This window comes from Ferrimonas sp., from assembly GCF_048263965.1.
GTDB lineage: Bacteria > Pseudomonadota > Gammaproteobacteria > Enterobacterales > Shewanellaceae > Ferrimonas.
In genome coordinates this window covers 170,000-226,296 of sequence record NZ_JBLXDO010000004.1, presented here as the reverse complement: position 1 = coordinate 226,296, position 56,297 = coordinate 170,000, and the positions used below count along the sequence as shown (strand labels likewise).

Sequence of the window (56,297 nt, the reverse complement as noted above, 5' to 3'; positions counted from 1 at the left end):
TACGGGTGCTGTTAATTCATGGGGCAAGAGCGGTCTTCGCTCATGTGGCCAAACGAGATGACAGGCTGGGAAGATGGCTGAGCAACCTGATAGCGCGCCGGGGCAAACGCAAGGCAATCGTGGCCCTGGCCAATAAACTGGCTCGGATTGCCTGGAGCATGACGGTCAGCGGAAACCAATTCGAGTTGAATCACGCTTTCACAGCTTCCAAATAACCACTTCCTCCACTTTAAGAGGGGAATAGAGGGTACCAAGCAACCTGAGTTTGCATAACTTGATGAAAAACGGTTATCCGGCCTGGCAAGAGCCTGACATAAGACCGACAGAGAATGTCGTTCCAGCGTGAAGGTGGCCAGGTTCGGACCACATTGTGGCGCTACCTCTCGAAGGTAATACAGACGCCGGATATACGTCCGCAAACCGATCTCATCAATGTCTTGCAACTGCAGGGGCGTCCATATATGTCTTTGATTTTGGAGAGGCACAGGAAAGCCGCTGGACCCCGGCGTGCGCCGGGGAGGCGGGAGAGGGATGTCATTGTGGCGAACGCCGCAATCCAGTGTCTGTGGTTTTAGCCGGGGCTCGCGCAAGAAAGTCCCTGGATCCCGGCGTGCGCCGGGGAGACGACTGTGCGTTAGCGCGGGGAAGTACTGCGTCGTAGCCTTCTCTTGAAGCTGCAGATTTGCAGGGAGTCTGTTCCAATGTCATAGGGTTCCCTTTAGCACGGTTATGCCGGTGAACGCCGGTACCCAGTGTCTTTGATTTTGGAGAGGCACAGGAAAGCCGCTGGACCCCGGCCTGCGCCGGGGAGACGGGAGAGGGATGTCATTGTGGCGAACGCCGCAATCCAGCGTCTGTGGTTTCAGGCGGGGCCGAGCAGGAAAGCCGCTGGACCCCGGCCTGCGCCGGGGAGACGGGGGAGGGATGTCATTGTGGCGAATGCCGCAATCCAGCGTCTGTGGTTTTAGAGGGGAGAAGACAATAAAAAAGCCACCGCTTAGGGTGGCTTTTCTGTTTCCAGGCTAGAGCTTACAGAGCGCTGAGCTGCTGCTTCTGCTCTTCCAGCTTGGCGATGTCGCGCTTGGCTTCATCCAGCTTGGCTTGCTCCTTGGCGACAACGGCCTCGGGGGCCTTGGCCAGGAAGCCCTGGTTGGAGAGCTTCTTCTCAACGCGCTCGGCATCCTGAGCTAGCTTGGCGATCTGCTTGTCGATACGGGCCATTTCGGCTTCCACGTCGATCAGGCCGGCCATGGGGATCAGCAGTTCCATCTCACCAATCAGCTGGGTGGTGCACATGGGTGCGTCGCCAGACAGCTCGGTGATGGACTCCAGGTTCGCCAGCTTGGTCAGGAAGGTGCTGTTGGTGTCGATGCGAGCCAGGTCCTGAGCGGAGGCGTTCTTCAGCAGCACGTTCAGCGGCTTGGACGGCGCCACGTTCAGCTCGCCACGGATGTTACGCACCGCGACGATGAACTGCTTCACCCACTCCAGATCGGCGTGGGCTTCTTCGTTCACCAGAGAAGCATCGAAGCTTGGGAACTCACACAGCATGATGGTATCGGCTTCGATGCCCATCAGCTTGGAGACGGTCAGCCAGATCTCTTCGGTGATGTAAGGCATCAGCGGGTGCAGCATGCGCAGCATCCCTTCCAGCACGGTCATCAGGGTATGACGGGTACCACGCTGCTGGGCGTCGCTGCCAGATTGCAGAACCGGCTTGGTCAGTTCCAGGTACCAGTCACAGAACTGGTTCCAGGTGAACTCGTAGGCGATGTTGGCGGCCATGTCGAAACGGTAGCCTTCCATCGCTTCACGGATGTTCTTCACGGTGTCGTTGTACTGAGCCAGGATCCAGCGATCCGCCAGGGACAGCTCCATGTCGCCACCGTTGAAGCCACAGTCGTGCTCTTCGGTGTTCATCAGTACGAAACGGCTGGCGTTCCACAGCTTGTTGGCGAAGTTGCGGTAACCCTCCAGGCGGTTCATGTCCCAGTTGATGTCACGACCGGTGGAGGCCATGGCTGCCAGGGTGAAACGCAGGGCGTCGGTGCCGTGTGGGGCGATGCCATCCGGGAACTGCTTGCGAGTGGATTTCTCGATCTTGGCGGCCAGCTGCGGCTGCATCATGTTGCCGGTACGCTTCTCAACCAGGGACTCCAGGTCGATGCCGTCAATCATATCCAGAGGATCCAACACGTTACCCTTGGACTTGGACATCTTGTCGCCGTTCTCGTCACGGATCAGGCCGGTAACGTACACGGTCTTGAACGGAACCTGAGGCTTGCCGTCTTCGTCCTTGATGAAGTGCATGGTCATCATGATCATCCGGGCAACCCAGAAGAAGATGATGTCGAAACCGGTTACCAGCACGTCGGAGGGGTGGAAGGTCTTCAGATCTTCCAGGTTGTCCGGCCAGCCCAGGGTGGAGAAGGTCCACAGGGCGGAGGAGAACCAGGTGTCCAGTACGTCGTCGTCCTGGCGCAGGGCCACGTCGGCGGCCAGGCCATTGGCGGCGCGCACTTCGTCCTCGGTGCGGCCTACGTACACCTTGCCAGACTCGTCATACCAAGCCGGGATGCGGTGACCCCACCACAGCTGACGGGAGATGCACCAGTCCTGGATGTCGCGCATCCAGCTGAAGTACATGTTCTCGTACTGCTGAGGTACAAATTTGATGTCGCCGTTTTCAACGGCTTCGGTGGCGGTCTTGGCCAGAGGGGCGGTGCGCACGTACCACTGGTCGGTCAGCATCGGCTCGATCACCACGCCACCACGGTCGCCGTAAGGCACCTGCAGGACGTGGTCTTTGATCTCTTCCAGCAGACCCAGCTCTTCGAATTCGGCCACTACCGCCTTACGAGCTTTGAAGCGCTCCAGGCCGTGGTATTTCTCGGGCAGCTCGGTGGTGTAGACGTCGGAGGCTTCACCGTTGAAGTCGAACACCTCGGCGGCGTCGCGGATGTCGCCGTTGAAGGTGAGGATGTTGATCATCGGCAGCTTGTTGCGCTTACCCACTTCGTAATCGTTGAAGTCGTGGGCCGGGGTGATCTTCACACAACCGGTGCCCTTCTCCATGTCGGCGTGCTCGTCGGCGACGATGGGGATGCGACGATTAACGATAGGCAGGATGATCTCTTTGCCAATCAGATTTTTGTAGCGAGGATCTTCCGGGTTTACCGCCACGCCGGTGTCGCCCAGCATGGTTTCCGGACGGGTGGTGGCCACCACGATGTAGTCTTTGCCGTCGGCGGTCTGAACGCCATCCGCCAGAGGGTAGCGGAAGTGCCACATGAAGCCCTTCTTCTCCTTGTTCTCTACCTCGAGATCGGAGATGGCGGTGTGCAGCTTGGGATCCCAGTTCACCAGGCGCTTGCCGCGGTAGATCAGGTCATCTTCGTACAGGCGGACAAACACTTCCTGAACCGCCTTGGACAGGCCTTCATCCATGGTGAAGCGCTCACGGTCCCAGTCGACGGACGCGCCCAGGCGACGCAGCTGCTGGGTAATGGTACCGCCGGACTCGGCTTTCCATTCCCACACCTTGTCGATGAAGGTTTCACGACCCAGTTCCTGACGGGTGATCCCCTGAGCGGCCAGTTTGCGCTCGACCACCATCTGGGTGGCGATACCGGCGTGGTCAGTACCGACCTGCCACAGGGTGTTTTTGCCCTGCATGCGCTGGTAACGGATCATGGTGTCCATGATGGTGTCTTGGAACGCGTGGCCCATGTGCAGGCTGCCGGTGACGTTCGGCGGCGGGATCATGATGCTGTAGGCGTCTTTGCTGGTGTCGCCGTGGGGCTTGAAGTACCCGGCATTCTCCCAACGCTGATAGTGGCGCTGTTCGATGGCGTTGGGGTTGTAAGTCTTATCCATGGGTGTTCCGAAATCAGTGAAAACTAAAGCGGCTGCGCAGCCAGGTCATGGGTGGTCAGTTCCACCCCCATCTGGCGGTAAGCGCGGTAACGCTCACGGGCCAGGGCCTTGGCATCGTCGGCAGCCGGGACAAAATCGAAAATTTGCGCAAATTCTACCGCAAATTGGGGCGCTTTGGCGGCCAGGTTGATTAAAACCGGCCGTTTTTTTGAGCTGAACTGGCCATTATGGCCAATTTCCACCGGCGCGCCACCCCGGGGACCCTCTCCCACCAGGTTGTGGGGAACGAAGCGGTCGGCGTCGAATTGCCACAGGGTCTCATCCATCTGCTCAGCCTGGGTCTGGTCCTCGCAGTGGAGGTAGACAGGTTTGCCTTGCCGGTAGCAGTTGGCTGCCAGCTGGCAGGCAAGGCTCAGGTGGGCGCTCAAGGCACCGTCGGCGTTGGCATCGATAAGATAGAAGGTGGCGTTGGCCATGCAGTTCGGCTCCTGGGCCTGTTGAACTTGGGTGGTGTCAGCTCAGCCCCAAAGGGCGAACGGAGTATTCTATCGCGTCGAGGCGGCGACAGAAACAGAAAAGGCGGGGAGAACCCCGCCTTTTTCAGTTGGTCAGGCCATAGGCCTTATTCCACGTCCAGCTCACCGGTGCGGGAGAGCAGGAACTGGGTCAGCAGAGGCACAGGGCGACCGGTGGAGCCCTTGTTGGCGCCACTTTCCCAGGCGGTGCCGGCGATGTCCAGGTGGGCCCAGCTGTACTTCTTGGTGAAGCGGGACAGGAAGGCCGCGGCGGTGATGGTCCCGGCGGGACGACCACCCAGGTTGGTCATGTCGGCGAAGGGGCTCTTCAGCTGCTCCTGATAGTCTTCCCACAGGGGCAGACGCCAGCAACGGTCACCGGACTGTTCACCGGCATGCTGCAGGTCGTGAGCCAGGGAGTTCTGGTTGGAGAGCAGGCCGGAGGCGTGCTTGCCCAGGGCGATGACGCAGGCACCGGTCAGGGTGGCGGTGTCGATCACCAGCTCGGGGTCGAAGCGCTCCACATAGGTGAGGGCGTCACACAGCACCAGGCGGCCTTCGGCGTCGGTGTTGAGCACCTCGACGGTCTGGCCGGACATGGTGGTGAGGATGTCACCGGGGCGGTAGCTCTTGCCGTCGGGCATGTTTTCACAGCCCGCCAGAACGAAGACGATGTTGGCTTTGAGGTCCAGCTCGCACACGGACTTCAGGGTACCCAGTACGCCGGCGGCGCCGCCCATGTCGTACTTCATCTCGTCCATGCCTTCGCCGGGTTTCAGGGAGATGCCGCCGGAGTCGAAGGTCAGGCCCTTGCCCACCAGCACGATGGGACGCTGGTCCTCGTCGCCGCCCTGGTAGTGGCAGACGGTCATCATCGACTCGTTTTCACTGCCACGGCCCACGGCCAGGTAGCAGTTCATCCCCAGTTCGGCCATCTGCTCTTCGCCGATCACCTCGACCCGCAGCTTTTCGTACTGCTCGGCCAGTTGGCGCGCCTGGCTGGCCAGGTAGGCGGGGTTGCAGATGTTCGGTGGCATGTTGGCCACGTCACGGCACATCTTGCTGCCGGCAGCTACGCCCAGACCATGGGCAATGGCTTTCTCACCCACGGTCAGCTCGCGACGGGTGGGTACATTGAACACCATCTTGCGCAGAGGGCGACGGGTTTCGTCTTTCTTGCTCTTGAGCGCATCGAAGGTGTACAGGGTGGATTGGGTGGTCTCGATCGCCTGGCGCACCTTCCAGTAGGTGTCGCGACCCTTAACGTGCAGTTCGGTCAGGAAGCACACCGCTTCCATGGAACCGGTTTCGTTGAGGGTGTTGATGGTCTTGGCGATGATCTGCTTGTACTGGCGCTCATCCAGCTCGCGCTCTTTGCCACAGCCTACCAGCAGTACCCGCTCGGAAAGCACATTGGGTACGTGGTGCAGTAACAGCATTTGACCGGGTTTTCCTTCAAGATCGCCGCGGCGCAGCAGGTTGCTGATGTAGCCGTCGCTGATGCGATCCAGTTGTTCTCCTACAGCGGACAGGCGGCGCGGTTCGAAGACACCTACAACGATGCAGGCGCTGCGCTGTTTTTCTGGGCTACCGCTTTTTACACTGAACTCCATGCCATCTCCCGGTTTCGTAAAGACAAAGCGTATGAATTGTTAGATAATGGCCCCTTTATCGGCTCCTGACAGCATCATTGCGGAACTCCATCTGCTAAACTGGGGTCCGCCCCGATGTTGCCCCCTTAAATAATAGGGGATAAGGGCCCGGGCTGGTTACAAAAACATCTGAAAGTAACCAGTTTACTTAAATAACGTCTCGTTTCCAGAGAAATTACAAGTTTGCTAGTTGAGCACAGACTTTGATTATCTTTCGCTACTTGTTGAAGGAAGCGTTCAGAGCACAGATTGCCGTGCTGGCCGTGCTGGTTTCCATTTTCGTAAGTCAACAGTTCGTTCGCATTCTGGCGGACGCCGCCGAAGGTCAGCTTCCCGGGAAGCTGATCACCACCCTGGTGGCGCTGAACATGCCCGAACTCTTGGCGCTTATTTTGCCGCTGTCCCTGTTCCTGGGGATCCTGCTGGCACATGGCCGTCTCTACGCCGACAGCGAGATGACGGTGCTGCACGCCGTGGGGGTGTCCGAGTGGTACGTCACCCGGGTGACCCTGGTGCTGGCGCTGATCATGGCGATCATCTCCGGCTTTATCTCCATCAAGGTGGCGCCCTGGGCCAAGGAGACGGAGTACCAGGTGCTGGAGAAGGCCGAATCTGAGGCGGGGCTGGCGGCCCTGGTGCAGGGCCGGTTCCAGCAGGCATCCAACGGTAAGGCGGTGATCTACGTGGAAGGCTTGTCCAAGGGCAAGCTGGAGAACGTGTTCGTGGCCATGCTGCCCCCCAATGATCAGCCGGACAGTGAAACCTCCATCGTGATGGCCAATGGCGGCGCCATGGTGGAGGAGCGCGACGGTTCCCAGCGACTGCAGCTCAGTGAGGGCACCCGCTACAACATGATTGCCGGCTCTCCCGAGTCCAACCAGATCGGCTTCGATACCTACCAGATGGAGATTCGCGAGCAGGAGGTGGACAAGAAGCGCCGCAAGTTGTCCGCCTACTCCATGCAGCAGCTGCTGGATGAGGGCACGCCCCACGCCTGGGCCGAGATCCATTGGCGGCTGGCGGTGCCCATCGCCATTCCTCTGCTGACCCTGATTGCGGTGCCCATGGCCCGCACCAATGTACGCCAGGGTAAGTTTGCCAAGATGATGCCGGCGATCCTGATGTACCTGGGGTACTTCGCCCTGATGATGGCCGGTCGTAAGGCGATTGAAGATCAGGTGATTCCCGCCGCCATCGGCATGTGGGGCATCCATCTGGCGGCCCTGGCAATTGGGGTGGTGCTGGTGGGCAAGGGCCGGCCAACCGGCAAGAAGATTGCCGCTAAGCTGGTGAGGGGCAAGTGATGATCAAGATCCTCGACCTCTACATCGGCCGCACTATCATCAACACCTCGGCCCTGTGCCTGCTGGTGCTGGCCGGCCTCTCCGGCCTGATCAAGTTTGTCGATCAGTTGCGCTACGTCGGCCGGGGTGACTTCGACATCTTCGACGTGGGCCTCTATGTGCTGTTCCTGGTGCCCCGGGACATCGAGATGTTCTTCCCCATCGCCGCCATGCTGGGTGCCCTGATTGGCATCGGCATGCTGGCCTCCAGCTCTGAGCTGGTGGTGATGCAGGCGGCGGGGATGTCCAAGTTCCAGATCACCCTGTCGGTGATGAAGACCGCGGTGCCGCTGATGCTGACCATCATGCTGGTGGGCGAGTATGTGGCACCGGCGTCCGAGGCGACCGCCCGGGAGATGAAGGCGCAGAAGATCTCCGGAGGTAACCTGATTGGTGGCGCCCGGGGTTCCTGGGCCAAGGATGGGGACAGCTTCGTCAACATCGGCACGGTGCAGGATACCGGTCATCTGCAGAACGTCACCATCTACCACTTCGACAAGTCCCGCAACCTGGACAAGGTCACCTTCGCCAAGCAGGCGGTGTTTGACGGCGATGCCTGGCGCATCATCGACATCACCGACACCCTGATGGAGGAGAAACAGGTGACGGTGACCGAGCGGGAACAGGACCGCTGGAAGTCCACCCTGACCCCGGACAAGCTGCAGGTGGTGACGGTTCATCCCGAGTCGCTCTCCATCAGTGGCCTGTTGGACTACCTGGATTACCTCGAGGTGAACCAGCAGGACCCCACCCGCTATCAGTTGGCGCTGTGGCGCAAGGTGGGTCAGCCGGTGACTGTGGCGGTGATGATGCTGCTGGCGCTCTCCTTCATCTTCGGTCCGCTGCGCAGCGTGACCATGGGCGCGCGTATCCTGTTGGGGGTGGTGACCGGGTTCAGTTTCTATCTGGCCAGTGAGATTTTCGGCCCCATGAGCTTGGTGGCCAATCTGCCGCCCTTCCTGGGGGCGTTTTTGCCCTCCATGCTGTTTGCCGGAGTGGCCATCTATCTGCTCCAGCGGCGATAGTCACCTTGGCGCCGACTCAAAACTGGAAGAGGGAGCCCCGGGGCTCCCTCTTTGATTTAAGTCATTTTGTGGTAGGCAATCATTACCATGACAGCACCGGTCAAGGCGATCATGGTTCCCAAAAGACCGACACTGTCGCCGGCGCTAATCTGAAACACCTGGGCCAAATAGCCACCAAAAATGGCACCTCCAACGGCCAATGCGATTGTCAGAGAGGGGCCAAATCCCCGGGTGCCTCTTAGAGTCCACAGTGCCCAGCCGCCTACCAATAAGCCGGCCACCATCCAGGTCAGGATCACCATGGGACCTCCTAAGGTGCGACGCGCCAACGGCGCGCCACCTTTAAGCGTAGCCCTTTCAGGAACCCATGCGAGCCCGATTTTGTTCCAGAGTTAATTCCACCATCTCACTGTGACTCCACTTGTCGTGCAGGGCGCGTTTGTCTGAGCTCAGCAGCATGGTCAGGGTCATCAGTCCAAAGGCGGAGGTGAGGGTGCGCACCACCCCTTGCTGCCAGCTGATGAGGCTGCCGTCGGTGTTTTGCAGCTTCAGCCGCCAGGCGCGCATGCCTATGGTTTGTCCGGATTTTTGCCAGAAGTAGCAGAAGAAGGCCATGACGCCGGTCAGCTTGAACAGCTCATTGACCAGGGTCCAGAACGCACTGTGCTGGAGGACGTCGACGGCGTGCTCCTGCCCCAGGGTATCCACCATGCCATTGGTGACCAGAATGCCGAATAGGGCGAAGAACAGGGCACCCACAGCCATGTAGATGGCAAGGGCTACCAGGGCGTCGTAGATCAGGGTGGCCAGGCGGCGTTTCAGGCTGGCTCTGGGGGCGTTGGCGTGGGGGTGCATAACTTGTCCTGCTTCGAATTCTGGCGGCAGTTTACCAGAGAAAGAGGGGGTTGCGCATTTCGTGATAAGGCTCTCGCTCCGCGCTGCAAAACTGTGATTTTCGCTGAGTAATGGTTAATTCCGTGATCTCGAACTTGCGTCGAAGCTAATGTGGTTGCGGCTCACAAAAAACGTGACATTCTTGTTACTCAGTTAATGAACGCCATTGATGCTTGTACAAAAATGGTGCAAATGAGGCGCAAGTTTTATTCGACGTTAAATTAAGTCTGAATTAAGTCGCTATTTCTTTGAGCAATGCGACTCTTGCAACTTACTGATATAGAAATAATTGATGTTTGCTTCGCCTGGGCGCCCCGTGAGAAGGGCAAATCGTCTGGTTGGATCTCTGTCAAGAACGGAGTTCACCGGCCGATATCAAGGATGTGCCCAGCATTGAATCGTCACAAATCAGTCACATAAATCGTGTTCGAGGTTTGGACGGTTTCTGTCGAATGGATCACCCCAATTGACCGTGCCTGAGGGCGAGTGCCCTCATTATTTTTGTCGGTCGTGTAACTAAATCAGTTGCTGCTGTAGGTGGAGAAGATATATGAAGCGACTCGGATTGATGGGAAAGATGTTGCTCCTGGCAACCCTGCCCCTGGTGATTACTCTGGTGGTGGTGACCGCTGGCTCTATCTACTTCAAGGAGCAGACCCTTGAGAAGCAGGTGGCGACCTTTACCGAAGATCTGCGCCACGAGAAGATGGCCCAGGTGAAAGACGCGGTAACCATCGCCATCGGCACCGTCCGTAATCAGATTAAGGCTCAGCCCCATAGAGAGCCCCTGGACGTGGTGCGCGACACCCTGACCCAGGTGAAATTTGGTGACGGTGGCTACTTCTTCCTCTACGACATGGAAGGCACCAACATGTTCCATGCCCTCAAGCCTGAGGTTGAGGGCAAGAACCTTATCCACCTGAAAGATCCCAATGGCACCCCCTTTATCGTTGAGCTGATCAACGCTGCCAAGGCGGGTGGTGGCACCTCCTCCTATTTCTATCAGAAGCCAGGCAGTGACAAACTGGTGGAGAAGGTGAGCTGGGTTGAGCCTCTGAATGAATATGGCTGGTGGCTGGGTACCGGTGTCTATGTGGATGAGATTGAAGCCGCAGTGGATGCCTTCCGGGTGGATGCGGAGGCCCGTGCCCAGGAGGAGACCCTGACCAACATCATGATCTCCCTCGGCATCATGGCGCTGGCCATTGTCACCATCATCTATGTGTCCCGTCGCACCGTGGCGCCGGTAAACGCCATGCTGATGAATCTGCAGGAGATTGCCCAGGGTGAGGGTGACCTGACCAAGCGTCTGGAAGTGAAGGGCCAGGATGAGATTGCCCAACTGGGTGAAGCCTTCAACCAGTTTACCTCCAAGCTGCAGGAGACCATCCGTGAAGTGGCCGATGCCACCGAGCAGGTGGGCATGGCGGTGGACAGCATCAACGATCAGACTGGCACCATCAGTCGTCAGCTGGCCACCCACAATGATGAGACCGAGCAGGTGGTGACTGCGGTGACCGAGATGAGCACCGCCGCGGCCCAGATTGCCGGCAATGCCAACCAGGTGGCGGATGCCACCCAGGCGGCCGCCGACGACGCCGGCACCGCACAGAACAAGCTGGGTCACTCGGTGACCTCCATCAATGCCCTGGTGGGTGAGGTGGATCTGGCGGCTCAGCATATTGACCGTCTCAACGAGCAGTCCACCAAGATCCACAGCGTCCTAGGGGTGATTGGTGACATCGCCGATCAGACTAACCTGCTGGCCCTGAACGCCGCCATCGAGGCTGCCCGGGCCGGAGACCAGGGTCGAGGCTTTGCGGTGGTGGCCGACGAGGTACGGGGCCTGGCCAGCCGTACCCAGACCAGCACCCTGGAGATCAAGGAGATGCTGGACGAACTGCACCAGTCTGTATCCAAGGCGGTAGAGACCATGAGCAACAGCCAGCAGAACTGTGAAACCACGGTGAGCTCCTCCTCTGAGATCACCACCAGCCTGAATGCGGTGTCCGGTGCAGTGAATGAGATCAATGACATGACCAGTCAGATCGCCACCGCCGCCACAGAGCAGAGCTCGGTGACCGAGGAGATCAACCGCAACATGGTGGCCATCCGTGACATCGTTGGTGAGCTGGTGCACGCCAGTGAGGAGTCTGCCCAGATCTCCGATCAACTGGGGATGTCCGGTCAGAAGCTGAGACAGCTGGTGGGCCAGTTCAAGGTCTAACCCGCTTTACCTTTAAAAAAGCCCCGCTGTCATGCGGGGCTTTTTGTTTTTATGTATCCCCTTAGAAGTTATTCAGGAAGTAGGGGATCATCAGAGCGTTGGCCAAATCGATGAAGAAGGCACACACCAGGGGCACCACGATGAAGGCCAGCTGGGAGTTGCCGTACTTGTGGGAGACCGCCGACATGTTGGCCATGGCGGTGGGGGTGGATCCCAGGGAGATACCACCGAAACCGGCGCACACCACGGCGGCGTCGTAGTTCTTACCCATGGCCGGGAACACCACCAGCAGGTTGATGGCGATGGCCACCAGGAACTGGGCGCCGAGGATGGCGAAGATGGGGCCGGCCAGGTCCACCAGGGTCCACAGCTGCATGCTCATCAGCGACATCGCCAGGAAGGTGCCCAGGGAGATGTCGGCGATCAGCGCCAGGGCCGGTTTACGGGCGGGCCATTGGCTGCCACTGATGCGGGGGAAGTTCTTGGGCATCAGATTGGTGATGGCGATACCGGCAAACAGGCAGGTGACGAACAGGGGCAGTTGCAGCCCCAGTTGCTCTATCCCCTCGTTCAGCAGGAAACCGGCGATGATGCACAGGTGGATGGCGTAGATGGCATCGAGGAAGTCGAAGGCGTCGATGCGGCTGTCGTCCTCATCCGCCAGGCCCACGTTGGGCTGTTCGTGCTCGGCGGGTTTCAGGTTGTGCTTTGAGATCAGGAATTTGGCGATGGGGCCGCCCATCAGGCTGGCCAGGATCAGGCCGAAGGTGGCACTGGCGATGCCGATCTCCATGGCGCTGGTGACGCCGAAGCGTTCGCCGATGGAGGGGGCCCAGGCGATGGCGGTACCATGGCCGCCAATCAGGGAGACGCTGCCTCCCAGCAATCCCACCGGCGCACCCAGGCCAAACAGCGCGGCGACGCTGATGCCGGTGAGGTTCTGCAGCACCATGTAGCCGATGGTGACCGCCAGCAGGATGATCAGCGGCTTGCCCCCTTTGAGCAGGTCCCCCAGGCTGGCGTTGATGCCGATGGTGGTGAAGAAGTAGACCAGCAACACGTCCCGGGCATTGAGGGTAAACTCCACCTCGATGGAGGTAAGCAGATACACCAGGGTCAGCAGCACCGAGAACAGCAGGCCGCCGGTGACCGGCTCCGGAATGCTGAACTTGCGCAAAAAGCCGATGCCGGCATTGAGTCGCCGTCCTACGAACAGGACGAAGATGCCGATGGTGATGGTGAAAAAGGGACTGATGGTAAGGACGTTACCGTCCAGGACGAGGTCCATATGGGTTCTCCGGCTCCTTGGAAGCCTTGCACAGTATGCGCAAGCTACAGAAGTGCCTCACTGGCACCACCCTCCAAGCTAGCACAGATTATGAGCAAGTTAAGCTGGATCACCCTTGAACCGGAATCAGGATTTGCCAAGGGGCGTCAGTGGGCCACCAGCGCCGGGGCGGTGGGGGTTGATGCCATGGACGAATTCTATCCAGTTGATGCCATGGGGGTTGCGCCGAATCGCAGGGGGACTATAATGCAAACCCTCTATGCCGAGGTGGCGGAATTGGTAGACGCAGCGGATTCAAAATCCGCCGGTGGTGACACCTTGAGGGTTCAAGTCCCTCTCTCGGTACCAAACACAGAGAAAGGCCCTGACGAAAGTCGGGGTCTTTTTCGTTTCTGGGCTGAAGCGCCTTCTCATTCGGCGCGATAGGGTCCCTGCCATCGCCTCACCCTTTCTGGAAACATCCCGATAACACTGATGATCTGAGTCAACGGTCCAGCGCCGAGCTAAGGATACACTGGACAGCATCTCTTAATGTCAGCCTGAAAGTGGATTCCAGTGCACAACTCTCTCCGGTTTATCGCTCTATTGCTCCTGTTGCATTGCTTCCCTGTGTTGGCCAAGGAGTCAAAAGGGATCATTCTCTTCGAGCGCTTGCACTCTCCGCAGCAGTACATAGAGCCCATTGATGCCCATGCCAGCTTGGTGATGGATCTTGAGTTGCACTGGAGAGCTTGGGGGTTGATGGGGGAGCCGGTTATCTACAGTGAGGCCCGTTGGCGTTTGCGCGGTATCGACCTCATAGCGAGAGGTTCAGGTGAGCATCGATGGTTCGATTTATGCTCGGATAAACAGAGTTACGACTGCCTGCCAGACTCAGTGACTAAGACCATTAAACCAGTGCATCTGAAGATGTTGGTGCCTATCTTGCGCCCTACCCACACACCGCTCCTGAGGCCGGAGATGATGGCCGCCAACGGGTTGATTCTCGACCCTGGAGTACTGGCGGAATCGTCACTTAGGGACCTGTCTGAGACAGAGCTCTCGTTTAATACTCCAGGCAGCCCTAACTGGAATCGGAGTGTGGTTTCCAATATGCACTCAGCCAGTCAGAAAAAGCTGAGTGCTGAGCAGCTTGCTTATCTGCCAGAGCGGGAGGCGCAGATGCTGTTTCAGCATGGGTTCGAGTTGAGTGAGAGGCAGCATGTACGCGCCTATCCGATAGCCTTTTCTGCCAGCTTTTATCATTTCGCGGAGTATCTGCTTGAACAGCAGCGCCTGGAGTCTGAAAAGAAACTGAGCAGAGCGAAGGCTGACCGAATCGATGCCGCATTAAGTACCGCAGTGCAAGTGGAAGAGGACGACATCTTTGCTGAGTTTGAGCGGGAATATATCTCCAGTGACATAGAGACCCAAATGCAGTCAGAGGAGTCAGACCTGCAGAAGGCGTTAGAGCACCTGCAACATAGGTTGGGGGAGATGGGGCGCCAGGAGAATGCGTTGTTGCTAAAACGGATCCGGGAGATTCAGAGTCGCACCTTGCCCGGAGAGACTCTGGTGCCTGTGCTTGATGAAGACGCCAACAAGACAGACAGCCTCTACGGGTACAAAAGAAGTGTTGTCCATCAGGAGTGGGTAATCCCCCCTCGGTTTGGTTTTGCCGGTGATTTTCATCAGGGGTTGGCGCTGGCCTCTGTGGGTAGCGGCAAGGAGCGTCGCTACGGGTATATTAACTCAGCTGGCGACTGGGTGATTGCGCCGAAATTCGAGGGTGCCAGACGTTTTTCAGAGGGCTTGGCTGCTGCTATTGGAGAGGGAGAGTATGGCAGCAAACGCTATGGCTACATTGATACCCGGGGTGAGTGGGTGATCGAGCCGGCCTTTGAGGATGCCAGAGACTTTGCAGAAGGCCGGGCGCGAGTCGAGTCCAATTACAAATGGGGGATGATCAACTCCGATGGAAGCTGGGTCATTCTGCCAAAGTTTGCAGAGATGGACGCGTTTTCTGAAGGTCTGGCCGTTGTTCAGAAACTGCCCGGTGACTACAGCAGCGATGAGTACATCGATGGCCGCGGCGACATCGCTTTAGACGGCAGATTTGATGAAGCCTATCCCTTTTCCGAGGGGAGGGCGCGGGTTTGGAAAAGGCGCAAAGGTTTTGGCTTTATCGATGACCGTGGTCGCTGGATAGTCAGGCCAGGGTATGCGCAAGCGGAAGATTTTTCTGAAGGATTGGCATCGGTTCAGCAAAGCCGTAATGGTCTGTTTGGCTATATCGGCCCCGATGGGCACTGGGTTATTCAGCCCAGATTTATCTCTACGGCTCCATTTTCGGAGGGTAAAGCCGCGGTTCGTATAGGTGAGGACCGCCCCCTTGGCTATATCGGCCCCGATGGCGAATGGGTGATCCGCCCACAATTTGATACTGCGGCGCCATTCTCTGGAGGCCGAGCCGTTGTGACCTTTGATACCAGATACGATAAGGGAGAGTGCAGTAATACTCACGAGTATTGGAAAGCGGCGATCATCGATGAAACGGGGCAGTTTATCGTCGGGCCGGAGAGCAAGAGTCGGTACCTGGGTGACGGGACGTGTTTTAAGAGTGGTTTTCATCTGTACCGGGATAACATCGATTAGCGATGGTATGCAGAAGAGATAACGAACTTTCAGTACAGGAATGAATAATGCAGATGGTAAGGGTATCCAATGAGATTGTTTCTGGGTAAGGGATTGCTTAAAGAGAGTTTGAGTATTGTGGCTTTACTGGGGGTGAGTAGCCTGATGTTGGCTTGCTCCTCTCTGCCACCTGAGAAGCGCAGCTTCCAAAAGGAGATCAATAAAGCGGTTGCGGGAGATGAGGGGGCTGCGCGAACCGTCAGTTATGTGTATTGCACGGGCGACTGGTATAAGTTGTTTAAAACTTATAAGAATCCGCAGAAGTGTATTGAGTGGACTCGCTACGTGCTCTCCCTCATAGGGGCATCAGAAGCCAGCAATTACATTGGCGCCCGTCCGGCTGAGCGGTATTCATGGGCCTTGGGAGACCTGGTCCGCGGCGACAGATCAAGTCACTACAGTCAGCAGAAAGTTCAGCTTATTGAACAGGTAGAATCCATAGGCACTGACGATGCCAAGCTCGGACTGTGGTATTTCTACAGTAACTATCCCAGGCACGACAAGGATAAGTCACGGCGTACTGAATTGAGCGGGTGGTTGTGCAAAAAAGGCCATATTGGTTCGTACCAATTACGACCAGCTGAGTATTGCAGTCAACATGCAAATTTTATCTATGAAGCGGGGGAAAAAGTTGAAGCCCTGAGGCTGTATGAGCAGCATGGTACCTGGGGGGCCCGCTCCCGTTACAACCTGGCCAGGTTGTACTGGCAGCCACCAAAGGGGGAGGAGGTCAAGCCTGAAAAGTCGCTGAAGCTGATGAAGTCTGCCTATGAGACCTGGTTGAATGAATGTTACGAAGAGGATGGTAAACACGCCAAACGCTGCACCGAGATGAAGGGGCGCCGTGATTCCAAGGTCTTTAAAATTCAGGCTGAGGTGGCGTTTAAGCAGGATGCGGGTTTAAACCGAACCATTCGCCTGGACAAATACAAGGTGGCCGTCACCAACTATCTGAAATCAAAGAAATATACAGAGGCTTTGGTGTACTTTGATCTGTTAGAGCGGATGGACTACCAGTTGCCTGTTTCAATGAGTTTCTTCAAGGCTGAGGCGTACTTCTATACGGATGAGGCCGATAAGGCGAAGAGCATCTATCAGCAATATCTGAATTCAGCAGGGAAAAAAGGCGCCTATTACCGAACTGCTTTGGAGCGGTTGAACGAGATCAGCGCCCTGTAGATAATCCGTACCCCAAAGGCCCTGACGAAAGTCGGGGCCTTTTTCGTTTTCGCCTGATTTTAGGCCTACCTCTTTTAGCGTCTCGCTTTGCCACCGAACACTCAGGCCGGCAAGAGAGTGCTCCTTTCAGAGTTACCCCCTTCATGGTTACCCCTTGCTGGCGTTTGGGCTTCCCGCCTTCGGTTAGGCCGATCTACCGGACTTTGCCTGATCCGATCAGTTGGAAAAAGATCATTAAATATCAGTGCTATCTGCTGATGAGTTGGAGGTTGATGTTAACGGCTGGGTAAGTTTTAATCAGCCGGTTTCGGAAAAAGCGACATTTCGGATACCTTTTCTCTAACATTAGGTTTCAGCTCACAGTTATTCAGTTTCCAGTAGGTTAGCTTTGCCTACTATGGCCGAGCTACGCCTGTTCGACCCGAATTCCCGGGGATTCAGTTAGCTCGCAGCCTGAAAAATTTCGGCAGAGAGGTCGCCGCGACTGCCTCTTGTGTCTTTAGCTGTTCAGTCGCGGGGGAGAGTCCATGATCCGCCTGGCAGAACTTAAAATCCGCCCAAAACTCATAGGTTTGCTCTTTATAACCGGGGTGATCCCCATGGTGATTGTGACCTTTATTGCCAGCCGTCTGGCCAATGAAGCGTTGATCAACCAATCCTTTGACCAGCTCAATGCGGTGCAGTCTATCCGTAAGGCCAACATCGAAAACTACTTCGATGAGCGGCTGGCGGACATTCGGGTGTTGTCTGAGTCGGAGCGCATTCAGAATTTGTTGCGGGAGCTGGACGAGGGCAGCCTGACCCGGGAGCGTCGTCAGGAGTTCGACGTGGCTCTGGAGGCCTACATTCAGGCCTATGGCTACAACAACCTCTACCTGATCGATGGCAGCGACGGCAGAGTGGATTTCGCCCTGACCCTGAGAGAGCTGGAGGGGCGAGGCCTGCAGAGCGGCGTGTTGAGAGGCAGCGGCCTCAATCAAGCCTGGACCAAGGTGACCACCAGTGGCGATTCCGTGGTAGTGGACTTCGCTCCCTTCGAGCCCAACCAGGGCAGTGAGACGGCGTTTCTGGCCCAGCCCATTTTCGATCATCAGCAGCGCATTGTGTCGGTGCTGGTGCTGCAGCTGACGCCGGAGTTTGTCACCGGCATCGTCGATGCCCGCGATGGCATGGGGGAGACCGGTGAGTCCTACCTGATGGGGGTCCATGGCGACGGCGAACGCTACGAGTTCCGCAGCAACATGCGCACCATGGGCGATGGCAGCTACGTGGTGGGCTATGCCCTGGCCCAGCCCCTGGACTACTGGCGCAAGGCGGCGGAGATGGGCACCCGCGGCGGCCATGACACCTTTATCGACAGTGCCGGCACCCCGGTACTGGTGAGCTACAACCGGCTGGCGATCCCCGGCCTGCAGTGGTACCTGATCTCCAAGGTCAACGAGGATGAGGTGACCCAGCCCATCCTGGATATCTACACCCAGGTGGTGATGACCGCAGCCCTGGTGCTGCTGTTTATCGGCGGTGCCGCCTTCCTGTTTTCCCGTACCCTGACTCAGCCCCTGATTGACGGCATGGAGTTCGCACAGAAGATTGCCCGCGGCAAGCTGGGCGCCAACCTGCCCGAAGCCCGCAGCGATGAGCTGGGGGATCTGGCCCGGGCCCTCAATGGCATGGCCAGGGATCTCAGGAATCAGCACTGGCTTACTTCGGGTAAAGAGACTCTGGACGACCAGTTGCGGGGCGACCTGCAGATGGAGGAGCTGGCGGGACGTTTCATCACTCAGTTCTGCAAGCACATGGATTGTCAGCTGGGGGCGCTGTATCTGCTGGACGATGACCGCATGCTGGGACTCAAGGCCAGCTACTCCTTTACCGACCGTCAGGGTAACTTCAACCGCATCGCCCTGGGTGAGGGAATGGTGGGGCAGTCTCTGCTGGAGGAGGAGGTGATCTGCTTCTCCAGGGTGGAGCGGGCGCCGGTGCTGAATTTTGGTGCCGGAGAACTGATTCCCGAACATTTCATGGCCATTCCCATCAGTGTGGATGGCCATAAGCTGGGGGCGGTGCTCTTGGGTGCCACCACGCCATTCTCCTCCCTGCAGCGCAAGTTCATCGATCAGGTGATGGCCAATGTGGGCATCCTGTTCAATGCCGCCAACGCCCGCCAGGTGATCGACCAGTTGCTGGCCCAGGCTCAGGAGCAGCAGCAGGCGCTTAAGGTGACCAACGAGGAGCTGGAGGAGCAGACCGATGCCCTGCGCCGCTCCGAGGGGGAACTGCAGGCCCAGCAGGAGGAGCTGCGGGTGGCCAACGAGGAGCTGGAGGAGCAGGCCAAGGTCCTCAAGCAGTCCGAGGCGGAACTCCAGGCTCAGCAGGAGGAGTTGAGGGTTACCAACGAGGAGCTGGAGGAGCGCTCCAAGGCGTTGGAGGAGCAGAAGGAGGCGATGGAGGCGAGCAATCATCAGCTGCAGCAGGCCCAGAAGGAGGCCCGCGATAAGGCCAGTGAGCTTGAGGACGCCAGTAAGTACAAGTCAGAGTTCCTGGCCAACATGTCCCATGAACTGCGGACGCCGCTGAACTCCATCCTGATCCTGTCCCAGCTGTTTGCCGGCAACAAGGAGGGCAACCTCAACGACAAGCAGATTGAGGCGGCCCGAGCGATCAACTCCTCGGGGTCGGATCTGCTGTCGCTGATCAACGAGATTCTCGACCTGTCCAAGATTGAGGCGGGCAAGGTGGAGTTGATGGTCGAAGAGGTGGGGATCGATTCCCTGTTCGCCGACCTGGAACGTCTCTATCGGCAGCTGGCCACGGACAAGGGGCTGGACTTCCAGCTGAAGGTGCAGGGGGCGGTGCCGGACACCCTGCACACCGACTCCATGAGGCTGCAACAGGTGCTGCGCAACCTGCTGACTAACGCCTTCAAGTTTACCCATGAGGGCGAGGTGAGCCTCACCCTCTCCAGCCCGGATCCCAAGTGGTGCCTGCAACGGGGCATCAACGGCGAAGGTTGCATCGCCTTTGCGGTGAAGGATGACGGCATCGGCATCTCCAAAGATAAGCAGCAGGCAATTTTCCAGGCGTTCCAGCAGGCGGATGGCAGCACCAGCCGCAAGTATGGTGGTACCGGTCTGGGCCTCTCCATCACCAAAGAGCTGACCCGTCTGCTTGGTGGTTCCATCCACCTGGAGAGCGAAGAGGGGCAGGGCAGCTGCTTTACCCTGGTGCTGCCTCAGACTGGCCCCAAACTCCCGGGCAGCGCCGAGCCGGAGCAGGGCGCACCGGTCAACGAACCCAAGCCGCAGCCGGTGAAAGAGGACGTGCCCGCGCGCCCTGTCGCGCCAGCGCCGCAAGTTCTGCAGTCGCCCCCCGGGGACGACAGCGAATACATCAGTGACGACCGCAAGGGGCTGGGCGAAGAGGAGCGCAGCCTGTTGATCATCGAAGATGACAAGGCGTTTGCCAAGGTGATGCGGGACTTCGGCCGCGAACGTGGCTTCAAGTGCATTGTCGCCTCCGACGGTGAGACCGGCCTGCACTTTGCCGATTACTACAAGCCCAGCGCCATCATCCTGGATATTGGCCTGCCGGGGATCGACGGCTGGACCGTGATGGAGCGGCTGAAGGAGAACCCGGCCCTGCGCCACATCCCGGTGCACTTCATGTCCGCCAACGACAGCACCCTGGATGCCATGCGCATGGGGGCCATCGGCTACCTGACCAAGCCGGTGAACCTGGTTGAGATGGAGAGCGCCTTCGGCAAGATTGAGGAGATCATCTCCAAGCCGGTGCGCAAGTTGCTGCTGGTGGAGGATGATGATCTGCAGCGTCACAGCATCCAGGAGCTGATCGGTGACGGTGACGTCAGCATCACCGCCGTGGGCTCAGGCCGCGAGGCCCTGGAGGAGCTGGAGCATCAGGGTTATGACTGTATGGTGCTGGACCTGGGGCTGGAGGACATGTCCGGCTTCGAGCTGCTGGACAAGATCCGCCGCAGTGAAACCGCCGCCAGGGTGCCCATCATCATCTACACCGGCCGCGACCTGACCCGTGAGGAGGAGAAGGAGCTCAATCGCTACGCCGAGAGCATCATCATCAAGGGGGTGAAATCCCCCGAGCGACTGCTGGATGAGTCTGCCCTGTTCCTGCACCGGGTGGAGGCGGACCTGCCCGAGGAGAAGCGTGGAATGCTCAAGTCGATCCACCACAAGGAGTCGGCCCTGAGCGGCAAACAGATCCTGCTGGTGGATGACGACATGCGCAACGTCTTTGCCCTCTCCAGTGTGCTGGAGGAGAAGGGGATGGAGGTGACCATCGCCCGGAACGGCTTCGAGGCCCTGGAGAAGCTGGAGGAGATGGAGCAGGTGGACGGTGTACTGATGGACATCATGATGCCGAAGATGGATGGCTATGAAGCGATGCGGCGGATTCGTCAGCGCAGCGACTGGGCCAAGCTGCCCATTATCGCCCTCACCGCCAAGGCGATGAAGGGGGATCGCAGCAAGTGCATTGAAGCCGGTGCCAGCGATTACCTGGCCAAGCCGGTGGACACGGATAAGCTGCTGTCGATGTTGAGAGTGTGGTTGTACTGATGAGTGAGATGGTAACCGTTGCCGATGAGCAACTGGAGATAGACCTGCTGCTGGAGGCGATCTTCCGCAAGTACGGCTATGACTTCCGTGACTATGCCGGGGCGCACACCAAGCGTCGGCTGGACCTGCGCCGGGCCCGGGAGGGGATGGCCAGCTTCTCCGAGATGCAGCACAAGGTGATCCGCGAGCCGGACTTCTTCAATAAGCTGCTGCTGGATCTGTCCATCAATGTCACCGAGATGTTCCGCGACCCCTGGTTCTATCAGAAGGTGCGCGAAGTGGTGGTGCCTCACCTGCAGACCTACCCCTTTATCAAGGTGTGGCATGCGGGCTGCTCCTCGGGTCAGGAGGTCTACTCCATGGGAATCCTGCTGGAGGAGGAGGGGCTCAAGGAGCGGGTGCAGATCTACGCCACCGACTTCAATGAGCGGATTCTGGAGAGGGCCCGTCAGGGGATCTACCCCATGAACCTGGTGCGGGAGTACACCGCCAACTACCAGAAGGCGGGGGGCACAGGCTCCTTCTGCGATTACTACACCGCGGATTACGACAGCGCGGTGATCAAGAGCCGGTTGCGGGATAAGGTGCTGTTCTCTTCCCACAACCTGGTGACCGACAGTGTGTTTGGCGAGATGAATCTGATCTTCTGCCGTAACGTACTGATCTATTTTAATCGGGAGCTGCAGAGCAAGGTGCTTAAGCTGTTCTATGACAGCCTCTGTCCCGGCGGTTTCCTCTGTCTGGGTTCCAAGGAGAGCATCCGCTTCTCCGAGGTGGCGGACAAGTTCGAAGTGGTGTCTGAGCGGGAGCGCATCTATCGCAAGAAGCGCCTGCCATAGGGGAGAGGATGGAGTTGGACTCTGACTACAAGGCTGTGGTTATCGGGGTGTCTGCCGGCGGTCTGGCGGCCCTGGAGAGGATATTGCTCAAGCTGAAGGGCAATTTCCCCCTGCCTGTGCTGATCGTCCAGCACGTGGGCCCGGTGTCCGACAGCTACCTGCCCATCCACTTCAGCATGCGCTGCGCCCTGCCAGTGTATGAGGCGGAGGATAAGCAGCCCATCGAAGCGGGTACCGTCTATTTTGCTCCGCCCAACTATCACCTGATGGTGGAGCTGAGCCACACCCTGGCCCTGAGCACCGAGGACAGGGTCAATTTCTCGCGGCCGGCGGTGGACGTGCTGTTTGAAACCGCCGCCGACGCCTATGGACCGGGCCTGGTGGGGGTGATCCTTACCGGCTCCAACAGCGACGGGGCCGCGGGAATGGAAAGGATAAAACAACGGGGCGGCCTGCTGGTAGTACAGAGCCCCGAGAGCGCGGAAGCGCCACAGATGCCGATGGCGGTGCTGGAGCGGGTCGAGGTTGACCATCAGCTGCCCCTGGATGAGATCGGCCACTTTTTAAATTCACTGAGTAGCGACTAGTTATGGGCACTCCCAAGATACTGATAGTGGACGACAGACCCGAGAACCTGCTGACCCTGGAAGGGCTGCTGGAGGGGTTCAATGCCGAGTTGGTTCGTGCCACCTCAGGCGAACAGGCCCTGGCCCACACCCTGGATCATGATTTTGCGCTGATCCTGCTGGATGTGCAGATGCCGGGGATGGACGGGTTCGAGGTGGCGGAGCTGATGCGGGGAAACAGCAAGACCAAACACATCCCCATCATCTTCGTCACCGCCTCCTACAAGGCGTCGGAGCATATCTTCAAGGGGTATGAATCCGGTGCGGTGGACTATCTGCTTAAGCCGCTGAACACGATGATGTTCCGCAGCAAGGTTGGGGTGTTTCTCGAGTTGTTTGCCCAGAGGGAGGCCCTCTCCGACAAGACCCAGGAGTTCGACCGCAAGCTGGTGGAGCTGGAGGAGCTGCAGCAGCAGCTGGAGGAGACCAACGAACAGTTGCTGATGCTCTCCACCACCGACGGCCTCACCGGCCTGTTGAACTGGCGCCGCTTCGATGAACTGCTTAACGAGGAGTGGAAACGGGGCAGCCGCAACCAGCGCGCCCTCTCTCTGGTGCTGATGGACATCGATCACTTCAAGGCATACAACGACACCTATGGCCACCAGCTGGGGGACGATTGCCTGAGGGAGGTGGCCTCCACCCTGGTGAAGATCCCCATGCGTGCCATGGACAAGACCTCCCGCATCGGTGGCGAGGAGTTTGCGGTGCTGTTGCCGGAAACCGACTGCAATGGCGCCATGGAGGTGGCCAACCGCATCCGGGAGTGTGTCGATGCCCTGGGTAAGCCGCATCGCAGCTCCCCCACGGCGGAGAACGTCACCATCAGCGTGGGGGTGGCCAGCATGGTGCCCACCCTGGGTGACCCGGCGAGAAAGTTGCTGGAGATGGCGGACGTGGCACTGTATGAAGCCAAGAGCGAGGGGCGCAATCGCTGCTGTTGTCACAAGTGCAGCCTGGTGATCCCAGCCTAAGCTTGCGGCAGATCAAACTTAGGGTGGTTCCTTCTCAGAGTGGGCGCGGATCGATTGTATGACGATTTTTAAATGAGTAATATTTTGCTCGTTTACTCATCGACGGAGCGTTCCATGTCCCAGTTTCTTCGCGCCGGTCTGCTGACCGCCTCTCTCCTCAGCGGTGCCGTCAGTGCCCACTTCCAGGAACTGATCCCCCAGTCCGATTCCCTGAACGCCGCCAGCGGTGGTCAGGTGCAGCTGGCGCTGACCTTTACCCACCCCATGGAACGCGGACCCGCCATGGCCATGGGTGAGCCGATGCAGTTTGGCGTGGTCGGCCCCCAGGGCAAGCAGGACCTGATGAAACGCCTCACCCCGACCCAGGTGGATGGCAAGCAGGCCTATCTGGCGGACTATCGGGTTACCCGTCCCGGCGACTACCTTTTCTATCTGGAGCCCGCGCCATACTGGGAGCCCGGTGAGGGCAAGATGATCATCCACTACACCAAGGTGGTGGTGGACGGCTTCGGTGCCCTGGAGGGCTGGGATCAGCCGGTGGGATTGCCGGTGGAGATTGAGCCCCTGAGCCGCCCCTACAGCCTGTGGACCGGTAACCTGTTCCAGGGTGTGGTACGCCACCAGGGTGAGCCGGTTCCCTACGCCGAAGTCGAGGTGGAGTGGCGCAACGACGGCAGTGTCACCGCCCCTTCCGACGGCTATGTCACCCAGGTGATCAAGGCGGACGCCAATGGCACGTTCAGCTACGCGATGCCCAGATCCGGCTGGTGGGGCTTTGCTGCCCTGCTGGAAGCCGATAAGCCGATGACCAATCCCGAGGGCCAGCAGGTGCCCGTGGAGCTCGGCGGCCTCATCTGGGTTCATGCCCGGGATATGAAGTAGGAGATAACCATGGCCCACATCCCAGACGGGGTACTCTCTCTGCCGGTACTGGCCACCTCAGGTGTGGTGGCCGCAGGCCTGACCCTGGTGGCGGTGAAGCGGATGAACTACGACCGCATCCCCCAGGCGGCGGTGCTGGCGGCGGCGTTTTTTGTCGCCTCCCTGGTGACGGTACCTGTGGGCCCCTCCAGTGTTCACCTGATCCTCAACGGCCTGATGGGGGTGTTGCTGGGTTGGGCCGCGGTGCCTGCCCTGCTGGTGGCCCTCTGTATGCAGGCGGTCTTCTTCGGGTATGGTGGTCTGTCGGTGCTCGGGGTCAACGCCCTGAATCTGGCGCTGCCGGCGCTGTTGTGCGCCTGGTTTATCGCCCCCGGACTGCGCGCGGCCCAGGGACGAGCTGTGCTCTATTGGGGGGCCGCCGCCGGTGCCCTGGGCGTGGGGCTCACCGGTGTGATGGTGATGCTGTCCCTGATGGCCAGTGGTCCCGAATACCTGCCGGCGGGCCGGGTTATCCTGGTGACCTACCTGCCCCTGCTGCTGGTCGAAGCGGCGGTGACCGCCTGGGCACTGAGCTTTATGAAACGGGTGGCACCCGAGTTGCTGACCCCGGGAGAGAACGAATGAGATCTTGGATTCTAGGCCTGGCCCTGGTGATGAGCTGTGCCGCCCAGGCACACCTGCTGAAGGTGTTTGCCTATGGTGAAGGAGGCCGGGTACACGGGAGTGTCTACTTTGCCGGCGGCGGTCCGGCCACCGGGGCCAGTGTCCAGGTGCTGGCCCTCGACGGCTCCCTGCTGGCCACCCTGACCCCGGATGAGCAGGGGGAGTTTGTCTATCATCCCGCCGAGCCCAGGGATCTGGAGCTGCTGGTGGGTACCGGCGATGGTCACCAGATCCGTTGGCCGGTGAGTGCCAGTGAACTTCAGGGCGCCCCGCCGTCGCCTCAGCCCGGCAAGGCCAGTGTCCCGGAGGCGGTGGACCAGCAACGGCTGTTGTCGATGATTGAGCAGGCGGTGGCCCGTCAGGTGGGTCCCCTGCGCCAGGAGTTGCAACAGGCCCAGGACAGGGCCAGGTTGTCTGACATCATCGGCGGCCTGGGGATGATCTTTGGCATCGCCGGAGTGGCGATGTGGTGGCGGGGACGCCGGTGAACGACGGCCTCTGGCTTAAAAGCCAGCAGCCCCGCTGGCTGGAGCGCAGTGACCCCAGGTTGAGGGTGCTGTGCGCCCTGGTGTTGCTGACGGTGACCCTGGGATTGAGTCATCCCCTGCCCCTGGCCCTCTCTCTGGGGTTTGCCCTGAGCCTGGTGCCCCTGGTGGGTCTCTCCTTCAAAGCCCTGCTCAAACGCCTGCTGGCGGTGGAGGGACTGATGATTCTGCTGCTGATCTCCCTGCCCTTTACCCTGCCCGGAGAGCCGCTGTGGCAGGGGCTGGGGCTGACCCTGACCGCCGAGGGTCTGGAGCGGGCCCTGGTGGTGCTGCTGCGTGCTAACACCATGGTAGTGGGGATGCTCACTCTGCTGGGCAGCATGGAGCCCGAACGGCTGGGGCACGCCCTGGCTCGTCTGGGGGTGCCGGACAAGCTGGTGCACCTGTTCCTGATGACGGTGCGTTACCTGTTTGTGCTGCTGGAGGAGTACCGGCGCCTGCGTCAGGCGATGCGGGCCCGAGCCTTCAAGCCTGGCAGTAACCTGCATACCTGGCGCACCCTGGGCTGGCTGATCGGTATGCTGCTGATCCGCTCCATGGAGCGCTCTACCCGGGTGCTGGCGGCGATGCGCTGTCGTGGCTTCCAGGGGCGCTTCTACCTGATCCACAAAGGGGAGTGGCAGGCGATGGACAGCCTGCACCTGGCCCTGTTTACCTCCCTGGCCCTGAGCCTGAAACTGCTGGAGACCCAGTTATGAGTCACCCACTGATTGAACTGCGCGATCTGGCCTTCGGCTACGGAGAGCGTCCCGTATTCCAAGGGGTGAATCTGACCCTGAACCCCGGTGAGCGCCTGGCCCTGGTCGGGGGCAACGGTGCCGGCAAGTCCACCCTGCTGCAGCTGATGGTGGGGCTGCGGCGCCCCCGCAGTGGGCAGGTGCTGGCCTTTGGCCAGCCCTGTCGTGACGAGGCGGACTTTCACAAGATGCGCAGCCAGGTGGGGCTGCTGTTTCAGGACTCCGATGACCAGCTGTTCTGCCCGACGGTGATCGAAGATGTGGCCTTTGGTCCCCTGAACCAGGGGATGGAGCAGAAGGAGGCCACCGCCCTCGCCAGGGAGACCCTGGCCAGCCTGGGACTGGAAGCCTTCGCCGATCGCATCACCCATCGTCTTTCCGGCGGAGAGAAGCGGTTGGTGGCCCTGGCGTCGGTGCTGGCGATGCGTCCCAAGGTGTTGCTGCTGGATGAGCCCACCAACGGCCTGGATGAGCAGGCACAGCAGCGACTGCTGGAGCGGCTTCAGGGGCTGGACCTGGCGATGATCCTGGTGTCCCACGACAAGTCGGTGATCGAGAAGCTGGCCAATCGGGCGGTGATTCTGCAGCAGGGGGAGCTGCTGGAGGCGGTGATGCACAGCCATCCCCATCAGCACACCCACAGCCATCTGCATATCCACCCCAAACGGGAGCTGGAGAGCGATCACAGCCATCCCACCCCGGCCCACAGCGACCACCACAACGCCGGCAACTGATGCCTATGGCCACCCCTGCTTTGGCGGTGGCCACCCCCTTCCCCCGCCGTCGTTTCCGTTGAACCCAGGTCGTTAGCCGCATCACCCTTTTTACTGAATAACTGGCATATGCCAATTACTCGCGCTAAGGTTATTGGCATATGCCAGATACGAGGTGGATATGCCCAGACCCAAACTCACCCGCAAGGTGCGCTGCTGCGCCCCTTACAGCTTGTACAAACCCAATGGTGTGCCCGGCAAGGAGCTGACCAAGGTGCCCCTGGGCGCCGATGAGCTTGAGGCGATGCGCCTCACCGACATGGAGGGGATGAGCCAGCAGCAGGCGGCGGAGGCGATGGGGGTATCCCGGCAGACCCTGGGCAACATAGTGACTTCGGCACGCCGTAAGGTGGTGTCTGCCCTGGTTCAGGGCCAGGCGCTGGAGATGGAGTCGAGCTTGCCCTTCCCAGCAGAACAAGAGGAGCAATAGTTATGGCCATTGCCATGCCAGTAACCGACCGGGCCCGGGTGGCCGGACACTTCGCCAAGGCCAACGCCTTTGCGGTCTACAGCGATGAGGGTCAGCTGATTCGCATCGACAACAGCCAGGATGGTGGCTGCGGTCAGAAGAAGCGCCTGGTTAAGGTGTTCAAGGAGATGCAGGTCACCAAGGTGGTGCTGCGCAACATCGGCGAGCGCTCCCTGGCTCGTCTGCTCAATGCCGGCATCGAGGTGGAGCGACTGACCCGGGGCGCCACCATCGCCCAGGTGTTGGACGGCAGCATCGCCACCAACCCGCTGACCGAAGCGGCCCAGGGGCGTCCCTGCAAGCCCAAGTCCAGCAAGTGCTGTGGCCATAAGAGCCCGCCGAAGCTGCTGGAGACCGCACCGGGTGCGCTCAGCAGGGCGGACGGTGCCCTGCCCAAGATCAAGTTGAACTGATTACCCCTTCAGTGAGTCGCCATGGATGGCGCTACTGGGTGCGCACATCCTCGCGCACCAGCTTTTCCAGGATCCCCCTGAGCAGGCGTTGCTCCTGCTCGCTGACCCCCTCGAAAAACTGAGCCTGGACCTGCTTGAGCAGGGGCGTACAGGCGAGGTTGACCCGTTCTCCCTCGTCGGTGAGGCTGAGCATGCGGGCCTTGCGGTTGGCGTCGCTCTTACCGGCGCGGATAAGGCCCCGCTTGATGCAGTTGTCCACCAGCCGTTTGGTCACCGACCTGTCCCGTTTGAGCACGTCCGCCAGTTGCTGTTGGGGGATGCAGCCCAGGTGGTTGAGTACCTTCATGGCGCCGACCATCTCCAGGGTGATATCAAACTCCTGCTGCAATCTCTGGGTGCAGATGGCCCGGTACTGTTTCTGGGCCAGGGACATGATGAAGGTCAGGCTGTTATCCAGCTCCGGAATGGCGGTGATGGTTCTGTTCATGATGCCTCTGATGGTAGAGCAGGTTTCCCAGGGTCAGCAGTAGCAGTAATACCAGGGTCAGTTGCCAGCCCCGCTGCAGGGTGTCCGCCAGGCCAAACTGGTTGGGGCCGACATAGAGCTGGATCGGCAGGGCGACCCCAAGCAGGGCGTCCCCATGAAGATCCTTATCCGGCCCCTGAGTCGAGCCAATCTGATAGGCGATGGCCAGAATCAGCAGGCCCAGGGCCAGCCCGTAGAAGGGTATCATGGTTTGATGGCCCAGCAGCAGCACCATGAAGATCATCGCCAGGGCACAGCCGCCCACCTGGGTGATAAAGCGTACTCTTAGGACCTTGAGGTAGCTGTCGTGGCTGACCTGGGCGGCCGCCAGGATCAGCGGTACCATGCAGAAGGTGGCCGACAGCATATCCACCATCATCAGAAATCCCTGACCCAGCCCCAGCAATACCACAAAGTTCAGCCTCTGCCGATAACTGATCGGCTTCTCGAGGGGCGGAGCACCTTTTGGGGTGGGGGCGGGTGGGAACAGCATGGCAAACAGCTTCATTACCACCAGGGTGATGATCATCGAGAGCAGGATCTCCTTGAAGCGGTTGACCATGTCGAAACTGCCGCCCTGGGCAAACACCACCACGATCACCCAGTTGAACACCGGCATGATCAGCGCGCCGATGCGGGCGGGTTGGGTGGCGCGTTTGCGCAACTGATCGAACAGCAGCAGGCTCAGGGCCCACACCACGTAAGGGTGGTCACTGAACAACTCCACGGTGATCAGGGCGGCAAAGCTGGCCAGCAGGGCGGGGAAAAACTGGCTGACCAGGCCTGCCCAGGAGTAGTCCCTGGCCTTGGTGACCGCCAGCACCGGAAACAGGGCCAGGTAGACCGGCGAGGTGAAGTCCAGGTAGCGCCCCAGCAGCATGCACAGGGTGACCGTGCCTGTGATGCGCAGTACCTGGTTCCAGTCGGTGGCTTGGCTCATGTCGGCCTCAGTAGATGTAGCGGAACAGGGCGATCACATCCATCCAGGCGCCCGCCACCTGCCCCCAGAGGCTGTCGTCCCGGCGCACCATGACGCTGGCCTTGGCACCGGAGATCAGGGCGGGATCCAGATCCGCCACCCGGATGCGGGTGCGCACCTTCTGCTGTTCGCGGATCCAGCGGTTGTCGTTGGTGACATCTGCCAGGCCGGCGGTATCGCTGGAGGCGTCGTACACCGCCTGATCCCGGTTGATGATCTCGCCTTGGAAGCGGTGTCCCGGCAGGGCGTCGAACACCACCCACACGGCTTGGCCCGGCTGGAGGTAACGGCCGCCCTTTTCGTTGAAGTCGGCGTAGACCCAGGGGCGCTGGCCGTCCACCAGGAAGATCACCGGGGTGCCAGCGCTGAGGTAGCTGCCCTCACTGAGTTGCAGGTTGGTGACCCGGCCCTCGGTGGGGGAGAGGATGCGGGTGCGCTGCAGATCCAGCTCCGCCTTGGACAGTTTGGCCTGAGCCAGCAGGATGGCGGCGTCCCCATCCTGCTCCGACAGCTGGGCCTGAAGCCGGTGGACTTCAGCCATGGCGGCGGCCACCGCCGCGTCGGCGATGGTGGCGGCGTTCACCGAGTCATCCAGTTGCTCCTGGGTCACCAGGCCGCGCTTGACCAGGGTCTGGTGGCGCTCAAGACGAAGCTGATCATTGTTGGCCTGCTGACGCTTCTGCGCCAGGGTCAGGCGTGCCACCTCCAGCTCCTGCTGACGGGCCAGGTGATCCTGTTGGGCTTGCTTGAGATCCGCCTGGGCCTGGGTCACCGCCAGCTGATAGCTGCGGTCGTCCAGGGTCATCAGGTGGCTGCCGGCGGACACCTTTTGGCCATTGCGCACCTCAACGGCGATCAGGTTACCGGAGACCTCCGGGGCGATGTTGGCGACGCTGCGATGCAGCTCGGCCTGGGTGGTAAAGGGCGCCTGGGTGTCGCTGCCCATTAGGAACAAGGCGAATCCCAGGGTAAGGCTGAGCACCAGGTAGAGGCTCCACTGGTATGGGGTTTGACTCATTTTTGTTTCACCTGCAACAATATTGGTTGCAGCATAGCATACCCACCGGGGCGTGAAAAAAACGTTTTCTGAGGCACCGCTGTGGGGAATTGGTTATCTTGGCGGAAGAGGTGCAATTTCAAGGAGAGTGCCATGGCGCGCAAAACGGCGTTGCTGTTGATACTGGCTCTGGCGGGCTGTGTTGGGCTGCAGGGCCAGGTTGACCATGTCCGAGCCCCGGCCGAAGCAGCGTCGAGTCCACCGCCGTCGGAACTGCCTCTGCCGGCTCTTGCTTCGGATCAGGCCAGGGTGGAGCAGGTGCTGGGGATGGAGGGCGACAAACTCTGGATCGCCCTGGCGGCGCGCCCCGCAGGCATCGAGCCTCAGGTGCTGCTTACCCCCCGGGGGATGAGGCTGCCCTCGGTGTCGGGGCGTTGCCCCCTGGAGCGCAATCTGGCCCGGGCCCTGGTGGTGTTTCTCAATGAGCGCCTGGCGGGACAGGTGATGACCCTGGAGGGGATGGCCCTCACCGAACAGGGGATGGTGGCGGATGTCACCCTGGATGGCCAGCCGCTGCTGCAGAGGCTGGAATCAGAGGGGCTGGCCCGCCCTGCAGGCAGCCTGGGATGGTGCCCCTGAACATTTTTTGCAAGCCTGGGGTTTAAATGCCATCTGATTGAGTGATGCCAACACGGGAAGCTGCTCTCAACAGGTGTTCACGGAGGCATCACGGTTTCCACACAGTTGCGTCGGGCGGCTGTGACGGAGATGGGTCATTCCAATTACCGCTATTTATGACCCAGTAATCAAAACGTCTAATTGACTAAACGGAAAGGTGGAATAAATTGTCTGGATGAATATGAGGTAGGGAATTAATTAAAAATCTCACTGGGTTAACGTCCTGAGAAATATGTTAATTAAATAAGTGGCGTGCTATTTTAATCCTTCGTGGGATCCCTGCTTGATTGACCCGAAGTGATTTCAGTCACTGTTGACTCTGCGCCAGAATGGGGCGTTGAACCCCATTGGGGCGGGATTTGCTGTTATCGGTGTAAGGCAGATTTGCAGTAATTGGCATTCAGTGTGCCAAATTGGGCGATCACCATGAGATCGGGGCTCCAGGGCAGGAGGTCGATTATGTCTGAATTTTTAAAGTTAACGTGCTAACGCTCAAACTTTTTGTTTTTGGCTTTCATTAAACGTGGCGTAGCTAACATTCGAGCGTGATTTTCAGGCGTACAGTGGGTCCAGATTTGCGTTTTAAGGAGTTCATTGATATGGAGCAGGAAGCTAAGTCCGGGCTCAATTCTAGCCATTGGGCTTCGCCGGTGCACGCCCGTTTCCGCCAACGGGACCAGGCACTGTTGCGATTGGGGGAGAGTCTGGTGAAGGAGCAGGGTATTGTCTCTTTCCGCTTCTCCGAGTTGGCACCCCGTGCTGGGTGCAGTGCAGGGACGCTGTATAAGCACTTTAACTGTAAAGAGGATCTGCTGGTCGCCATCTTCGCCAAGCATGTGGAGCTGTTGACCGAACGTCAGCCTGAGCTGATGAATGCGGACCTCAACCACGCCGAGCGCTGGCTGGCGATGCACCTCTATGGTGCCATGGCCGTGGCCCACACCAGTTGGTCTCTGGGCTTTAACGCCCTGGCCGGTGCCGAGGGGATCGTGGATAAGGTGAGTGACTACCGTCTGCAGGAGATGCAGATGTTTGTGGATCAGGCCTGTTCTACTGCCAAGCGGGTCGTGGAAGCGGCGCGTATTGAAGGGCAGCTGGTGTCCGATGATCAGGAGATCGAGGTGGCCCATGCCACCATGGTGGCGTGCCAGCGTGGTGCGACGACCATGATCAACAATCCGATGATCGCCCAGAATCTGAATTTCAATCAGATCCAAAAGCTGTATGACAGCCTGGCACTGATCACCGGGACCCTGAACTGGCGGGTGGGTCTGACCCCTGAATCCCGCGACCGGGTGATCAAGGCGGTGGAAGAGCAACTGATTGCTCTCGAGCAGGAGCACGACCTCTCTGCTGTGTTCTAGGTTATGACAGCCCCTTAGGCAGCGTGGCGGCTGCCTCGGGTCAGATTGGCCGCGAATTCGGGTCGACTGGCCAGCAGCCGCTCTCTCTGCTCTTCGCTGAGCTGCCCCTCGGGCAGCCTCAGTACCTTCCGAGTCAGTTTCCCCCTGGCCATGGCGGTGATCTTCAGCGGTGCCACCGGCCCTTCAATTGCGTACTCTTCTACTGAACCCGCACGGGCGAGGATGCCTGACTCCACCAGGGCACTGACGCCATGGTGATTCAAAGGCATGGGCACGCTTCCGCGAGCCTGCAGGATAAATTCACGTAAGATGGCCCGCTCGGTATTGTCCAGGGTCTGCACCTTCTCCTCCATCAGCAGCTTCTGCTGGGCGGCAAGTCGCTGCTGCATGATGCGGCCGAAGATCAGGCGTCCGGCCAGAGTGGCCAGATAGGCGCAGCTGGCCACCACCGCCAGACCCAACCAGGAGGCGTAGTCGGTTACCCACTGTTGCAGGTAGAGAGACTGGGCCCACTTAACCGGCAGCCACAGCAGGGCCAGGCTGGTGACCAGGAGCCACAGCGCCAGTTTGTAGAGAGGGGCGTTGGTCAGGGTATGGATCTGAGAATCCTGACTTCCCATGGTGGTGAGTCCTCGCGTCGAAAAATTGGCGGATACGGGCATTCCCCATTGTGAAGCAAAAGGGGTGCCAGCTTACAGGCTAGAGTCTGGCGCGCCGCACCTAGTAAAAAGGTCGAGAAAGATCAACGACCTCTAGTTGTTGGGGTTAACCAGGGGCTCGACCTGAATGGTGTTGCCGTCGTTGAATACCTTGCTGGGGCCATACTCCCTGGCACTGGTGAGGTGCTGGGTGCCAATCTCCACCTCCACCTGGGGATAGAGACTGTGGCTGATACTGACGGCGACCCGATTGAAGAAGCTGGCCAGCTTCTGGTCGGTTTCCGACAGCAGCAGTTGGGCTTCGGCAAGCCTGGCACTGTTCTGCTGCTGTGCCTGGGTGAACTGGGCCACCAGCCTCTTGCGCTCCTCGTCGCTCTTATCCTTGGCCATGGAGGCCTTGTTGACCGCCTGGCGCAGCTTATAGCTTTGGGCCAGCAGAGACTGCTCTTTCTGGTGATACTCCTTGGCCATGGCACGCAGGTGCTGTACCCCGAGGCCTGCCCGAATGCGGCTCTGAGTGGCGGCACGGGAGCCCAGGTTGATGCAGTTCACCGAATAGGTCACCTGAGTCAGGCCGCCGACGATGTCGCCCTTCTTGCCGTTGGGTACCCCGACGGTAAGGTTATTGCCACTGTGGGACTGGCAATGAACCAGTTGGGTCTGGACCAGGATGTCGCCGCCCGCCTTGAGGTGGGCGTACTGGGCGAAGGCCAGGTGGATCTCGCCTTCGGCCTCCAGGGAGGTGCTCAGTTTGCTGTTGTCGACAAGGCGACCGATTACCCCCTTACCCACGACGATGTCTCCGCCCGCTTTAAGCAGTTCTCCATCCACAAAACCATTGACTGTAATGTCGCCGCCGGCCTGAACCCGCATCTCCTCATCCACGTTGCCGTTGATGACGACGTTGCCGTGGTAGTTGATGTGGCCGGTACCGACATTGACGTCTTTCAGGGTCAGGACCTCGACTATCTCCAGCCCATCCTTGGTCTCTTTGGGCTGGCCGTCGGAGCTGGCCAATAACAGGTTGGGATCGTTGTCGGCGGTGGTGGTGCCCTTACCCGCCTTCAGTTTGCGGTCCTTGCCGGGTTTGGCCTTGAGCACCTCACCGATAACGTTGTAGCCGTCGACACCGGGCTCGGCGTCGTGTTTGCGCATCACCTCGTCGCCAGCCTGGACGGTGACAATCTCGCCAAGGTCGCGCATGTCCACCTTGCCGTTGTCGAGGATCTTAGGGGCCATCAGCCTTTCTCGATTGAGTTTGACCAGGCGTTCCAACTGGGCATCCCGGCCATTCTGGGCGGGTTTACCCTTGGCGATGGTGGCACTGATGCTCTCCCCGGGAGAGGCGGACTCCGCCTGCTGCAACAGGGTGTTGATGGCGTTTTTCAGCAGACCGTTCTGGATGGCAAGTGTCTGGAGCTCCTGTACCAGCTCCTTAAAGCCGATACGGCGACCACCCTGGGGTGAGGTCAGGGTGGCCGTTACCTCCATCTTGTCGGTGGAGAGGTTGAGCTTGCACTCTCCATCCAGCTTCATCGCCAGTGGGATTCGCTGTACCTGAGCCTTGTTGGCGCCCTTGGCCTGATGCTTCAACAACTGCAGAGCCTTGCGGACGTCGTTGTCGAGGAAGGCGCACTGGCGATAGGGAGAGTCGTCCACCAGAGACTTAAGCTGGCCCAGTTCCACTAGGGCATGCTTTTCTGGGGTGAGATCCACACAGAGGGTCTGGTGTTCTTCGTCGAAAAAGAGGAGGTCCGGTCCTATCATTGCGCCATTACTTTTGCTAATTAGGCGAGTTCAGCGAGTATACCGGATTGTTGACAATGGGGAATAGCAAAAAGCCCCGACCATGGGTCAGGGCTCAAAAATTTGGTGCAGAAGGAGAGACTTGAACTCTCACGTCCTAACGGACACTAGCACCTGAAGCTAGCGCGTCTACCAATTCCGCCACTTCTGCAAATATCGAATAATCGATTCAGGTCTTATTTTTTGTCGGCTTACCATCTCAAAAGAGAATGGTGCAGAAAGAGAGACTTGAACTCTCACGTCCTAACGGACACTAGCACCTGAAGCTAGCGCGTCTACCAATTCCGCCACTTCTGCATTTAGCCGTGGTATCGATGAGTGGTGCAGAAGGAGAGACTTGAACTCTCACGTCCTTGCGGACACTAGCACCTGAAGCTAGCGCGTCTACCAATTCCGCCACTTCTGCTCTGCATTTCCTCATCGGTACGGGGGCGCATTATAGAGAGATTCCGCGCCCCGTCAACACCATTATCCAATTAGTTTTTCGTTCGAGCAAATTTTAATCTGAAACGCCAGGGCGTGGTGATCCTTGCTGTTTGGAGTTTGGCCGGGGATGACGGCAACCAATCAAGGAGTTCGAGTGCGGGTCTAGTGGGTCTAAATCAAGATCGAGCGACGCCGAGTGGTTGTCGTCATCCCCGGCCCCGAAGGGCGCCGCCTGTTACGTGTTACTCACTCATTGAGGGGAGCGCCAATATCCTGATGCAGGCAGCGTTGCAGGTTGGCGCAAAGCCACACAGCAAGGGTTATCACGTCCTATGGTCAGAGTAGATTTTGAACTTTTTATCCTGTGCGGCGATGTTGACCCTGCCGAAGGCCTTTTCCAGGGCGTCGCCGTAGGGCAGGTGGTGATTGGCCACAAACAGCAGTTGCCCACCGGGCTTCAGGTGTTTGCGGGCACCGGCAATGAAGGCCTCGGCGGTGGCAAAGGTCTGTTTGCCCGCGTGATGGAAGGGCGGGTTGGAGATGATCAGATCAAACTCCCCCTCCACATCACTGAATCCGTCGGAGGGGTAGACTCTTGCCTCCAGGCCGTTGGCGGCCAGGGTGGCCTGGCTGCAGGTCAGGGCGAAGGCGTTGATGTCCACCATCTCCACCTGAGTCTGGGGGGCCCTGGCCTTGATGGCGGTGCCGATGATGCCGGCGCCACAACCAAAATCCAGAATCCGGCCCTTCAGCTCCGGCAGGTGTTCGAGCAGCAGGGCGGTGCCTGCATCCAGTTCGCCCTGGCTGAATACTCCGGGCAGGGCGCACACCTCGACGGCGGGATCCCCGGCCCGGTAGGCCGCAGTGGCGGTCAATTCAGGCTGGGCCGCGGACCGACTGATGCCCATCAGCATCTGGCAGTGGGCACCGGTGGCGTACTTGCTGACAGGATCGAAATGGGCCTTCATCAGCTTGGGGGCGCTCTTGATCCCCCCCTTGTTGTCGCCAACCAGGAAACAGGGGGTGCCTTCAGGCAAGCGGGCCGCCAGCCACTGCAACAGGTGAGTGGCCAGGGCCTTGGCGCCGGGCAGCACCATGATGGCGGCGTCCACCTCAGGCAGGTCTGTGGTCAGGTCGCAGCCGAAATGGAGATCGCCGACCTGGAGCTCCTTCAGGTGGCGGTGGACCAGGTAGTCGTGGGTCAGGGCGGTCACCGTCATTCCCTGCCGCTGCAACTGAGGAATCAGGCCATCTGCCATGGGATTCAAAATCAGCAGGCGCGGTCCGAGTTCGTCGGCGTACTTCTCTATCAGGCGGCTTGGGTTGGTCAGGGTCATGGTGCTCAGGGCCGAGTAAAAAGGGGCGCCAGTATAGCACTGTGATGGGGCCTTGCCTGTAGTTGCGGAAGTTCAACAAATTTTTCAGTCCGTTCCGGATGTGGCTGATCCCTGTTCTACACTAAGTTTCATAGGATGTTCTTCGGAGCAGGTGCAGTAATGGATTCGCGGCTGATTGCCCTGCTCACCGGGGGGCGGCCCGCTGTCCTTCAGGAGAGACGATGAGCCGTTCTAAGGCCCTTCCCTTTATCAGTCTGCGCTGGAAGTTTCTGCTGGTGCTGGCTGTCATTATGACCCTGCTGACTCTGTTGCTGGGGCAGTTGGCCCTGCGTCATTTCGGTCAGCAGCGGCAGCTGGTATTGGCGCAGCAGGCGGAGTTTCTCCAAAGGGATTATCACCAGACCCGGGAGATGCTGATTGGGCAGCTGGTGTCTGTGGGGCGCGAGCTGGAACAGAGGCTGGCTCAGCACTCGGATCCCCTCCCAGGACTCAGGGCACAGTGGCGTGAACTGCGTGGCCTGTGGCACCTGTCCGGTATGCACCTTCACAATATTCAGGGTGAGAATCTGCTGTCTCTGGGGGGCTATCCTCTGCCCGGGGACAAATGGCTGGATGCCCTGGAATCCAGAGATCAGCGGCTGAGTCGAGCCCGCTGTCGGCCCGGCTGCATCCTCGAGGTGGCCATGCCCGTTCCCATTCAGGGGAAGCTGCACATTCTGGTGCTCTCCACTCCCCTGGAGCGAATCCCCGAAATCCTGGCTGACCATCACGATATCGAATTGGCGATCCTGGGGCCGCCTCAGGAGAGCAGCCTCAATCCATGGGGTCGCCCCATTCTCAGCCTGACCCACAGGGAGAGTAACTATCCGGTGCTCAGCGGTGCCGCCTCCCTGGTGACGCTTGAGCAGCTGTCCGACAGCCCCCGCTTGGTGGAGCTGGGGGGGCGCCACTGGAGCCTGTCCCGATGGCCCATTGACGGCGGCCACCAGCTGCTGCTGTTCAGCGATGTCAGTGACCTGGAGCTGGGACTGCAATCCTACCTGAGGGATATGGCGGGCCTGATGCTGCTCTGTGTGCTGGCGGCGGCACTGCTTGGCGGCTGGCTGTTCTGGCGTCCACTGAAGCGGGTCCAGGCGCTGCAGAAACTGCTGCCTCTGTTGCCCAATCGTGATTACAAGAGGTTCAGGGAGCGGCTGGCCACCGGAGGTGCGGGCTTCAGCGATGAGGTGGACCGCCTGGAGCAGGCGGTGGGCGAGACCGCCACCCAGCTGGAGAAGCTGCATGAGGAGGTGGACAGGTACACCCATGAGCTGGAGCGGTTGGCGATGATGGATACCCTCACCGGTCTGCCAAACCGAACCATGATGCACCATGAGCTGAGCAAGTCACTCAGCAGCCTGGGCCGGACCGATGAGAAGATCGCCCTGCTGTTCCTGGATCTGGATGAGTTCAAGCGCATCAACGATACCCTGGGTCACGATGTGGGGGATGAGCTGCTGAAGACCGTGGCCAACCGCCTGAAGAAGAGTGTGCGTTCCATGGATACGGTCTGTCGCCTGGGCGGTGATGAATTCACGGTGATTATCCGTGGCCTGGGAGAGGGGGCCAACATCCACAGGATCATCCACCAGATCTTCGTTTCCCTGCAGCAGCCGGTGCAACTGGGGCGCCACACCCTGATCGTCACCACCAGCATCGGCGTGGTGTTCTGTGACAACCCCATGGAGCGGCCGGAGGAGCTGCTGAAGCGGGCGGACCTGGCCATGTATCAGGCCAAGCAGGCGGGGCGCTCCAACTACCGGGTGTTCGACGATCAGATGCTGGAGCTGGCCAGCCGCAAGCTGATGCTGGAGGCGGACCTGAGGCTGGCCCTGGAGGAGGGGCAGATTGCCATCAGTTTGCAGCCCATCCTCTCCATCCGTGAGCAGAGGGTGGTGGGGTTTGAGTCTCTGGTGCGCTGGTATCACCCCAGCCGCGGTCTGCTGATGCCGTCGGAGTTTATGAAGGATCTGGAGGGGAGCAGCGAGATTCTGGCCCTGAGCGACTGGGTGCTCAAGCGCAGCATGAACCTGTTGCTGAAGCTGACCAAGCTCTCCGGCAATAGGGACTTCTACATCGCGGTGAACCTCTCGCCCCATCAATACCTGCACGCCAGCCTGGGGCACCGCATCGAGACCCTGCTGCAGGAGCTGCAGGTGGCGCCAAACCGTCTGCTTCTGGAGCTCACCGAGGAGAGCCTGATCAAGAACCTGGAGCAGGCGATGACCACCATGGAACGGCTCAAGGGGATGGGGGTGCGCATCGGCATCGACGATTTTGGTACCGGCTACTCCTCACTGAGCTACCTGAAGCAGCTGCCCTTTGATGTGTTGAAGATCGATGGCAGTTTCGTGCGGGATCTGGACAGTTCGGATGTGGACCGCAATATCGTCAGCTCGGTGATCGATCTGGCCCACAACCTGCGCCGCTCGGTGATCGCCGAAGGGGTGGAGAGCCATGACCAGTTGCAGTACCTGCTCAAGGCGGGCTGTGATCATGCCCAGGGCTACCTGTTCTCGCCGGCCCTGGATGAGCAACAGGTGGTGGAGCTGATTCGCCAGTTGGGCAACACCCTGGAGTGGCAGCGCATCGAGTCCCTGCAGGCGGTGTTCCACCCCCTGAGCGGCAGTCGTAATTGAGTCTGACAGGCCAAAGTCGACCAAAAGAAAAGCCCCGGTTTACCGGGGCTTTTACATGTTATAGCCGCTTAGCGCTGGGCCAGGCGAGCCTCGATGGCATCGAACAGCTGGCCGGTGATGTCCACCTCGAACGCCGCTTCGATTTCGCGGATGCAGGTTGGGCTGGTGACGTTGATCTCGGTGACCTTGTCGCCAATCACATCCAGGCCGACGAAGATCAGGCCGCGACGCTTGAGCTCGGGGCCGATGGCCCGGGCGATGGCCCAGTCGCTGTCGGAGAGGGGGCGGGCTTCGCCACGGCCGCCGGCGGCCAGGTTACCCCGGGTCTCACCGCCCTGGGGAATGCGGGCCAGGCAGTAGGGCATAGGTTCGCCGTCGATGATCAGGATACGCTTATCGCCATCCTTAATCTGGGGCAGGTAGTTCTGCACCATGGTGTAGCTGCTGCCGTGGGCGGTGAGGGTCTCGATGATCACCCCCATGTTGTCCCCCTCCGGCTTGATGCGGAAGATGGACGCCCCCCCCATGCCATCCAGAGGCTTGATGATGATGTCCTGGTGTTTGGCGTGGAAGCGGCGGATGCGCTCGGCGCTGCGGGTCACCAGGGTGTCGGCGGTGAACTCGCTGAACCAGGCGGTAAACAGCTTCTCGTTGCAGTCCCGCAGGCTGGAGGGTTTGTTGACGATCAGGGTGCCCTGCTCTTCAGCCCGCTCCAGCATGTAGGTGGCGTAGATGTATTCGGTGTCGAACGGGGGATCCTTGCGCATCAGGATTACGTCCAGATCAGCCAGGGGCCGCTCTGCCGCTTCCCCAAGGGAGAAGTGGTTGCCCTGCTCATTGCGTACGGTCAGCGGGCGCATGCTGGCCAGGGCTTCCCCCTGATCCAGATACAGGTCCGCCATCTCCATGTAGTGCAGTTCGTAGCCCCGCTCCTGGGCCGCCATCAGCATGGCAAAGCTGCTGTCCTTCTTCAGGTTAATCTCCGCGATGGGGTCCATCACTATGCCGAGTTTGATCACGCTGTGCTCCTTTCTAGCCCAGGTCGCCGAAGCGGGTCTGCAGGGCGGTAATGGCGGTCAGGGCGGCGGTTTCCGTCCGCAGTACCCTGGGGCCGAGTAGAATGTCGGTAAACTGGTGCTGGCGGGCGGATTCAATCTCTTCCGCGCTCAGTCCCCCTTCGGGGCCGATCAGCAGCCTGGCTCGCTCCATGGGGGAGGGCAGGGTCTGGATGCTGTAATCCGCCCTGGGGTGCAGGTTGAGTTTGGTGGCCGAGGTTTCCTCTGCCAGCCACTCCTGCAGCTTCATCACCGGCCGTACCACCGGGATGGTGTTGCGGCCACACTGTTCGCAGGCGCTGATGACAATCTTCTGCCACTGAGCCAGCTTCTTGTCCAGGCGGTCCCCCTGGAGTTTTACGCCGCAGCGTTCTGACCACAACGGGGTGATGGTGTTCACCCCAAGCTCCACCGATTTCTGGATGGTGAACTCCATCTTCTCGCCGCGGGAGATCACCTGTCCCAGGTGCAGATTCAGCGGGGACTCACGGTCATCGGCCAGTTGCTCCAGCACCTTGATCTCCACCTGCTTCTTGCTGGCGGCGGTGATTTCGGCGGGGTAGGTGTGGCCATCGCCGTTAAACAGCTCCAGGGCCTGGCCGGACTGCATCCGCAGCACCCGACCGACGTGGTTGGCCCCGTCCTCATCCAGTGCCACCAGATTGCCTGGGACCAGGGGGCCGGGTTGATAGATTCTAGGGATTCTCATTGGCTTCCAATTGTTGGCATTGCTGAACCAGGTGGGGGTTAGGCCACCCCTGCTGCTGACTGACCAGGCGGTGGCGTTCGCACTCCAGGGCGGTGACCGGATAGAGCCTGTCCCAGCTTTGCATCAGCTTGAGTTGAGATCCCGATAGCTTAACCCGATATTGCTCCTGCATATAGAGGTAGGTGCGGGCGATGGCACCGCGGGCACGCTCCGGAGGCTGGGCTTTGCGTCCCTTGAAGTCCACCACCATCTGGCAATGACCGTACTGGAAGGGGGTCTGTCCCATGTCGGTAAAGCGGTAGTTGGCCCGGTCACCGTTGACCTCCCCCAAGGCGGGCACCAGATTGTGCATATCCGCCTCCATCGCCTTGAATCTTTTGTCTTTTCGACAATTTTTGCGACCGCCCTCTTGCCAGCACTGCAACTGGTGACCAAAGGCCCAGGCGGGCATCACGTGCTCCCATTCGATGCGGCCGGCGCGGGTTTTCTGTTTTCGAACCTGGTAGCCGCAGCTTTGCAGATCCGGTAACAGTTTTTTTCCCTCCTTGTGGTAATCGCAGCCGCAGTAGAAGGTGGTGGCACCGGGAAGGTGGTCGTAGACCGAGACCAGCTGCCGCTTGGCGGCGTTGAAACTGGTGGGGGCTGCCGCGACAGACGCGGTGGCCAAAAGCAAAAACAGTAATGATTTCATTTTATTGAGTCGTAGAACCTGTGCCGGCATAGGGTACTGCCGACCGGAGCTAACTCAAACTGATTTCATTGACTGGTGGGGGTGTCCGGGATCAGGGGCTGATTGCACAGGCGACACAGGTAGCGTGCCTGACCACGGCGCACCTTGTTGTGACGGCGTACCGTCAGGGCATGCTCCTGACAGCCGCAGCGATAGGGATAGGTGGCCGGGGCGACGGAGCTGATGTCGAAGCTGTGGCGGGCCCTGGGTGGGCAGTCAAACACCCGGCTCATCAGGGCCTGCCATTCGGGGCCATGGGGGCGGACCCTGCCGTGCAGTTGCCAGGCGAGCAGGTGGGCCACCTCGTGGGGCACCACCTCTGCCAGGAAAGCGTCCGGGTTCTCCGCCAGCAGCACCGGATTGAAGCGCAGACGGTTCTCCTGAAGGTGGGCGGCACCGGCGCTCTGTCCTCGCAGCTTCAGGCTGATCTGGGGCCTGGGGAAGGTCTGGCCCAGACGCTGTTCGGCGGTGAGGTAGCAGGCCTCTACCCTTTCTGCCAGGGCCTGTTGCAGCCCGGTCACACCTGCTCCTCCAGCTCGGTGCCACAGTGGTTGCAGAAGCGGGCGTCCTGGTCGTGGCCGGAGCGGTCGCAGTTTTCACAGCGGCGCAGGTCCCGGTGCAGGGTCATCTCCTGATGGATGGTGGCGGTGAAGATGCCGGTGGGCACCGCCAGCACCGAGTAGCCGAGGATCATGGTGACCGAGGCCACCAGTTGCCCCAGGGTGGTTTGGGGACTGATGTCTCCGTAGCCCACAGTGGTGATGGTGACAATCGCCCAGTAGATCCCCTTGGGGATGCTGGTGAAGCCGTGGACCGGCCCCTCCAGGATATACATCACCGAGCCCATGACGCAGGCCAGCAGCAGCACGAAGGTGAAGAACACGGTGATCTTGCGCAGGGAGCCCTTGATGGATCGCCACAGCAGGTTGGCCTCTGCCAGGTAGCGGATCGCCTTGACGATGCGAAATACCCGCATCACCCGCAGCAGCCTGAGCACCAGCAGGTACTGGGTGCCCGGCAACAACAGCTGCAGATAGGTGGGCAGGATCGCCAACAGGTCGATGACGCCGTAGAAGCTGCGGGCGTAGTGGCTGGGCTTGGGGGAGGCCCACAGCCGCACCAGGTATTCGGCGGAAAACAGCAGGGTGAAACCCCACTCGGCGTGCCAGAACAGCCGACCGTACTGGCTGTGAAGGGCATCGATGGAGTCGAGCATCACCACCAGCACGCTGAGGAGAATCATCCCCAGCAGGAAGAGGTCGAAGGCCTTGCCCGCTGCGGTGTCGGTGCCGAAGATGACGTCGAACACCCGCTCTTTGAGACTTGGGTTACTCATGGTGTTGCTGCTCTATCAGAGGCTGCCAATCGCCTGGGTCAGCATGGCGCGGATCTGGGCGACGATGGCCGCTTCGGTGTCCGCTTCGTACTGGGCGATTCTCGGGGTATGGATATGGCCGGTGGGCACTTTGGCCTCCAGCAGGTTGCCCAGGCGGATGCTGCGGTAGCTGATCTCATTGGAGAGGTAGCCGCCGCCGGAACCGGAGACCGACGTCTGCCCTGACAGCTCATCCAGGCCAGTGGCCTCAAATTCGCCTTTCTCCAGGGTGGCCACCTGATGATTATCGTTGATTTTCCAAGGACCTTTGGCCCGCTGCATGGCGGATACCGGCAGAGAGAACTCCACAAATTCCGGCCCTGCCAGGGGGGAGTCCATCAGCCTGGGGGCCAGGGGCGCCTCCTTGGTGGCTCCGGTGAAGATGTTGCGGTTGCCCGGCGCCTTGGCACTGCGGTTGAGGCCGGGGAAGCGCTCCAGATCGAAGTCGCTGCGGCCCATGGAGACGGTGACCACCATGTCCACCTTGTTGCCCTCGAGGTAGGGGGTAAGCAGAGATTCGATCAGCCCCTGGTCGAAGTCTTCGAAGCGCACCGGGATCATCGCCGCCTCCACCTGGGCGGAGCGGCCATTGAGGTGCAATACCTGGCCATCCAGGGCCAGGGCCGCCAGGCCTGAGGGGTTGGACTGGTTCAGGTGACGGTCGAGGAAGAAGGGGTCGAAACCGGTGACCAGGATCTTCAGGTCCGTGCCCTTGTTGAAGCGGATGTCGCTCATGCCGCGGGAGGCGCGCTCGAAGGCGTCGATGCTGACCTGCTGCTGCCAGTCTGCCGGTTGATAGCCCGCCGCCTGCTGCTTCATCTCCCGGCGCACCAGCAGGCGGTTCCAGTAGAGGGGACGGTCATCCAGATCGCCGGATTGCACCCGGGCCACGGCGTGGCGCCACAGCCGGCTGCCTGACAGGGTCATCGCCTGGGTGTGCTGCTGTTCATCGGCGGCGCTGCGGTGGTGGTCGATGGCGCCGTCGCTGATGGGGGCCAGGGGGGTAAGCAACTCGGGCAGGTCGGTTTCGACCTGGGCCACTCTCAGCTCCTCCGGGTCCAGCACAGCGGCATTCAGGGACAGACTGAACAGGGTCAGCAGGGCAAGGTGTCGCATCGGGATCTCCCTATCTCTGGTTATTGGCAGTCAGGGTATCACAGATGATCTTCGGTACCCGGATACAAAAAGAGGTGCCCTTGGGCACCTCTTCGGTCTTGGCGGAATCGCCTGGCTTACAGGCCGGCGTCGGCGCGCAGGGCCTCTGCCTTGTCGGTCTGCTCCCAGGGGAACTCGACGCGGCCGAAGTGACCGTAGGCGGCGGTAGGCGCGTAGATGGCACGCTCCAGCTTCAGCATTTCGATCAGGCCGTAGGGGCGCAGGTCGAAGTGGCGGCGTACCAGCTCGATCAGCTTCTCTTCTGGCAGCTTGCCGGTGCCGAAGGTTTCGATGCTGATGGAGGTCGGCTCGGCCACACCGATGGCGTAGGAAACCTGGATCTCGCAGCGCTCGGCCAGGCCGGCAGCCACGATGTTCTTGGCAACGTAGCGGGCAGCGTAGGCCGCGGAACGGTCAACCTTGGAGGGATCCTTACCGGAGAAAGCGCCACCACCGTGACGGGCCATGCCGCCGTAGGTGTCAACGATGATCTTACGACCGGTCAGGCCACAGTCACCCATTGGGCCACCGATAACGAAACGGCCGGTTGGGTTGATGAAGAACTTGGTGTCCTTGTTGATCCACTCGGTCGGCAGCACAGGCTTGATGATGGTTTCCATCACCGCTTCGCGCAGGTCTTCGGTGGAGACGCTGTCACAGTGCTGGGTGGACAGAACCACGGCGTCGATGCCGGATACCTTGCCGTTTTCGTAGGCGAAGGTCACCTGGGACTTGGCGTCGGGGCGCAGCCAGGGCAGGGTGCCGTTCTTGCGCACTTCAGCCTGACGCTTCACCAGACGGTGGGAGTAGGTGATGGGGGCAGGCATCAGCACATCGGTTTCGTTGCTGGCGTAGCCGAACATCAGGCCCTGGTCACCGGCGCCCTGCTCACGGGGATCGGTCTTGTCCACACCCTGGTTGATGTCGGGAGACTGTTTGCCGATGGCGGACAGTACCGCACAGGAGTTGGCGTCGAAGCCCATATCGGAGTGGATGTAGCCGATGTCACGCACGGTCTGACGGGTGATCTCTTCGATATCGACCCAGGCGGAGGTGGTGATCTCACCGCCTACCATCACCATACCGGTCTTTACATAGGTTTCGCAGGCTACGCGAGCCTTGGGGTCCTGGGCCAGGATGGCGTCCAGAACGGCGTCGGAAATCTGGTCGGCGATCTTATCGGGATGACCTTCAGATACGGACTCAGAGGTAAACAGATGACGTGCCATGGCAATCAACTCTCACATTAGAAACTGGGGAAAGATGCGGAATTTCAACCGATAAGCACACATCGCTCGGAATCGACTGGTTGGACGCATCTACATCTAGACGGCTATTTTATGTATTTGCCACCCAAAATCCAGTGATGTTGAGGGTATTTTTTTACCCAGGCCGTGAAATGAGCGTTACAGCAGGGTTCAGCCAGCAACGATATGGTGTCAGCAGGTTGATTTGTGGTGAGTCTCTCTGAAGTTCAAATTTTCTTCATCGTTTTTTCTGGCGCAAATTTAACAAAGGGGGTATAAAGCGCTCGGATGGGGCATTCTCCCCAAACAGATTTCAACAAACTGAGGTTTTATGGTTCTCGTGGCATAAGCCGCCCGATGTGACAGTTCACGTTGGAGCGGCAACCGGTAGGATTTAGCACAACTATGATGATATCCCCCCCTTTCGGACCCATCTGGTCCGGGTCGCGACCCTCGATCTCCGTTTTATCTACACTCTTTCTACATGAGTCTGCCCGCCAGTTGGGACAGACGCGAAATGGTTCGGAGACCGCGCAATGAGCGACAAACATTACAAAGAAACCCTCTATCCTGGTTATGGCCAGGAGTTTGGCATGGACAAGGTGCTGTTTCGCGCCCCCACCGAACATCAGGAACTGATCATCTTTGAGAATGAGCGCTTTGGCCGGGTGATGGCCCTGGATGGCATTATCCAGACCACCGAAGCCGATGAGTTCATCTACCACGAGATGCTGACCCATGTGCCGCTGCTGGCCCATGGCAGTGCCAAGAAGGTGCTGATCATCGGTGGCGGTGACGGCGGCATGCTGCGCGAGGTGATCAAGCACCAGAGCGTGGAGCGTGTGGTCCAGGTGGAGATCGATAACACCGTTATCGAGATGTGCAAGGAGCACCTGCCCAACCACAGTCAGGGTGCCTTCGACGACGCCCGGGTGGAGATTGTCATCAATGACGGTAAGGAGTTCGTGCTGAACTGCCAGGAGACCTTCGATGTGATCATCTCCGACTGCACCGATCCCATCGGTCCCGGCGAGGCCCTGTTCGAGTCTGACTTCTACAAGGGCTGCAAACAGTGCCTGACCGAAGGCGGCATCTTCGTGGCCCAAAATGGCGTGCCTTTCATGCAGCAGGGCGAAGCGGAGACCACCTACCAGCGTCTGGCGCCCTACTTTGGCGATCGCCATTTCTACGTGGCAGCGGTGCCCACCTACATCGGCGGTGTGATGAGCTTCGCCTGGGCCAGTGACAATGCCGAGGCGCGCCAAGTGAGCCTGGAGACCATCAGTGCCCGCTTTGCCGCCGCCGGCATCAGCACCAAGTACTACAATCCCGGCATCCACCTGGGCAGCTTCGCTCTGCCTCAATACCTGGTGGATCGCCTGGCCAAGGTGAGCTGACGGAGGAGAGGCCATTGAGCTGGAGTAGTCGCGACGCCCATCAACTCTACAACGTGCCCTACTGGGGCCGGGGTTACTACGGCGTAAACGGCGAGGGTCAGGTTGAGGTACGCCCCAACCCGGCCAACCCGCAAATCAGTCTGTCACTGTCCAAACTGACCGAGCAGTTGATCCAGGACAGGGGCGCCCAACTGCCTATGCTGGTGCGTTTTCCCCAGATCCTGCACTCCCAGGTGCAGGGGCTGTGCAGCGCCTTTACCACCGCCATCAGTGAGTATGGCTACCAGGGGCAGTACCTGGCGGTCTACCCCATCAAGGTGAATCAGCAGCGCACCGTGGTGCAGGAGCTGTTGGCCGGTGGCGGCCAGTCCCTGGGACTGGAAGCGGGCTCCAAGCCCGAGCTGCTGGCGGTATTGGCCATGGCCCAGGACAGCGCCCAGGTGATCGTCTGCAACGGTTACAAGGACCGGGAGTATGTGCGCCTGGCCCTGCGTGGTCAGCAGCTGGGTTATCAGGTGTTCCTGGTGATCGAGAAGATGTCTGAGATGCAGCTGGTGCTGGAGGAGGCCGAGGCCCTGGGGGTTTCCCCGCTGTTGGGGGTGCGCGCCCGCCTGGCGTCCCAGGGTAAGGGCAAGTGGCAGGCATCCGGCGGCGAGAAGTCCAAGTTCGGCCTGTCTGCCGCCCAGATCCTCAAGCTGGTGGAGACCCTGAGGGAGTCGGGCCGGCTGGAGTGTCTGCAACTGCTGCACTTCCATCTGGGCAGCCAGATCGCCAACATCCGCGACATTCAGAAGGGGCTGACCGAGTGTGGCCGCTTCTATATGGAGCTGCGTAAGCTGGGTGCCCCCATCACCACGGTGGATGTGGGTGGCGGCTTGGGCGTGGACTACGAGGGTACCCGCAGCCAGAGCAACTGTTCGGTGAACTACTCCCTGCAGGAGTACGCCAATAACGTGGTGTACGCCATCGGCGATGTCTGTCGCCAGTACCATCTGCCCCATCCCAGGCTGATCTCCGAGTCGGGCCGGGCGATGACCGCCCACCACGCGGTGCTGATTGGCGACGTGATCGGGGTGGAGGCCTACGAGCCGGAAACCCTGCCCCCTCCGGGCAACGGTGCGCCCCTGGTGCTGAAGAACATGTGGCAGACCCTGCAGGAGGTGCGCGAGCACACCGACGCCCGCGCCCTGGGAGAGACCTATCACGACACGGTGAACGACCTGGCCGATGTGCACGCCAAGTACAACTATGGCCTGCTGGATCTGTCCCAGCGCGCCTGGGCGGAGCAGGTGCATCTGCAGGTGTGTTACGAGGTGTCCAAGGAGCTGTCGCCGAAGAACCGCTCTCACCGGCCCATCATCGATGAGCTCAATGAGAAGCTGGCGGACAAGTTCTTTGTCAATTTCTCCCTGTTCCAGTCCCTGCCCGATGCCTGGGGCATCGATCAGGTGTTCCCGGTGTTGCCCCTGTCCGGACTGGAGAGCAAGCCGGACCGACGGGCGGTGATCCTGGACATCACCTGCGATTCCGATGGCACCATCGACCAGTACGTGGATGGCCAGGGGATCGAGACCACCCTGCCGATGCCTGCCTGGAGTGCTGAGCACCCCTATCATGTGGCGTTCTTCATGGTGGGCGCCTACCAGGAGATCCTGGGGGACATGCACAACCTGTTTGCCGACACCGATGTGGTGGACATCAAGCTGCAGGATGACGGTGAGATCGAGGTGGTGGAGTACCTGCCCGGTACCCGGGTCAACGAGGTGCTGGAGTACGTCAACCTGGATCCTGAGTGGATGCTGGAGCGTTACCGCTCCCGTCTGGAGTCCTGCAACCTGGCGGACGGCCAGCGGGACGAAGCCCTCATCGACCTGGAACAGGGGCTGGTGGGCTACACCTACCTGGAACCCTGATAGGGAAATACTCGCTTTTTCAGTAGTTACCTATCTATGAAACGGCCGAAAGGCCGTTTTTTTATGGGAATAGTTTGCTAAGGGGGTCACAAATGGCGAAAATATGCCACCTGATTTAGGGCGCGTTTATCTTTGGTGTTGAGAGTTTGGCCGAGGATGACGGCAACCAAGCAAGAAGTTCGATTGAAGGCATAGTGGTTCTACGTCAAAGTCGAACGACGCAGAGTGGTTGTTGTCAGGCCGGCCCCTAAGGGCGCAGCGATCAGCCAGGATGTGCCCAATATCGAGCGAATTCAAAACACCCAGATGCCACAGCGGCTGGGTGTTGGCGCAAAAATACTCAGCAGAGATATGTGCGCCCTTAGGAGCATACCCCTACATATACAAGTTGGAGCCAAGATGTCATCTCGTAAAGAGCTAGCTAATGCTATCCGTGCCCTGTCCATGGATGCAGTTCAGAAAGCCAACTCCGGCCACCCCGGTGCCCCCATGGGCATGGCGGACATTGCCGAAGTCCTGTGGCGCGATTTTCTGAAGCACAACCCAGGCAACCCTGAGTGGGCAGACCGCGACCGTTTCATCCTGTCCAACGGCCATGGCTCCATGCTGCTGTATTCGCTGCTGCACCTCAGCGGCTATGACCTCGGCATCGACGACCTGAAGAACTTCCGTCAGCTGCACTCCCGCACTCCTGGTCACCCGGAGTACGGCTATGCGCCCGGTGTCGAGACCACCACAGGTCCTCTGGGTCAGGGCATCACCAACGGCGTGGGCATGGCCTTGGCCGAGAAGGTGTTGGCGGCCCAGTTCAACCGTGAGGGTCATGAGATCGTTGACCACCACACCTATGTGTTCATGGGCGACGGCTGTCTGATGGAGGGTATCTCCCACGAAGCCTGCTCCCTGGCCGGTACCCTGAAGCTGGGCAAGCTGGTGGCGTTCTGGGATGACAACGGCATCTCCATCGACGGTCACGTTGAAGGCTGGTTCACCGACGACACTCCTGCCCGTTTCGAGTCCTACGGCTGGCACGTGATCCGTGACATCGACGGTCACAACCCGGAGCAGATCAAGGCCGCCATCGAAGCCGCCAAGGCGGAGAGCGACAAGCCTACCCTGATCTGCACCCGCACCATCATCGGCTTCGGCTCCCCCAACAAGTCCGGTTCCCACGACTGCCACGGCGCCCCCCTGGGTGATGCCGAGATCGCCGCAGCCCGTGAATTCCTGAACTGGCCCCACGCGCCTTTCGAGATCCCTGCGGATGTGAAGCAGGCGTGGGACGGCAATGAAGCCGGTGCCGCCAAGGAAGCCGATTGGAACGGTCGCTTTGACGCCTATGCCGCCGCCTACCCTGAGCTGGCTGCCGAGCTGAAGCGTCGTATGGCTGGCGACCTGCCTGCCGACTGGGAAGAGAAGGCTGCGGCCTACATCGCCGATCTGCAGGCGAACTCCACCAAGGTAGCGACCCGTAAAGCGTCTCAGAACTGCCTGAACGCCTTCGGTCCCATGCTGCCCGAGTTCCTGGGTGGCTCCGCCGACCTGGCACCGTCCAACCTGACCATCTGGGACGGCTCCAAGTCCGTGACCCCGGATGATGCGTCCGGTAACTACATCCACTATGGTGTACGTGAGTTCGGCATGAGCGCCATCATGAACGGTGCAACCCTGCACGGTGGCTTCAAGCCTTACGGCGCCACCTTCCTGATGTTCATGGAGTACGCCCGTAACGCTGTTCGTATGGCGGCGCTGATGAAGCAGCCCTCCATCTTCGTGTATACCCACGACTCCATCGGCCTGGGTGAAGATGGTCCGACTCACCAGCCTGTTGAGCAGATCGCCTCCCTGCGCATGACCCCCAACATGAGCACCTGGCGCCCCTGTGACTCCGTGGAGTCCGCGGTAGCCTGGAAGCACGCCGTTGAGCGTAACGACGGTCCTACCTCGCTGATCTTCTCCCGCCAGGGTCTGGCGCCCATGGCCCGTGATGCTCAGCAACTGGCTGACGTGGCCAAGGGTGGCTATGTGCTGAAAGACAGCGCCGGCACCCCAGAGCTGATTCTGATCGCCACCGGTTCCGAAGTGGAGCTGGCGATGGAAGCGGCCGCAGTGCTGGAAGCTCAGGGCAAGGCGGTGCGCGTGGTCTCCATGCCCTGTACCGATGCCTTCGACGCCCAGAGCGCTGAGTACAAGGAATCCGTACTGCCTGCTGCCATCAGCAAGCGTGTGGCCATCGAAGCCGGCATCGCCGACTACTGGTACAAGTACGTGGGTTTGAACGGCAAGGTGATCGGCATGACCACTTTCGGTGAGTCTGCCCCTGCCGGTGAGCTGTTCAAGATGTTCGGCTTCACCGTTGAGAACATTGTCGAGGCCGCCAACGCCCTGTAAGCCTAGCTCCTAGGGGCTGTTGATCTTTAGTGGTGAGAATTTAGCCGAGGATGACGGCGACCAATCAAGAAGTTCGATTGCTGGCATAGTGGTTCTACGTCAAATATCGAACGACGCAGAGTGGTTGTCGTCAGTCCGGCCCCGAAGGGCGCCAATTTAACTCGATACTGATCAGCGCCAAGTAATTGTCAAAGCGAGTTGATACCGAGTCAATCTAGGGTTGGCGCAAAAATATTCACTAAAGGTCAACAGCACCTAAATAATCCCCCGCCTCGTCGGGGGATTTTTTTTTGACCTTTTGCCAGAGGGTTGCACATTGACCTTAATAAATGCCTGGCATAATTCTCTGAAATTGCGCCAGCTTGTCTACACTTGTCAGTCCGATTGAATGCCTGCCAGGTGAGTTCCATGTGCTGGAGAGGATTAGGTTGGTTGCTGGGCTGTTGCCTGAGTGTCGGTGTGGTGGCCTCCCCGGCGGTGGTGTTCTCCGGTGATCGCAGTTATGGGGAGATTGCCCAGTGGCAGCCCGATGGCAGCTTCAGGGTGGTGGTGTGGTTTGCCAGCATCAATCCTGACCCAAACGCCCGCACCATGGTGCTCACCTCAGCAGACTCCAGTGAATTTCTCTCCTTCACCCACACCAGCGTCCAGGGGCGCTGGGGGGGGCGCTATCCGGGCATCTATGGCCAGTTCGCCTTCAACGATACCGGCTATGCGGAGTTTATCGTTGCCCCGGGAGTGCTCACCGCCTCCGACGGTGTGGTGACCCGCAGTGTGTCCGATGGCGCCATCGACCCCACTGCCGTGGGCTATGGCTGGATCTATCGTCGTGGCTACAAGGATTACTCCATCGGGGCCCTGCAGGGGCTGGCACTGATGGATCTGCAGACGCCGAGCAACTCCAGGGCCTATGGTGTGCTGTTCGGCGAGGGGGTGGTCAGCCTCGAAGGTGAGCCGGCGACGCTTTATGGCGTAGGCGATGGGGATTGGATCATCGCCTCAGTCACGCCCCAGAACCCGGATCCCGAGCTGTTCGATCCTGAAGCCTGGCAGGCCCTGTTTGGTGATGGCACAGTGCCGGCACCCGAGCCCGAGCCCGAGCCCGAGCCCGAGCCGGAACCTGAGCCGGAACCCGAACCCGAGCCCGCCCCCGGCATCCTGGCAACCCAGGCGGTTTACTTCGATGGTATCGCCTCCTTCGGTACCCTGACGCCCTGGCAGGCCACCGGCCCCTTCCAGGTGTTTGCCTGGCTGGAATCCCTGGCCGATGATCCCAGGGAGCGCACCATACTGCTCAGCGACTCGGGGAGCAGTGAGTTTCTCGCCTTTAACCACGATACCGTTCAGGGGCGCTGGGGCAGCCAGTACCCCGGGATCTACGGCAAGTTCCGCTTTCAGGACTCGGGCTACCTGTGGATGAGGGTGGCACCCGGCAGCCTGAGTGCCTCGGATGGGGATCAGACCCATGAGGTCAGCAGCAGCAACATAGATCCTACCGCGGTGTCCTATGATCGGCTGTTCCGCCGCGGCTACAGTGACTACTCCCAGGGAGCGTTGCAGCTGCTGGTGCTGATGGATGAGCAGACCCCGGCCAACTCCAGGGTGTACAGCTTCGAACCCGACAGTGGCATCTGGCTCTGGCAGTCCGGTGCCCAGGGCCAGCTCTCCGGGGTCGGAGAGGAGGACTGGCTTGCCGCCAGCCGGGTGCCCACCAACCCGGACCCCGAACAGTTCGATGATGCTCAGTGGATGACGGACTTTGGCGAGGGAAGCACAGTACCGCCTCCGGAGCCCGAGCCGGAACCTGAGCCTGAGCCTGAGCCCGAGCCCGAGCCGCCCATAGTGGTGGTGCCAGACACCGATCTGCTTACCGGGGCCAATGGTCGCGCCGTGCTGTTTGATGGCTTCGATGACTATGGCCTGCTGCAGGAGTGGTCCCCGGAGGGCTGGCACCGCATCCTGGCCTGGTTGGAGCCGGTGACCGGTGAGGCCCAGGTGGAGACTGTGCTGATCAGCGATGCCGACAGCGGCGATCACATTGGCTATGGCCCCGACCGGGTGTTTGGCCAGGTGGCGGGTCAGTCATTCTCAGTGACCGGCCTGGCCCCCTATCAGTATCGTTACCTGCTGGTGGAACTTCAGGAGGGGCTGATACGGGTGTCAGACTCCCAGGTGCAGCGCGAGGTGGCGATGAGTGCGCTGGACCCCAAACTGCTTCACTGGCAGCGCCTCTATCAACTGGATGACGCACATTATCCCGGGGCATTGCGGGCGCTGATGCTGTTTGACGGCCACAACAAGGACAACTCCCGCAGCTACGGCTTTGATGGGGAGCTGGGAATTTTGGAGCGGGGGGCTCTGTCCCAGAGTCTGACCCTGGTTGGCCCGGCTCAGTCCGGCTGGTTGGAAGCGGCTGTGCCTCAGCCTTTGCCCAAGTCTCATATCGGCTCCAAGGTGGCCTGGGACAGCTGGTTTGAAACCCAGTACCCGGTCACCCGCCCGCTGATGACAACCACCGAGGGCAACGACAATAACCGCCTGGCCTGGGAGGGGCATTACTGGCTGCGTGCCTATGTGGATATGGCGGCGGCCTTCGATGATGACAGTTACCTGGCGTATGCGGTGGAGCTGGCGGATCACATGCTGGCCTACACCGATGATCAGCGGGTCGCCCGCGGCGAGCTGAACCTGAGCACCGAGCCCTATGAGGTGGCCCCCAAGTACTACCTCAACACCCCGGGAGAACCTGTACCGGGCTGGCGACGGGCCTATCGTGGCTGGCGGGCCGAGGTGCTCAGTGATGGCATGATCCTCAGTGGCATCATGCGTCTGGTGGATCACATCAAGACCCACAATAAGCAGAGTTTTATGGCGGCGGCGGATCGCTACCTGGCTCGGGCTCTGACCATCATCCGTAGCCATGACAGCTCCTACAGCAACACCAAGAACAGCGCCATCCCCGGCAGCTACCACTATGTGAACTACAAGAACGACAGTTATGGGGACAATGGCCTGTTCACCAAGCCGTTACCCTACAACCACAGCCTCTCCATGGGGACGGCGATGTTGCTGGCCCACAGGTACGGAAGCGGCACCGGGGATCTGGCCATCAAGTCGGGGGAGTTGCTGATGTTCCTGCTGGACAGCTTCAGGCTGGAATCAGACCGTTACTGCCGCTGGAGCTACGCGTTTGACCCCAAGGGCGAGGAGAGAGAGGTGGTGGAGGACCTCAACCATGGTCACCTGGATGTGGGCTTTTTGCTGTTGGCCCATGAGATGGGGCTGGCGGATCTCAGCACAGAGTTCCAGTGCCTGGCTAACACTCTGACCGAGGTGATCTACCGCCCGCCCGGGCTGATGAGTTACGGGGTGGACGGCAGTGGTATCAGCGATCGTTTCGAGCAGGCGGCCCTCGGCTATGACTGGCTGGAGCTCCACCCCTGGGATCCCAGGATCAGCAGTCTGCTGGCCCATCAGCTGTTCCTGTACGCCAAGCCGGACTGGCATCGAGCCTTCGCCATCTGGGCCAGGGTACTGCGGCAGGAGCAGTCTGCGCAGTAATCGCCTTCCAGGTCACTGAGGCCGGGTGCCCAGCTTGAGGTTGTGCTCGTCGGCGAAGAACAGGGCCTGGCGGCGGCGTTTGCCGATCACCAGGGCGGCTTCGTCGGCAAACATGAAGCACTTCCAGTTGCGGCGGAACACCGCCCAGTGGGTTTCCACCACGTGGTCGCTGCCGTAGCAGACCCAGACCACGGTGTTGTCGTCCCAGGCCAGGAAAGGTTCCACCTCCTCGGGCAGAGCGGGATCCTCGCTGTCGAAGGCGGCTTCCCAGGGCAGGGTTTCCTGCCAGGTTTGCTGGTTACGGGCCCAGTCCCCCTTTCTTAGATCGGTGCAGTGGTTGGCGTTCTTGCTGATCTGTGCCTGCCAGAGTTCATCGGCCGCCCTGGGGGTCAGGGGGCGGATGTGAGACAGGTCCTGCTCGCTCACGTCCATATCCTGCCGCTTAAACACCCAGAGGTAGGGGTAGTGCTCAAAGTCGCTGTACTTCATTGAAAGGGTCCGGTTCCTTAGGTCCGCACACTCTACCAGATGGTCTACCCTTATTCAGCTGTCCCGAAATGTAGACGAGTCTTTAAATTCTGCTTTTTTGTAATTTAATTTCATAAAAGTTGGGTCTATGTCACAAAATCCGTTCGGTTATCGATGTAACTTTAGGCATCACTTGTAAGGGAGCAACGTAATCATGGCAACTAGCAAAGAAATTGGTGCGCTGAAAAAACTGGTTCGCGCAAGCAATTTTCTCTCAGTAGCTCAAATTTACCTGAAGCAAAACGTACTGCTGCAACGCGATCTGCAGCACGATGACATCAAGCCCCGTCTGCTGGGCCACTGGGGTACCTGCCCCGGCATCGCGTTCGTTTATGCCCACATCAACCGTCTTATCTGCAAGCACAACCGTCCGTTCCTCTACCTGGTAGGTCCAGGCCACGGTTTCCCCGCGGTACAGGCCAACCTGTTTATCGAAGGTTCTCTGTCTCACTTCTATCCCGAGACCATTCCGTACAAAGAAGCGGGCATGAAGCAGATCTGCGAGAAGTTCTCCGCAGCTTACGGTTATCCTTCTCACGCCAACCCTGAAGCCCCCGGCCAGATCCTGGAAGGTGGTGAGCTGGGTTACTCTCTGGCGGTA

Annotated in this window: 44 protein-coding genes, 4 tRNA genes and 1 pseudogene (1 of these 49 cut by a window edge); 26 read left to right on the top strand and 23 right to left on the bottom strand. The window is 59.8% G+C overall.

The genetic code is table 11. From position 1 onward, the window contains the following. A pseudogene (locus ACN0RV_RS06455) lies at positions 1-215 on the top strand (IS110 family transposase); the annotation flags it as partial. Positions 216-1,029: 814 nt separating this feature from the next. Here ACN0RV_RS06455 and ACN0RV_RS06450 read toward each other — a convergent pair. The 3 genes from ACN0RV_RS06450 to pepA all read right to left on the bottom strand — a co-directional run bounded on the left by ACN0RV_RS06450 (position 1,030) and on the right by pepA (position 6,004). Continuing rightward, complete coding sequence (locus tag ACN0RV_RS06450) at positions 1,030-3,876, bottom strand: valine--tRNA ligase (protein ID WP_417346621.1); 2,847 nt, start codon at positions 3,874-3,876, stop codon at positions 1,030-1,032. A 23-nt stretch (positions 3,877-3,899) separates the two neighbouring features. Beyond that, complete coding sequence (locus tag ACN0RV_RS06445) at positions 3,900-4,352, bottom strand: DNA polymerase III subunit chi (protein WP_417346619.1); 453 nt, start codon at positions 4,350-4,352, stop codon at positions 3,900-3,902. Positions 4,353-4,498: 146 nt separating this feature from the next. Further along, a complete protein-coding gene (gene pepA / locus ACN0RV_RS06440) occupies positions 4,499-6,004 on the bottom strand; it encodes a leucyl aminopeptidase (protein WP_417346618.1) in 1,506 nt (501 codons plus the stop codon). Between the two features lie 242 nt (positions 6,005-6,246). Here pepA and lptF point away from each other — a divergent pair, with 242 nt between their 5' ends. Both lptF and lptG read left to right on the top strand, forming a co-directional pair. Next, the gene (lptF, locus tag ACN0RV_RS06435) at positions 6,247-7,347 is read left to right on the top strand and encodes an LPS export ABC transporter permease LptF (RefSeq protein WP_417346616.1); all 1,101 of its coding nucleotides are present in this window, start codon (positions 6,247-6,249) and stop codon (positions 7,345-7,347) included. Between the two features lie 2 nt (positions 7,348-7,349). Beyond that, positions 7,350-8,411, top strand: a complete 1,062-nt coding sequence (gene lptG / locus ACN0RV_RS06430; protein WP_417346635.1) for an LPS export ABC transporter permease LptG — start codon at positions 7,350-7,352, stop codon at positions 8,409-8,411. A 56-nt stretch (positions 8,412-8,467) separates the two neighbouring features. Here lptG and ACN0RV_RS06425 read toward each other — a convergent pair whose 3' ends face one another. Then, positions 8,468-8,713, bottom strand: a complete 246-nt coding sequence (locus tag ACN0RV_RS06425) for a hypothetical protein (RefSeq protein WP_417346614.1) — start codon at positions 8,711-8,713, stop codon at positions 8,468-8,470. Positions 8,714-8,768: 55 nt separating this feature from the next. Then, entirely contained in the window at positions 8,769-9,266 is a 498-nt protein-coding gene (locus tag ACN0RV_RS06420) for an RDD family protein (protein ID WP_417346613.1), read from the bottom strand. A 589-nt stretch (positions 9,267-9,855) separates the two neighbouring features. Here ACN0RV_RS06420 and ACN0RV_RS06415 point away from each other — a divergent pair. Continuing rightward, positions 9,856-11,532: a methyl-accepting chemotaxis protein gene (locus tag ACN0RV_RS06415; protein WP_417346611.1), complete on the top strand. Its 1,677-nt coding sequence runs from the start codon at positions 9,856-9,858 to the stop codon at positions 11,530-11,532. A 61-nt stretch (positions 11,533-11,593) separates the two neighbouring features. Here ACN0RV_RS06415 and gltS read toward each other — a convergent pair whose 3' ends face one another. After that, positions 11,594-12,820 carry a sodium/glutamate symporter gene (gene gltS / locus ACN0RV_RS06410; protein WP_417346609.1) on the bottom strand — a complete coding sequence of 409 codons (1,227 nt, stop codon included), beginning with the start codon at positions 12,818-12,820 and terminating at the stop codon, positions 11,594-11,596. Positions 12,821-13,081: 261 nt separating this feature from the next. On the opposite strand from gltS, the gene ACN0RV_RS06405 reads away from it, so the two are divergent. The 14 genes from ACN0RV_RS06405 (at position 13,082) to ACN0RV_RS06340 (ending at position 28,185) form a co-directional block, all read left to right on the top strand. After that, a tRNA-Leu gene (locus tag ACN0RV_RS06405) sits at positions 13,082-13,168 on the top strand. Between the two features lie 207 nt (positions 13,169-13,375). Beyond that, the gene (locus ACN0RV_RS06400) at positions 13,376-15,454 is read left to right on the top strand and encodes a WG repeat-containing protein (RefSeq protein ID WP_417346607.1); all 2,079 of its coding nucleotides are present in this window, start codon (positions 13,376-13,378) and stop codon (positions 15,452-15,454) included. Positions 15,455-15,523: 69 nt separating this feature from the next. After that, positions 15,524-16,672, top strand: coding sequence for a hypothetical protein (locus tag ACN0RV_RS06395; protein WP_417346605.1), 1,149 nt, complete (start codon positions 15,524-15,526; stop codon positions 16,670-16,672). A gap of 599 nt (positions 16,673-17,271) precedes the next feature. Beyond that, positions 17,272-21,264, top strand: a complete 3,993-nt coding sequence (locus tag ACN0RV_RS06390) for a response regulator (RefSeq protein WP_417346603.1) — start codon at positions 17,272-17,274, stop codon at positions 21,262-21,264. Then, on the top strand, positions 21,264-22,103 hold the full coding sequence (locus tag ACN0RV_RS06385; RefSeq protein WP_417346601.1) for a CheR family methyltransferase: 840 nt from the start codon (positions 21,264-21,266) through the stop codon (positions 22,101-22,103). The genes ACN0RV_RS06390 and ACN0RV_RS06385 overlap by 1 nt, the downstream gene beginning before the upstream one ends. 8 nt (positions 22,104-22,111) lie before the next feature. Beyond that, positions 22,112-22,690, top strand: a complete 579-nt coding sequence (locus tag ACN0RV_RS06380; protein WP_417346599.1) for a chemotaxis protein CheB — start codon at positions 22,112-22,114, stop codon at positions 22,688-22,690. 26 nt (positions 22,691-22,716) lie between these two features. After that, positions 22,717-23,703, top strand: coding sequence for a diguanylate cyclase domain-containing protein (locus ACN0RV_RS06375; RefSeq protein WP_417346597.1), 987 nt, complete (start codon positions 22,717-22,719; stop codon positions 23,701-23,703). A 114-nt stretch (positions 23,704-23,817) separates the two neighbouring features. Beyond that, a complete protein-coding gene (locus ACN0RV_RS06370) occupies positions 23,818-24,585 on the top strand; it encodes a DUF4198 domain-containing protein (RefSeq protein WP_417346595.1) in 768 nt (255 codons plus the stop codon). 9 nt (positions 24,586-24,594) lie between these two features. Then, entirely contained in the window at positions 24,595-25,209 is a 615-nt protein-coding gene (cbiM, locus tag ACN0RV_RS06365; RefSeq protein ID WP_417346593.1) for a cobalt transporter CbiM, read from the top strand. Further along, positions 25,206-25,736 carry a hypothetical protein gene (locus ACN0RV_RS06360; protein WP_417346591.1) on the top strand — a complete coding sequence of 177 codons (531 nt, stop codon included), beginning with the start codon at positions 25,206-25,208 and terminating at the stop codon, positions 25,734-25,736. The genes cbiM and ACN0RV_RS06360 overlap by 4 nt, the downstream gene beginning before the upstream one ends. Next, on the top strand, positions 25,715-26,491 hold the full coding sequence (gene cbiQ, locus ACN0RV_RS06355; RefSeq protein WP_417346589.1) for a cobalt ECF transporter T component CbiQ: 777 nt from the start codon (positions 25,715-25,717) through the stop codon (positions 26,489-26,491). The genes ACN0RV_RS06360 and cbiQ overlap by 22 nt, the downstream gene beginning before the upstream one ends. Continuing rightward, positions 26,488-27,264 (top strand): energy-coupling factor ABC transporter ATP-binding protein, encoded by a 777-nt coding sequence (locus ACN0RV_RS06350; protein ID WP_417346587.1) that lies wholly within the window; start codon positions 26,488-26,490, stop codon positions 27,262-27,264. Before cbiQ ends, ACN0RV_RS06350 begins: the two co-directional genes overlap by 4 nt. Positions 27,265-27,424: 160 nt before the next feature. Continuing rightward, entirely contained in the window at positions 27,425-27,733 is a 309-nt protein-coding gene (locus ACN0RV_RS06345; RefSeq protein WP_286341345.1) for a DUF134 domain-containing protein, read from the top strand. Positions 27,734-27,735: 2 nt separating this feature from the next. Continuing rightward, on the top strand, positions 27,736-28,185 hold the full coding sequence (locus ACN0RV_RS06340; protein ID WP_417346585.1) for a NifB/NifX family molybdenum-iron cluster-binding protein: 450 nt from the start codon (positions 27,736-27,738) through the stop codon (positions 28,183-28,185). 31 nt (positions 28,186-28,216) lie between these two features. Here ACN0RV_RS06340 and ACN0RV_RS06335 read toward each other — a convergent pair whose 3' ends face one another. The 3 genes from ACN0RV_RS06335 to ACN0RV_RS06325 are packed head-to-tail and all read right to left on the bottom strand — an operon-like array spanning position 28,217 to position 30,708. Further along, positions 28,217-28,672 (bottom strand): MarR family winged helix-turn-helix transcriptional regulator, encoded by a 456-nt coding sequence (locus ACN0RV_RS06335; RefSeq protein WP_417346583.1) that lies wholly within the window; start codon positions 28,670-28,672, stop codon positions 28,217-28,219. Next, positions 28,635-29,651, bottom strand: coding sequence for a DUF2955 domain-containing protein (locus tag ACN0RV_RS06330; protein WP_417346581.1), 1,017 nt, complete (start codon positions 29,649-29,651; stop codon positions 28,635-28,637). Before ACN0RV_RS06330 ends, ACN0RV_RS06335 begins: the two co-directional genes overlap by 38 nt. Positions 29,652-29,658: 7 nt before the next feature. Further along, the gene (locus ACN0RV_RS06325; protein ID WP_417346580.1) at positions 29,659-30,708 is read right to left on the bottom strand and encodes an HlyD family secretion protein; all 1,050 of its coding nucleotides are present in this window, start codon (positions 30,706-30,708) and stop codon (positions 29,659-29,661) included. Positions 30,709-30,840: 132 nt separating this feature from the next. On the opposite strand from ACN0RV_RS06325, the gene ACN0RV_RS06320 reads away from it, so the two are divergent. After that, positions 30,841-31,326 (top strand): hypothetical protein, encoded by a 486-nt coding sequence (locus ACN0RV_RS06320; RefSeq protein ID WP_417346578.1) that lies wholly within the window; start codon positions 30,841-30,843, stop codon positions 31,324-31,326. Positions 31,327-31,964: 638 nt separating this feature from the next. Further along, on the top strand, positions 31,965-32,729 hold the full coding sequence (locus ACN0RV_RS06315; protein ID WP_417346576.1) for a TetR/AcrR family transcriptional regulator: 765 nt from the start codon (positions 31,965-31,967) through the stop codon (positions 32,727-32,729). A 14-nt stretch (positions 32,730-32,743) separates the two neighbouring features. On the opposite strand, the gene ACN0RV_RS06310 is transcribed toward ACN0RV_RS06315, so the two are convergent. From ACN0RV_RS06310 to ACN0RV_RS06285, 6 genes are all read right to left on the bottom strand, one after another. After that, positions 32,744-33,349, bottom strand: a complete 606-nt coding sequence (locus tag ACN0RV_RS06310) for a superinfection exclusion B family protein (protein ID WP_417346574.1) — start codon at positions 33,347-33,349, stop codon at positions 32,744-32,746. 132 nt (positions 33,350-33,481) lie between these two features. Then, positions 33,482-35,155 carry a DUF342 domain-containing protein gene (locus tag ACN0RV_RS06305; RefSeq protein WP_417346572.1) on the bottom strand — a complete coding sequence of 558 codons (1,674 nt, stop codon included), beginning with the start codon at positions 35,153-35,155 and terminating at the stop codon, positions 33,482-33,484. A 103-nt stretch (positions 35,156-35,258) separates the two neighbouring features. Then, positions 35,259-35,345, bottom strand: a tRNA-Leu gene (locus ACN0RV_RS06300). A 59-nt stretch (positions 35,346-35,404) separates the two neighbouring features. Continuing rightward, a tRNA-Leu gene (locus ACN0RV_RS06295) sits at positions 35,405-35,491 on the bottom strand. 22 nt (positions 35,492-35,513) lie between these two features. Then, a tRNA-Leu gene (locus tag ACN0RV_RS06290) sits at positions 35,514-35,600 on the bottom strand. A gap of 343 nt (positions 35,601-35,943) precedes the next feature. Continuing rightward, positions 35,944-36,957, bottom strand: a complete 1,014-nt coding sequence (locus ACN0RV_RS06285; RefSeq protein ID WP_417346570.1) for a methyltransferase — start codon at positions 36,955-36,957, stop codon at positions 35,944-35,946. Positions 36,958-37,178: 221 nt separating this feature from the next. On the opposite strand from ACN0RV_RS06285, the gene ACN0RV_RS06280 reads away from it, so the two are divergent. Next, entirely contained in the window at positions 37,179-39,635 is a 2,457-nt protein-coding gene (locus ACN0RV_RS06280) for a putative bifunctional diguanylate cyclase/phosphodiesterase (protein ID WP_417346568.1), read from the top strand. A gap of 68 nt (positions 39,636-39,703) precedes the next feature. Here ACN0RV_RS06280 and gshB read toward each other — a convergent pair whose 3' ends face one another. The 7 genes from gshB to metK form a co-directional block, all read right to left on the bottom strand. Beyond that, positions 39,704-40,654, bottom strand: coding sequence for a glutathione synthase (gene gshB / locus ACN0RV_RS06275; protein ID WP_417346566.1), 951 nt, complete (start codon positions 40,652-40,654; stop codon positions 39,704-39,706). A gap of 13 nt (positions 40,655-40,667) precedes the next feature. Then, the gene (rsmE, locus tag ACN0RV_RS06270; RefSeq protein WP_417346565.1) at positions 40,668-41,399 is read right to left on the bottom strand and encodes a 16S rRNA (uracil(1498)-N(3))-methyltransferase; all 732 of its coding nucleotides are present in this window, start codon (positions 41,397-41,399) and stop codon (positions 40,668-40,670) included. Then, complete coding sequence (locus ACN0RV_RS06265) at positions 41,386-42,120, bottom strand: endonuclease (protein WP_417346563.1); 735 nt, start codon at positions 42,118-42,120, stop codon at positions 41,386-41,388. The genes rsmE and ACN0RV_RS06265 overlap by 14 nt, the downstream gene beginning before the upstream one ends. A gap of 35 nt (positions 42,121-42,155) precedes the next feature. Then, positions 42,156-42,650 carry a SprT family zinc-dependent metalloprotease gene (locus ACN0RV_RS06260; protein WP_417346561.1) on the bottom strand — a complete coding sequence of 165 codons (495 nt, stop codon included), beginning with the start codon at positions 42,648-42,650 and terminating at the stop codon, positions 42,156-42,158. Next, entirely contained in the window at positions 42,647-43,465 is an 819-nt protein-coding gene (locus ACN0RV_RS06255) for an ion transporter (RefSeq protein WP_417346559.1), read from the bottom strand. Before ACN0RV_RS06255 ends, ACN0RV_RS06260 begins: the two co-directional genes overlap by 4 nt. A gap of 15 nt (positions 43,466-43,480) precedes the next feature. Further along, entirely contained in the window at positions 43,481-44,620 is a 1,140-nt protein-coding gene (locus ACN0RV_RS06250) for a hypothetical protein (RefSeq protein WP_417346557.1), read from the bottom strand. A 116-nt stretch (positions 44,621-44,736) separates the two neighbouring features. After that, positions 44,737-45,888, bottom strand: a complete 1,152-nt coding sequence (metK, locus tag ACN0RV_RS06245; RefSeq protein WP_417346556.1) for a methionine adenosyltransferase — start codon at positions 45,886-45,888, stop codon at positions 44,737-44,739. Positions 45,889-46,442: 554 nt separating this feature from the next. Between metK and speE the strand changes: the two genes are divergently transcribed. From speE to ACN0RV_RS06225, 4 genes are all read left to right on the top strand, one after another. After that, complete coding sequence (gene speE / locus ACN0RV_RS06240) at positions 46,443-47,303, top strand: polyamine aminopropyltransferase (protein WP_417346554.1); 861 nt, start codon at positions 46,443-46,445, stop codon at positions 47,301-47,303. A 14-nt stretch (positions 47,304-47,317) separates the two neighbouring features. Beyond that, the gene (gene speA, locus ACN0RV_RS06235) at positions 47,318-49,216 is read left to right on the top strand and encodes a biosynthetic arginine decarboxylase (RefSeq protein ID WP_417346552.1); all 1,899 of its coding nucleotides are present in this window, start codon (positions 47,318-47,320) and stop codon (positions 49,214-49,216) included. Between the two features lie 399 nt (positions 49,217-49,615). After that, entirely contained in the window at positions 49,616-51,607 is a 1,992-nt protein-coding gene (gene tkt / locus ACN0RV_RS06230; protein ID WP_417346550.1) for a transketolase, read from the top strand. Positions 51,608-52,015: 408 nt separating this feature from the next. Then, on the top strand, positions 52,016-55,168 hold the full coding sequence (locus ACN0RV_RS06225) for a hypothetical protein (protein WP_417346548.1): 3,153 nt from the start codon (positions 52,016-52,018) through the stop codon (positions 55,166-55,168). A gap of 12 nt (positions 55,169-55,180) precedes the next feature. Here ACN0RV_RS06225 and ACN0RV_RS06220 read toward each other — a convergent pair whose 3' ends face one another. Then, a complete protein-coding gene (locus tag ACN0RV_RS06220; protein ID WP_417346546.1) occupies positions 55,181-55,657 on the bottom strand; it encodes a DUF2947 family protein in 477 nt (158 codons plus the stop codon). 193 nt (positions 55,658-55,850) lie between these two features. On the opposite strand from ACN0RV_RS06220, the gene ACN0RV_RS06215 reads away from it, so the two are divergent. After that, a protein-coding gene (locus ACN0RV_RS06215; RefSeq protein WP_417346544.1) for a phosphoketolase family protein crosses the window boundary here: on the top strand, positions 55,851-56,297 show its start. 1,920 nt of this gene lie beyond the right edge of the window; 447 of the gene's 2,367 nt are visible here — the first part of the coding sequence; it begins with the start codon at positions 55,851-55,853; its stop codon lies off the right edge, out of view.

What these genes read in the sequence shown, in the direction of transcription:
- ACN0RV_RS06325 (WP_417346580.1), bottom strand. Translation starts at nt 30,708, where the DNA reads ATGAGTCAAACCCCATACCAGTGGAGCCTCTACCTGGTGCTCAGCCTT.
- ACN0RV_RS06220 (WP_417346546.1), bottom strand. Translation starts at nt 55,657, where the DNA reads ATGAAGTACAGCGACTTTGAGCACTACCCCTACCTCTGGGTGTTTAAG.
- ACN0RV_RS06340 (WP_417346585.1), top strand. Translation starts at nt 27,736, where the DNA reads ATGGCCATTGCCATGCCAGTAACCGACCGGGCCCGGGTGGCCGGACAC.
- ACN0RV_RS06450 (WP_417346621.1), bottom strand. Translation starts at nt 3,876, where the DNA reads ATGGATAAGACTTACAACCCCAACGCCATCGAACAGCGCCACTATCAG.
- ACN0RV_RS06280 (WP_417346568.1), top strand. Translation starts at nt 37,179, where the DNA reads ATGAGCCGTTCTAAGGCCCTTCCCTTTATCAGTCTGCGCTGGAAGTTT.
- ACN0RV_RS06310 (WP_417346574.1), bottom strand. Translation starts at nt 33,349, where the DNA reads ATGGGAAGTCAGGATTCTCAGATCCATACCCTGACCAACGCCCCTCTC.
- ACN0RV_RS06265 (WP_417346563.1), bottom strand. Translation starts at nt 42,120, where the DNA reads ATGCCGGCACAGGTTCTACGACTCAATAAAATGAAATCATTACTGTTT.
- ACN0RV_RS06335 (WP_417346583.1), bottom strand. Translation starts at nt 28,672, where the DNA reads ATGAACAGAACCATCACCGCCATTCCGGAGCTGGATAACAGCCTGACC.
- ACN0RV_RS06305 (WP_417346572.1), bottom strand. Translation starts at nt 35,155, where the DNA reads ATGATAGGACCGGACCTCCTCTTTTTCGACGAAGAACACCAGACCCTC.
- ACN0RV_RS06320 (WP_417346578.1), top strand. Translation starts at nt 30,841, where the DNA reads ATGGCGCGCAAAACGGCGTTGCTGTTGATACTGGCTCTGGCGGGCTGT.
- gltS (WP_417346609.1), bottom strand. Translation starts at nt 12,820, where the DNA reads ATGGACCTCGTCCTGGACGGTAACGTCCTTACCATCAGTCCCTTTTTC.
- metK (WP_417346556.1), bottom strand. Translation starts at nt 45,888, where the DNA reads ATGGCACGTCATCTGTTTACCTCTGAGTCCGTATCTGAAGGTCATCCC.
- ACN0RV_RS06380 (WP_417346599.1), top strand. Translation starts at nt 22,112, where the DNA reads ATGGAGTTGGACTCTGACTACAAGGCTGTGGTTATCGGGGTGTCTGCC.
- ACN0RV_RS06390 (WP_417346603.1), top strand. Translation starts at nt 17,272, where the DNA reads ATGGTGATTGTGACCTTTATTGCCAGCCGTCTGGCCAATGAAGCGTTG.
- ACN0RV_RS06360 (WP_417346591.1), top strand. Translation starts at nt 25,206, where the DNA reads ATGAGATCTTGGATTCTAGGCCTGGCCCTGGTGATGAGCTGTGCCGCC.
- ACN0RV_RS06425 (WP_417346614.1), bottom strand. Translation starts at nt 8,713, where the DNA reads ATGGTGATCCTGACCTGGATGGTGGCCGGCTTATTGGTAGGCGGCTGG.
- ACN0RV_RS06420 (WP_417346613.1), bottom strand. Translation starts at nt 9,266, where the DNA reads ATGCACCCCCACGCCAACGCCCCCAGAGCCAGCCTGAAACGCCGCCTG.
- ACN0RV_RS06395 (WP_417346605.1), top strand. Translation starts at nt 15,524, where the DNA reads ATGAGATTGTTTCTGGGTAAGGGATTGCTTAAAGAGAGTTTGAGTATT.
- rsmE (WP_417346565.1), bottom strand. Translation starts at nt 41,399, where the DNA reads ATGAGAATCCCTAGAATCTATCAACCCGGCCCCCTGGTCCCAGGCAAT.
- ACN0RV_RS06250 (WP_417346557.1), bottom strand. Translation starts at nt 44,620, where the DNA reads ATGCGACACCTTGCCCTGCTGACCCTGTTCAGTCTGTCCCTGAATGCC.
- ACN0RV_RS06225 (WP_417346548.1), top strand. Translation starts at nt 52,016, where the DNA reads ATGTGCTGGAGAGGATTAGGTTGGTTGCTGGGCTGTTGCCTGAGTGTC.
- pepA (WP_417346618.1), bottom strand. Translation starts at nt 6,004, where the DNA reads ATGGAGTTCAGTGTAAAAAGCGGTAGCCCAGAAAAACAGCGCAGCGCC.
- ACN0RV_RS06315 (WP_417346576.1), top strand. Translation starts at nt 31,965, where the DNA reads ATGGAGCAGGAAGCTAAGTCCGGGCTCAATTCTAGCCATTGGGCTTCG.
- tkt (WP_417346550.1), top strand. Translation starts at nt 49,616, where the DNA reads ATGTCATCTCGTAAAGAGCTAGCTAATGCTATCCGTGCCCTGTCCATG.
- ACN0RV_RS06370 (WP_417346595.1), top strand. Translation starts at nt 23,818, where the DNA reads ATGTCCCAGTTTCTTCGCGCCGGTCTGCTGACCGCCTCTCTCCTCAGC.
- ACN0RV_RS06445 (WP_417346619.1), bottom strand. Translation starts at nt 4,352, where the DNA reads ATGGCCAACGCCACCTTCTATCTTATCGATGCCAACGCCGACGGTGCC.
- ACN0RV_RS06345 (WP_286341345.1), top strand. Translation starts at nt 27,425, where the DNA reads ATGCCCAGACCCAAACTCACCCGCAAGGTGCGCTGCTGCGCCCCTTAC.
- ACN0RV_RS06415 (WP_417346611.1), top strand. Translation starts at nt 9,856, where the DNA reads ATGAAGCGACTCGGATTGATGGGAAAGATGTTGCTCCTGGCAACCCTG.
- ACN0RV_RS06285 (WP_417346570.1), bottom strand. Translation starts at nt 36,957, where the DNA reads ATGACCCTGACCAACCCAAGCCGCCTGATAGAGAAGTACGCCGACGAA.
- ACN0RV_RS06330 (WP_417346581.1), bottom strand. Translation starts at nt 29,651, where the DNA reads ATGAGCCAAGCCACCGACTGGAACCAGGTACTGCGCATCACAGGCACG.
- ACN0RV_RS06255 (WP_417346559.1), bottom strand. Translation starts at nt 43,465, where the DNA reads ATGAGTAACCCAAGTCTCAAAGAGCGGGTGTTCGACGTCATCTTCGGC.
- cbiM (WP_417346593.1), top strand. Translation starts at nt 24,595, where the DNA reads ATGGCCCACATCCCAGACGGGGTACTCTCTCTGCCGGTACTGGCCACC.
- ACN0RV_RS06350 (WP_417346587.1), top strand. Translation starts at nt 26,488, where the DNA reads ATGAGTCACCCACTGATTGAACTGCGCGATCTGGCCTTCGGCTACGGA.
- speE (WP_417346554.1), top strand. Translation starts at nt 46,443, where the DNA reads ATGAGCGACAAACATTACAAAGAAACCCTCTATCCTGGTTATGGCCAG.
- ACN0RV_RS06385 (WP_417346601.1), top strand. Translation starts at nt 21,264, where the DNA reads ATGAGTGAGATGGTAACCGTTGCCGATGAGCAACTGGAGATAGACCTG.